This window comes from Salinivibrio sp. VGrn1, from assembly GCF_009377995.1.
GTDB lineage: Bacteria > Pseudomonadota > Gammaproteobacteria > Enterobacterales > Vibrionaceae > Salinivibrio > Salinivibrio siamensis.
In genome coordinates, this window is sequence record NZ_SATA01000001.1 from 115,343 (window position 1) to 172,115 (window position 56,773).

57 protein-coding genes and 2 pseudogenes (2 of these 59 cut by a window edge) are annotated in these 56,773 nt (G+C 49.1%); 42 read left to right on the forward strand and 17 right to left on the reverse strand.

Annotation, left to right across the window (positions count from 1 at the left end; translation table 11 throughout):
* Positions 1-553: pseudogene (locus tag EHW56_RS15445) on the forward strand (NAD-dependent epimerase/dehydratase family protein); it begins 257 nt to the left of the window's first position.
* A gap of 22 nt (positions 554-575) precedes the next feature.
* Here the strand turns inward: EHW56_RS15445 and EHW56_RS15635 are convergent.
* Positions 576-676: pseudogene (locus EHW56_RS15635) on the reverse strand (IS110 family transposase); the annotation flags it as partial.
* Between the two features lie 228 nt (positions 677-904).
* Between EHW56_RS15635 and EHW56_RS00510 the strand changes: the two are divergent.
* The 9 genes from EHW56_RS00510 (at position 905) to EHW56_RS00550 (ending at position 7,983) form a co-directional block, all read left to right on the forward strand.
* Positions 905-1,390, forward strand: a complete 486-nt coding sequence (locus EHW56_RS00510; protein WP_152798889.1) for a hypothetical protein — start codon at positions 905-907, stop codon at positions 1,388-1,390.
* A 128-nt stretch (positions 1,391-1,518) separates the two neighbouring features.
* Positions 1,519-2,301, forward strand: coding sequence for a hypothetical protein (locus EHW56_RS00515; protein WP_216644431.1), 783 nt, complete (start codon positions 1,519-1,521; stop codon positions 2,299-2,301).
* A gap of 109 nt (positions 2,302-2,410) precedes the next feature.
* Entirely contained in the window at positions 2,411-3,274 is an 864-nt protein-coding gene (locus EHW56_RS00520) for a hypothetical protein (RefSeq protein WP_152798893.1), read from the forward strand.
* Positions 3,275-3,633: 359 nt separating this feature from the next.
* Entirely contained in the window at positions 3,634-4,113 is a 480-nt protein-coding gene (locus EHW56_RS00525; protein WP_152798896.1) for a lecithin retinol acyltransferase family protein, read from the forward strand.
* A gap of 201 nt (positions 4,114-4,314) precedes the next feature.
* On the forward strand, positions 4,315-5,040 hold the full coding sequence (locus tag EHW56_RS00530) for a class I SAM-dependent methyltransferase (RefSeq protein WP_152798899.1): 726 nt from the start codon (positions 4,315-4,317) through the stop codon (positions 5,038-5,040).
* Positions 5,041-5,162: 122 nt separating this feature from the next.
* Entirely contained in the window at positions 5,163-6,314 is a 1,152-nt protein-coding gene (locus EHW56_RS00535; RefSeq protein ID WP_216644432.1) for a YbfB/YjiJ family MFS transporter, read from the forward strand.
* Position 6,315: 1 nt separating this feature from the next.
* The gene (locus EHW56_RS00540; protein WP_152795343.1) at positions 6,316-6,918 is read left to right on the forward strand and encodes a glutathione S-transferase family protein; all 603 of its coding nucleotides are present in this window, start codon (positions 6,316-6,318) and stop codon (positions 6,916-6,918) included.
* A gap of 13 nt (positions 6,919-6,931) precedes the next feature.
* On the forward strand, positions 6,932-7,411 hold the full coding sequence (locus EHW56_RS00545) for a GNAT family N-acetyltransferase (RefSeq protein WP_152795373.1): 480 nt from the start codon (positions 6,932-6,934) through the stop codon (positions 7,409-7,411).
* Positions 7,412-7,473: 62 nt separating this feature from the next.
* Positions 7,474-7,983 (forward strand): GNAT family N-acetyltransferase, encoded by a 510-nt coding sequence (locus tag EHW56_RS00550; RefSeq protein ID WP_152795341.1) that lies wholly within the window; start codon positions 7,474-7,476, stop codon positions 7,981-7,983.
* 13 nt (positions 7,984-7,996) lie between these two features.
* Here the strand turns inward: EHW56_RS00550 and EHW56_RS00555 are convergent, their stop codons facing one another.
* On the reverse strand, positions 7,997-8,824 hold the full coding sequence (locus EHW56_RS00555; protein ID WP_152795339.1) for a TauD/TfdA family dioxygenase: 828 nt from the start codon (positions 8,822-8,824) through the stop codon (positions 7,997-7,999).
* Positions 8,821-9,072, reverse strand: coding sequence for a hypothetical protein (locus EHW56_RS00560; RefSeq protein ID WP_025739952.1), 252 nt, complete (start codon positions 9,070-9,072; stop codon positions 8,821-8,823). The genes EHW56_RS00555 and EHW56_RS00560 overlap by 4 nt, the downstream gene beginning before the upstream one ends.
* Positions 9,073-9,256: 184 nt before the next feature.
* On the opposite strand from EHW56_RS00560, the gene EHW56_RS00565 reads away from it, so the two are divergent.
* Positions 9,257-9,577 carry a HigA family addiction module antitoxin gene (locus tag EHW56_RS00565; protein ID WP_152795337.1) on the forward strand — a complete coding sequence of 107 codons (321 nt, stop codon included), beginning with the start codon at positions 9,257-9,259 and terminating at the stop codon, positions 9,575-9,577.
* Positions 9,578-9,634: 57 nt separating this feature from the next.
* Here the strand turns inward: EHW56_RS00565 and EHW56_RS00570 are convergent, their stop codons facing one another.
* Positions 9,635-9,871 carry an RNA recognition motif containing protein gene (locus EHW56_RS00570; protein ID WP_074212824.1) on the reverse strand — a complete coding sequence of 79 codons (237 nt, stop codon included), beginning with the start codon at positions 9,869-9,871 and terminating at the stop codon, positions 9,635-9,637.
* A gap of 117 nt (positions 9,872-9,988) precedes the next feature.
* The gene (locus tag EHW56_RS00575) at positions 9,989-10,432 is read right to left on the reverse strand and encodes a MarR family winged helix-turn-helix transcriptional regulator (protein ID WP_152795335.1); all 444 of its coding nucleotides are present in this window, start codon (positions 10,430-10,432) and stop codon (positions 9,989-9,991) included.
* 181 nt (positions 10,433-10,613) lie between these two features.
* On the opposite strand from EHW56_RS00575, the gene EHW56_RS00580 reads away from it, so the two are divergent.
* Positions 10,614-11,042, forward strand: a complete 429-nt coding sequence (locus EHW56_RS00580) for an organic hydroperoxide resistance protein (protein ID WP_069361329.1) — start codon at positions 10,614-10,616, stop codon at positions 11,040-11,042.
* Positions 11,043-11,247: 205 nt separating this feature from the next.
* Positions 11,248-11,745 (forward strand): GNAT family N-acetyltransferase, encoded by a 498-nt coding sequence (locus EHW56_RS00585; RefSeq protein WP_152795333.1) that lies wholly within the window; start codon positions 11,248-11,250, stop codon positions 11,743-11,745.
* An 11-nt stretch (positions 11,746-11,756) separates the two neighbouring features.
* On the opposite strand, the gene EHW56_RS00590 is transcribed toward EHW56_RS00585, so the two are convergent.
* The gene (locus tag EHW56_RS00590) at positions 11,757-13,916 is read right to left on the reverse strand and encodes a sensor histidine kinase (RefSeq protein WP_152798905.1); all 2,160 of its coding nucleotides are present in this window, start codon (positions 13,914-13,916) and stop codon (positions 11,757-11,759) included.
* Between the two features lie 144 nt (positions 13,917-14,060).
* On the opposite strand from EHW56_RS00590, the gene EHW56_RS00595 reads away from it, so the two are divergent.
* The 4 genes from EHW56_RS00595 to lhgO all read left to right on the forward strand — a co-directional run bounded on the left by EHW56_RS00595 (position 14,061) and on the right by lhgO (position 20,195).
* Positions 14,061-15,410 (forward strand): sigma-54 dependent transcriptional regulator, encoded by a 1,350-nt coding sequence (locus tag EHW56_RS00595; protein WP_077666339.1) that lies wholly within the window; start codon positions 14,061-14,063, stop codon positions 15,408-15,410.
* Positions 15,411-15,704: 294 nt separating this feature from the next.
* Positions 15,705-16,715, forward strand: coding sequence for a TAXI family TRAP transporter solute-binding subunit (locus tag EHW56_RS00600; protein ID WP_077606274.1), 1,011 nt, complete (start codon positions 15,705-15,707; stop codon positions 16,713-16,715).
* An 83-nt stretch (positions 16,716-16,798) separates the two neighbouring features.
* A complete protein-coding gene (locus tag EHW56_RS00605; RefSeq protein ID WP_077666338.1) occupies positions 16,799-18,952 on the forward strand; it encodes a TRAP transporter permease in 2,154 nt (717 codons plus the stop codon).
* 7 nt (positions 18,953-18,959) lie between these two features.
* Complete coding sequence (gene lhgO / locus EHW56_RS00610; protein WP_152795325.1) at positions 18,960-20,195, forward strand: L-2-hydroxyglutarate oxidase; 1,236 nt, start codon at positions 18,960-18,962, stop codon at positions 20,193-20,195.
* Between the two features lie 59 nt (positions 20,196-20,254).
* On the opposite strand, the gene EHW56_RS00615 is transcribed toward lhgO, so the two are convergent.
* Positions 20,255-20,899, reverse strand: coding sequence for an NAD(P)-dependent oxidoreductase (locus EHW56_RS00615; RefSeq protein WP_152795323.1), 645 nt, complete (start codon positions 20,897-20,899; stop codon positions 20,255-20,257).
* A 210-nt stretch (positions 20,900-21,109) separates the two neighbouring features.
* Between EHW56_RS00615 and EHW56_RS00620 the strand changes: the two genes are divergently transcribed.
* The 8 genes from EHW56_RS00620 (at position 21,110) to EHW56_RS00655 (ending at position 25,521) form a co-directional block, all read left to right on the forward strand.
* Entirely contained in the window at positions 21,110-21,697 is a 588-nt protein-coding gene (locus EHW56_RS00620) for a GNAT family N-acetyltransferase (RefSeq protein ID WP_152795321.1), read from the forward strand.
* 19 nt (positions 21,698-21,716) lie between these two features.
* Positions 21,717-22,253, forward strand: a complete 537-nt coding sequence (locus EHW56_RS00625) for a GNAT family N-acetyltransferase (RefSeq protein ID WP_152795319.1) — start codon at positions 21,717-21,719, stop codon at positions 22,251-22,253.
* Positions 22,253-22,801, forward strand: coding sequence for a hypothetical protein (locus tag EHW56_RS00630; protein WP_152795371.1), 549 nt, complete (start codon positions 22,253-22,255; stop codon positions 22,799-22,801). The genes EHW56_RS00625 and EHW56_RS00630 overlap by 1 nt, the downstream gene beginning before the upstream one ends.
* 140 nt (positions 22,802-22,941) lie before the next feature.
* The gene (locus EHW56_RS00635; RefSeq protein WP_152795317.1) at positions 22,942-23,463 is read left to right on the forward strand and encodes a GNAT family N-acetyltransferase; all 522 of its coding nucleotides are present in this window, start codon (positions 22,942-22,944) and stop codon (positions 23,461-23,463) included.
* A complete protein-coding gene (locus tag EHW56_RS00640; RefSeq protein WP_227486468.1) occupies positions 23,456-24,031 on the forward strand; it encodes a GNAT family N-acetyltransferase in 576 nt (191 codons plus the stop codon). Before EHW56_RS00635 ends, EHW56_RS00640 begins: the two co-directional genes overlap by 8 nt.
* A complete protein-coding gene (locus EHW56_RS00645; RefSeq protein ID WP_152795315.1) occupies positions 24,031-24,495 on the forward strand; it encodes an NUDIX pyrophosphatase in 465 nt (154 codons plus the stop codon). The genes EHW56_RS00640 and EHW56_RS00645 overlap by 1 nt, the downstream gene beginning before the upstream one ends.
* 188 nt (positions 24,496-24,683) lie before the next feature.
* Positions 24,684-24,899, forward strand: coding sequence for a VF530 family DNA-binding protein (locus tag EHW56_RS00650; RefSeq protein WP_046073336.1), 216 nt, complete (start codon positions 24,684-24,686; stop codon positions 24,897-24,899).
* 148 nt (positions 24,900-25,047) lie between these two features.
* On the forward strand, positions 25,048-25,521 hold the full coding sequence (locus EHW56_RS00655; RefSeq protein ID WP_069587548.1) for a 2TM domain-containing protein: 474 nt from the start codon (positions 25,048-25,050) through the stop codon (positions 25,519-25,521).
* A 67-nt stretch (positions 25,522-25,588) separates the two neighbouring features.
* Here the strand turns inward: EHW56_RS00655 and EHW56_RS00660 are convergent, their stop codons facing one another.
* From EHW56_RS00660 to EHW56_RS00675, 4 genes are all read right to left on the reverse strand, one after another.
* On the reverse strand, positions 25,589-26,287 hold the full coding sequence (locus EHW56_RS00660) for a gamma-glutamyl-gamma-aminobutyrate hydrolase family protein (protein WP_152795311.1): 699 nt from the start codon (positions 26,285-26,287) through the stop codon (positions 25,589-25,591).
* A complete protein-coding gene (locus EHW56_RS00665) occupies positions 26,263-27,270 on the reverse strand; it encodes an amidoligase family protein (protein WP_152795309.1) in 1,008 nt (335 codons plus the stop codon). The genes EHW56_RS00660 and EHW56_RS00665 overlap by 25 nt, the downstream gene beginning before the upstream one ends.
* 129 nt (positions 27,271-27,399) lie before the next feature.
* A complete protein-coding gene (locus EHW56_RS00670) occupies positions 27,400-29,379 on the reverse strand; it encodes a hypothetical protein (RefSeq protein WP_152795307.1) in 1,980 nt (659 codons plus the stop codon).
* On the reverse strand, positions 29,372-30,598 hold the full coding sequence (locus EHW56_RS00675) for an acetyl-CoA carboxylase biotin carboxylase subunit family protein (RefSeq protein WP_046073332.1): 1,227 nt from the start codon (positions 30,596-30,598) through the stop codon (positions 29,372-29,374). The genes EHW56_RS00670 and EHW56_RS00675 overlap by 8 nt, the downstream gene beginning before the upstream one ends.
* Positions 30,599-30,923: 325 nt before the next feature.
* Between EHW56_RS00675 and EHW56_RS00680 the strand changes: the two genes are divergently transcribed.
* The gene (locus tag EHW56_RS00680; RefSeq protein ID WP_077606264.1) at positions 30,924-32,171 is read left to right on the forward strand and encodes an FAD-binding oxidoreductase; all 1,248 of its coding nucleotides are present in this window, start codon (positions 30,924-30,926) and stop codon (positions 32,169-32,171) included.
* A gap of 87 nt (positions 32,172-32,258) precedes the next feature.
* Here EHW56_RS00680 and EHW56_RS00685 read toward each other — a convergent pair whose 3' ends face one another.
* The gene (locus EHW56_RS00685) at positions 32,259-33,188 is read right to left on the reverse strand and encodes a DMT family transporter (protein WP_152795305.1); all 930 of its coding nucleotides are present in this window, start codon (positions 33,186-33,188) and stop codon (positions 32,259-32,261) included.
* Between the two features lie 90 nt (positions 33,189-33,278).
* Between EHW56_RS00685 and EHW56_RS00690 the strand changes: the two genes are divergently transcribed.
* Positions 33,279-34,172: a LysR family transcriptional regulator gene (locus EHW56_RS00690; RefSeq protein ID WP_152795303.1), complete on the forward strand. Its 894-nt coding sequence runs from the start codon at positions 33,279-33,281 to the stop codon at positions 34,170-34,172.
* Positions 34,173-34,253: 81 nt separating this feature from the next.
* On the opposite strand, the gene EHW56_RS00695 is transcribed toward EHW56_RS00690, so the two are convergent.
* Both EHW56_RS00695 and EHW56_RS00700 read right to left on the reverse strand, forming a co-directional pair.
* On the reverse strand, positions 34,254-37,346 hold the full coding sequence (locus EHW56_RS00695; RefSeq protein ID WP_152795301.1) for an efflux RND transporter permease subunit: 3,093 nt from the start codon (positions 37,344-37,346) through the stop codon (positions 34,254-34,256).
* A 10-nt stretch (positions 37,347-37,356) separates the two neighbouring features.
* A complete protein-coding gene (locus EHW56_RS00700) occupies positions 37,357-38,391 on the reverse strand; it encodes an efflux RND transporter periplasmic adaptor subunit (RefSeq protein WP_227486467.1) in 1,035 nt (344 codons plus the stop codon).
* A 292-nt stretch (positions 38,392-38,683) separates the two neighbouring features.
* Between EHW56_RS00700 and EHW56_RS00705 the strand changes: the two genes are divergently transcribed.
* The 5 genes from EHW56_RS00705 to EHW56_RS00725 all read left to right on the forward strand — a co-directional run bounded on the left by EHW56_RS00705 (position 38,684) and on the right by EHW56_RS00725 (position 44,810).
* Positions 38,684-39,268, forward strand: a complete 585-nt coding sequence (locus EHW56_RS00705; RefSeq protein ID WP_152795297.1) for a nucleoside deaminase — start codon at positions 38,684-38,686, stop codon at positions 39,266-39,268.
* A gap of 12 nt (positions 39,269-39,280) precedes the next feature.
* Positions 39,281-39,721 (forward strand): N-acetyltransferase, encoded by a 441-nt coding sequence (locus tag EHW56_RS00710; protein ID WP_152795295.1) that lies wholly within the window; start codon positions 39,281-39,283, stop codon positions 39,719-39,721.
* A 556-nt stretch (positions 39,722-40,277) separates the two neighbouring features.
* Positions 40,278-40,790 carry a prolyl-tRNA synthetase associated domain-containing protein gene (locus EHW56_RS00715; RefSeq protein ID WP_152795293.1) on the forward strand — a complete coding sequence of 171 codons (513 nt, stop codon included), beginning with the start codon at positions 40,278-40,280 and terminating at the stop codon, positions 40,788-40,790.
* Positions 40,791-40,943: 153 nt separating this feature from the next.
* Positions 40,944-43,031 carry a TonB-dependent siderophore receptor gene (locus EHW56_RS00720; protein WP_152795290.1) on the forward strand — a complete coding sequence of 696 codons (2,088 nt, stop codon included), beginning with the start codon at positions 40,944-40,946 and terminating at the stop codon, positions 43,029-43,031.
* Between the two features lie 144 nt (positions 43,032-43,175).
* Positions 43,176-44,810 (forward strand): acyl-CoA synthetase, encoded by a 1,635-nt coding sequence (locus EHW56_RS00725; RefSeq protein WP_152795288.1) that lies wholly within the window; start codon positions 43,176-43,178, stop codon positions 44,808-44,810.
* Between the two features lie 42 nt (positions 44,811-44,852).
* Here EHW56_RS00725 and EHW56_RS00730 read toward each other — a convergent pair whose 3' ends face one another.
* Positions 44,853-45,326 carry a peroxiredoxin gene (locus EHW56_RS00730; RefSeq protein WP_152795286.1) on the reverse strand — a complete coding sequence of 158 codons (474 nt, stop codon included), beginning with the start codon at positions 45,324-45,326 and terminating at the stop codon, positions 44,853-44,855.
* Between the two features lie 293 nt (positions 45,327-45,619).
* On the opposite strand from EHW56_RS00730, the gene EHW56_RS00735 reads away from it, so the two are divergent.
* The 4 genes from EHW56_RS00735 (at position 45,620) to EHW56_RS00750 (ending at position 50,184) form a co-directional block, all read left to right on the forward strand.
* Entirely contained in the window at positions 45,620-46,861 is a 1,242-nt protein-coding gene (locus tag EHW56_RS00735) for an outer membrane protein transport protein (protein ID WP_172969936.1), read from the forward strand.
* A 13-nt stretch (positions 46,862-46,874) separates the two neighbouring features.
* Positions 46,875-49,316 (forward strand): VolA/Pla-1 family phospholipase, encoded by a 2,442-nt coding sequence (locus tag EHW56_RS00740; RefSeq protein ID WP_152795369.1) that lies wholly within the window; start codon positions 46,875-46,877, stop codon positions 49,314-49,316.
* Between the two features lie 182 nt (positions 49,317-49,498).
* Positions 49,499-49,861, forward strand: coding sequence for a DOPA 4,5-dioxygenase family protein (locus tag EHW56_RS00745; protein WP_152795285.1), 363 nt, complete (start codon positions 49,499-49,501; stop codon positions 49,859-49,861).
* Positions 49,858-50,184 carry a DUF4144 family protein gene (locus EHW56_RS00750; RefSeq protein ID WP_152795283.1) on the forward strand — a complete coding sequence of 109 codons (327 nt, stop codon included), beginning with the start codon at positions 49,858-49,860 and terminating at the stop codon, positions 50,182-50,184. Before EHW56_RS00745 ends, EHW56_RS00750 begins: the two co-directional genes overlap by 4 nt.
* Here the strand turns inward: EHW56_RS00750 and EHW56_RS00755 are convergent.
* A complete protein-coding gene (locus EHW56_RS00755) occupies positions 50,181-50,960 on the reverse strand; it encodes a TerC family protein (protein ID WP_152795281.1) in 780 nt (259 codons plus the stop codon). The two genes, EHW56_RS00750 and EHW56_RS00755, sit on opposite strands and share 4 nt — an antisense overlap.
* A gap of 241 nt (positions 50,961-51,201) precedes the next feature.
* On the opposite strand from EHW56_RS00755, the gene EHW56_RS00760 reads away from it, so the two are divergent.
* The 5 genes from EHW56_RS00760 (at position 51,202) to EHW56_RS00780 (ending at position 55,006) form a co-directional block, all read left to right on the forward strand.
* Positions 51,202-51,735 (forward strand): lipocalin family protein, encoded by a 534-nt coding sequence (locus tag EHW56_RS00760; protein WP_370517135.1) that lies wholly within the window; start codon positions 51,202-51,204, stop codon positions 51,733-51,735.
* 12 nt (positions 51,736-51,747) lie between these two features.
* Complete coding sequence (locus tag EHW56_RS00765) at positions 51,748-52,041, forward strand: hypothetical protein (RefSeq protein ID WP_077577859.1); 294 nt, start codon at positions 51,748-51,750, stop codon at positions 52,039-52,041.
* Positions 52,042-52,113: 72 nt separating this feature from the next.
* Entirely contained in the window at positions 52,114-52,824 is a 711-nt protein-coding gene (locus EHW56_RS00770) for a DUF4336 domain-containing protein (RefSeq protein ID WP_172969937.1), read from the forward strand.
* Between the two features lie 16 nt (positions 52,825-52,840).
* Complete coding sequence (locus tag EHW56_RS00775) at positions 52,841-53,272, forward strand: VOC family protein (protein WP_152795277.1); 432 nt, start codon at positions 52,841-52,843, stop codon at positions 53,270-53,272.
* 72 nt (positions 53,273-53,344) lie between these two features.
* Entirely contained in the window at positions 53,345-55,006 is a 1,662-nt protein-coding gene (locus tag EHW56_RS00780; protein WP_152795275.1) for an acyl-CoA dehydrogenase family protein, read from the forward strand.
* A gap of 60 nt (positions 55,007-55,066) precedes the next feature.
* Here the strand turns inward: EHW56_RS00780 and punC are convergent, their stop codons facing one another.
* Complete coding sequence (gene punC, locus EHW56_RS00785; protein WP_152795273.1) at positions 55,067-56,272, reverse strand: purine nucleoside transporter PunC; 1,206 nt, start codon at positions 56,270-56,272, stop codon at positions 55,067-55,069.
* A 106-nt stretch (positions 56,273-56,378) separates the two neighbouring features.
* Between punC and punR the strand changes: the two genes are divergently transcribed.
* Positions 56,379-56,773 carry the start of a DNA-binding transcriptional activator PunR gene (punR, locus tag EHW56_RS00790; RefSeq protein ID WP_152795271.1) on the forward strand. Its footprint extends 505 nt past the window's final position, so only the first 395 of its 900 coding nucleotides appear in the window; it begins with the start codon at positions 56,379-56,381; the stop codon falls past the right edge of the window.

The window sequence follows — 56,773 nt, forward strand, 5'->3', positions numbered from 1 at the left end:
CGGTGCGACAAAAATCCACACATCGGGCGTTTGGTTATTTGGCAACGCTTCTCACAATGACCTCAAAGAATTTAGGCTTAAGCCTCTAGAGGCGGTAAAACCGGACACAGTTACAATAGGCTACGCTATCAAAAAGAAGTGGCATGTCGTTTACTGTCCTAGTTTGGTTTATGGTGGAGAAAACTGTCAGCTAAAGCGAATTGTAGATTCCTTATCTGACCAAACTCTTCAAGTAGCGGTACCATCTCAAGGTTATAACCAATATGTCCATGTTAATGACATCGCTCGGTTCTATTTGGTACTAGTCCAAGGTAAACGTCCGGCTACACAACACTTTATTGCTGAGACTAAGGGGTATAGTCCCGAAGAGTTTTCTCAGTTGCTACTAGACTTTCACATCGTAAAGCAGGTTCACAAAAGCAGTTGGAGTGACTTTAAGAAATGCCATGGCTCTTCGGCAGTCGAAATTGAAATGCTCAATCTTAACCTTCCAATTAGTCCTTTTTTTGAACAGACAGAGTCATTAAGGAAGTACATAGAAAATTACACATAACAAACGAGTATGTCGTCAATCGCTAAATTTTAGCGAGATTTTTATCCCACATCACGTCGTCTTTGAGCATCGAATTTAAGATCACTACCATCTTCCGTACAAGGCAATAATGGCGACTTTTTGTAGTTAATAAATGCATAAAGAGAAAAGTGGTGCTTGGCGAGATCAACGCCAAAAAATTGAGTGGACATGGTTACCTCCGGTATAAAAGGCCGCACCTAAGTGTGGCAGATCTTCAAGAGGGGGAATCCATGTCATTCGTTATGTCTCTATTACATCGATTATGTAATCTGTTCAAAATAATGCATAAATTTTATGTACGTTTCATAAGTACACATAGAAGGATAAATTATGAAATGGCTAGAAACTTTAGTCTCAAACTTTAGCAGTAAAAAAGAAACTGTTGCGGATGAGCTACTACACACTCCTAAAAATTTGTATTCTCGAACTTTAAGGCGAGCAAAAGGCAGGGCTTTAGCATATTTGCAGTTGGCGAATAGAGATTTTAAGTTCTCAGTGCAAGCGTTTAAATTTGTCGAATCCTCAACATCTACGATTTCTACGAAAGAGCTGAAACATGGCGTATTATTTTTGCAAAGTCATGTACGCTCTCTCGAAAGTAGAAAGTCTTATTTGGTTATATATGCTGCATTACTTGCATCCTTTATAGCACTATTCAAATTACTAGGGATTATATACTTGGCTATAGTAGTTGCGGCAATCGTACTTCCTGTAGTTGCAAGTGATAGGGTGTTCATGACTCACCGAGTTCACCTCCTAGAGGATCTTGTAACCTATTTACAATTGGTTATCGATGAACGTGAAAGCGATACATAACAAGTGCTTAAAGGGGATTAAAAACACTGGATCATTTTTGTTTTTTTAATTTTTGGTACTTAAGTTGGCTTTTTTACGAAAGTAGCGTTTTTTCAGCCCCTTAAGCCAACGTTATGAGGGAGGTTATAGTGTCGTCAAAGATTGATGAAATGAAGAAACAGTTATCGAAATTGGCTGCCAAAGGTGACCTTCTTTACTACGCCTTGGCTGATCTCTCTGGATCATTGTCTGACGAATACAAGAAAGTATTGGCAGAGAAGAAAATAGACCTGCCTTCGTTCGAAACTGAGTACGAGCCATGGTATTCGGAAGCTCTTCTAGTCGTGAAGCAAGTGCTTCCCGATCGAGTTGATGATTTCGTAAAGCAGTACAAAAATGAAAAGCGAAAAGAGATTGATTACCTCACGTACACGATATCTGACGCACTACTGGGTTTAACAACGCGACGGAATGGAAGCGTAGTAGCTGAGCAGGGTAGTGCAATTCCAAAGGTGCAGATTCAGGTGTCAATCTTAAAGTCGGCGGAGAAGCGCTTTGAAAGCGCACTCTTTAATATTTCTGAAGTCCTGCAGTCCGATATATTTGACTCCGAGCTTGATGCTGCAAGCGAACTTTCTAAAAAAGGTTTCCATCGCGCGGCTGGCGCCGTTGCCGGTGTCGTACTAGAGAAACATCTCGGCAAAGTGTGCTCAGCGCATAACCTGAAAAGTCGGAAAAAACATCCTTCTCTTTCGGATTTTTATCAGTTACTCAAAGAAGCGGATGTTATTGATGTCCCAAAGTGGCGTTTTATTCAGCATCTCGGGGATGTTAGAAATCTTTGTGATCATAGTAAGCATAGAGAACCCAATAAAGATGATATAGATGAGTTGGTGGAAGGAGTTGGGAAGGTAATAAAAACTGTCTTCTAAAAACTCATAACAATCCAAGGCAGCGGGACATATTTTGCTTCGCTGCGCTCAAAGCGCAAAATATGCCCCTGCTAGGGGCGTTATACCGTTTTTAGGCTCAGGAGGGCATTTGGATATTTTTAATAATCGAGAGTTAGCTACAGCTACTCTGGTCATTGTTGTCTTCATTTGGGCTTCCATAAAAAGTAAGGAAGTTCTACCGGCTATAGAGTTAGTCCTAAAATCTTTTTGCCAAAAAGCCATACTGATAACCACAGGCACTCTGCTTTTATATATTTTAATTGTCGTATATTTACTTTATAGCATGGATGTTTGGAATGTAGGACAACTTAAAAATACGATACTATGGTTTGTGTTTATTGGCTTTGTTCAGCTTATGAATACGACTAAGATCACCGAGCCGAAAGAGTACTTGAAAGCATCGTTAAATTCTCAGGTTAAGCTGATTGTACTAATCGAGTTCCTAGTAGCATTTCATTCCTACGGTTTTATAACTGAATTATTTCTAGTAACGACAGGTACACTATTTGCGTGTTGTAGTGCTTTTGCTAGAGGTAAACCAGAGTATAAGCAAGCACAAAAAATATCTGACTATATTTTAGCCATAATGGGAGCTTTTATTTTCATCGACTCCATCTTAAATATATATAATGAGCCAGGTAAGTTTGTCAGTGTTGATACATTCCGGGATTTCTTGGTTCCTATGTTGCTGTCTGTATCTTTACTACCATATGTGTATGTATTTTATTATCTTTTGGCTTACGAGAGAGCGTTTGTTATAACCCATATCTATACTGACTCTAAACGACTTCAACGGTACGCAAAAATACGCTCATTTGTTGCCTTCAAAGGGAAGCCTAGTCTTATCCATAAGTGGGCGATCTACTCTTGTACTCCAGAGTTTGAGTCAAAAAAAACGATCCGAACTTCAATAGATAAATTCAAAGAGCAGCAGCGTGAATCAACGGTATAACAAATAAGAATAAGTGTCGCGCAGCCGACACTTTATTTGGGTGTTGAATAAGACCGTTGCTTTATTAAGTAAATAGCTCGAATGCGGATCAGTAGGCGCTGCGTCTAGCACTTTTTTCAGCGCGAGAGCAGCCAAGAAGTAAGCGGATACATTGTTATCTTAAAAATGATGCTTGGTGAAATAAACACTACAAAATAATTGATTAGACATGGTTACCTCCGCTATTAAAGAGCGCATCTAAGTGTGGCAGTTCCTAAACAGGGGGGATCTATGTTATTAGTTATATCTATGCAACTACTTGAAGCGATAAAATATTCATACATATTGATGTCGTCAATTGATTAAATATAGGGTTACATATGTCAATTCAAAACCTAAATGCTGGCGATATTGTCGTCAGCAACTTCGGTGTTTATCAGCACTGGTCTTTAGTTTCAGACGCTTTGTGTGAAAAGGGTCTGCCTATGCTTATTTCTGCAACTCAGCGAAATGGTACCGTTCAAGAAGAAAACTGGGATGTAGTAACCCAAGGTAAACATACCTATCCAGCTAAAGTTACTTACGACCGCCCAGTACCAGAGGTGCTCGAGCTCGCTCGTTCTCAAATTGGACAGTGGAAATACTCATTAACAGACCGAAACTGTGAGCATTTCGCTAAATGGGCAACAGGATTAAAAATGTCTTCGACTCAAGTTGTTGCTGGTGCAACTGGTGCTGTTTTGGGTGCAAGCTTAATTGGTTTATACTCAGAAAATCCGAAGTTTGCTAAATTTCTCGGTGGTTCATTAGCTCTGGGTGGTTTAGCCGTTTTAGCTACTAAAGCCGTTGAGGAAAAATAGGTAAGACAAACGGCTATTTCGCCAATCACTAGAGGATGGCGAGGCTTTTACCCCACATCATTCCTCCTCTGAGCATTGAGCCTAAGCTCACGTTCATCATACGCACACAGGCAACAATGGCGAATATTGCTCATCTTCGTTAGGCGTTAGTGACGCTAACACTTATATCAATTTTCAATTAAAACACTATGGAAAGTAATAATGAAATATAACAATCCCATCAACCCAAATTGTATAGATAACTTGCTGGGTGAACTATGGCTCAATGAGGACTCTTTAGTCTTAGATGTTGGTTGTGGTAACGGCGAATTAATTAAAAGCGTTTTAGAAAAGTTTAACTGTCGGGCGGTAGTCATTGAAATTGATGAAAGGGAGATTGCTAAAGCCAAGGAAAACTTGGAGCCTTATTTAGATAAAGTCACCTTTCATAATGCAGCATTCAAAGATGTGGAACTGCCTAGGGGCGTATTTGATGCGTGCTTTAGCTTAGGCTCTACTCATGCTTTTGGCGATGTTGGTGAAGCTTTAGACCATGCATTGTCTGACATGAAGGCTCTCATAGCGTCTAATGGCGTAATTGTACTTGGGGATGCGTATTGGCGAAAAGAACCAGATAAAGAGTACTTACTCGCAACAGGTATTGATCCGCTAGAGTTACGCTCAAACCTTCAAAATATAAAAGCAGGAAATCAACTAGGCCTTGAATGCGCTTATGTCGTCCATTCTTCTTATCAAGATTGGGATACGTTTGAAAGCTCGTTTTGGCTAGCTGCTGAACGCGAGTTGATGCTAGACCCTGAAAATATCGAGCTATTGGATAAAGTAAAAACGAGACGACATTGGAAAGATGCGTATTTGAGGTGGGGGCGAGAAACAATGGGGTTTGCTCTATACCTGTTCATTCACGCTACATCCCAAAGCATCTAAACAATGAGTCTGAGGCTCCCTCGGTCTGAACCAGAGCATGAGCCGGGCACACTTAACGCCATGGAGGGCATAACATTATGAGACCGAGTAGATTTAATCTCTCTGCGTTGTTCGTTGGGGCGATGGCAACATTTGTGGGGATTGGCGTGGCGCGGTTCGCTTACACACCAATTATTCCTGCACTCGTAGAAGCTAACTGGTTTACGGCCACGGAAGCGGCATACTTGGGGGCCGCGAATCTGCTCGGCTATCTCGGTGGAGCGATTGGCGCGCACACCCTCTCTGAGCGATACAAACTCCGTTATGTGCTTGGGGGGGCTTATATCGCAGTCGCGTTAAGCTTCTTTCTTTGTCTGAGCCCGATCGGCTTCGTGTGGTTCTTTATCTGGCGATTTGTGTCTGGTTTTGCCGGTGCAACCTTGATGGTGGTCGGTCCCTCTCTGGCACTCTCAAGTACGCCTGCTTCACAACGACCAGCTACTGGAGCGATGGTTTTTACCGGTATCGGAATTGGGGCTTTTTTGTCGGCCACCGCGATTCCGTTATTGTTAAATGTAGGGCTTGTTTTAGCCTGGGTTGGGCTCGGCGTACTTGCTGCTGCGGCTGGTCTTGTCGCCGATAGGGCGTTCGCAGGCTTGAAATCATTACCAGCTATTCCCCATGCAGGAAATAGGTCAGAGGGCTTAACCGCTGCACAGAAATGGAGCATCGGAATAGTCATGGTGGCGTATGCGATGGATGGAGTCGGCTTCGTTCCCCATACGGTTTTCTGGGTAGATTATCTTGCACGTGAAGTCGGTATGGGGCAGACCATCGCGAGTTTCCAATGGGCTGTTCTGGGTGTCGGTGCTGTTTTCGGACCTTTCATTGCCGGGAGGGCGGCCAAAAAGTTCGGTTGGCACGGGGCTCTGCTGTCAGGGTTTCTGGCAAAGTCTATCGCTACGGCATTACCGGTTATATCGGTATCGATGGCTAGTATTACCGTTTCATCCTTTGTCGTCGGAGCCATGATCCCCGGCATTGTTGCGCTCACAGCAGGACGGCTTTCAGAGATTATGGGGCCTGCTGGTCACAAAAAGATATGGGGTATGGCCACAGCCATGTTCGCTGCATTTCAAGCAGCAGGTGGGTACGCTCTGGCATTTGTCTACGGCTTTCTTGGTACCTATGAACCTTTATTCAGCATTGGTGCCGTTATTCTGGCGAGCGGCGTCCTCTTGCTATCAACCCGATATCTTATCGTTCGAAAAGCCACACAGATGGAGAACAATTGATATGGAACTGTATCTGAACACAACGTCGCCTTATGCAAGAGTTGTCCGAACCTGCGCGATTGAAAAGCAGTTAGATGATGTGAAGCTCATCTGGGTAGATCCTTGGGCGGATGACAATGCGTTGCTCACCGTCAATCCCAACGGAAAAATTCCCGTGCTTGTAACGGATAGGGGAGAGGCTTTATCAGAATCCCTTCTCATCGCGTCATACTTGGACGGGCTTTCTTCGACGAACAGCTTGCTTGGTGCACCCAACTATACCGATGTCCTTGCTCTCTCGGGGCTTAGTCAGGGCCTTACCGATGCAGCTTTTATGACGGTTATTAATCGGAAGCACTTTGGGAAAGAGAGCGATAGTACAGTACTCGGAGTTCGTCGACAGAATGCCATTGTTAGGTGCCTTCAGACGCTGGAGGATAGGGTGAATACTGATGTTATGCAGTCCGACATTAACCTTGGCCAGATTGTTACTGGCGTTGCGCTGAGCTATATCGATTTTCGATTACCGGAGTTGCAATGGGGTGAAAGCCAGCCACTCCTCGCTGACTGGTTAACGAGATTTTTAGAGCGTTCAAGTGTCAAAGAAACGGCCTTCGCGGTTTAATCCGCATACACCCATGCACCTGACTTTCCGTCCCATCAATCTTGAAACCGATTTTGCTTATTGCGTAGCTGCACGTCGGGACGCTTTTGTGTGTAGCTTTGGCTCCGATGAGGGGTTTGAAGACTTTCTAACTGGCTATTATGAACGGGTGAGTGAACGCATGAATCAGCCCGAGTGGTTTTATCGGCATATTTTTGTCGATGGAGAATGGGCTGGGCAGCTTGAATTTCGCAGCACGTCGCCGGAGCCTGAGACGGGTTATGTGCATCTAATCTACCTTACACCTGTTTTTCGTGGTCGAGGGTTTGCCCCTTTGCTGCAGCACTATATCGAAACCACCTTAACAAACGCGGGGTGCCGCCGAGCAATGCTTTCTGTAAGCCGTGATAACCATCGTGCGTTAACCTTTTATCGCCAGCACGGCTGGGAATTTGTTCGCGCCAACCCCAAACATGCGAAGACCGATTTTTATCAGTGTTGGTTGCCGGCGTAGATACTTATTCGCGCCAATATGCGATTATGGCGCGATAGAAGGTTTCAGTAGGCGAGTGGTTTATGACACTGATATGCCAGTCAAAAAGGCTCAATGTGCGACAGTTTACACTCGACGATGCGCCATTTATTGTTGAGCTGCTTAATGAGGCGTCGTTTATACGCTATATCGCAGATAAAAAGGTGCGTACTGAACAAGATGCAGTAGAGTATCTCCGTCACGGGCCGCTCGCGAGTTATCAAGCACATGGCTTCGGTTTAAATCTGGTGGAACGGCGGGAAGATGGTGAGCCCATCGGTATGTGCGGTGTGCTTAAGCGCGATGAGTTGGCATATCCAGATTTAGGCTACGCGTTTTTATCGCGTTCTACCGGGCAAGGATACGCCACAGAAGCCGCCGAGGCGGTGCTTGAAGCAACCCTGTTAGCGAGCGGACTAAGTACTGTTCAGGCGGTTACCTTACCGGACAACCAACCCTCAAACCGCTTGCTTGAAAAGTTAGGGTTTCGGCTGCAAAGCCAAATCATGCTTTATGGGCATCGCAACAATCTGTATCAATATACCCGCGTCTGAGCGCCATGAGATGTTACTGAGCACTGTCACCCTGAACGGTGACGCGGTGCAATCGTCTGGGCGCGTCACCATAATCGGTTATCGCGTAGTGCTGGGTAGCGCGATTATCCCAGATTGCCACCGAGTGCTTTTGCCAGCGAAAGCGAACGTGATATTTCGATTGGCGTGCTTGACTAAACAGTGTCGCAAGCCGTTGTTGGCTAGCCGCCACTGGCCAATCGGCAATCGCGCGAGTAAATTGCTCGTTAATAAATAGCACGTCTTGGCCGGTTTCAGGGTGGGTTTGCACCATGGCACGGCGAATGGGCGGGTAGTCTTGAGCGCGTTTCGAGACAACACTCTGGCCGTCGGCGTCTTGATGATCGTAACGGCTGCCTTCAAAGGCGTGTAGCGCGTGAATGGTGTCGAGCTGGCGTAGCTCGGTTTTTTCTTCGTCGGTTAGATCGGCCCATACTGCTGCCATGTCACACCAAATCGTATCCCCGCCATGTTCTGGTACATATTGGGCGTGTAAAACCGAGCACTTGGGCGGCACCGCTTGCCATGTCATGTCGGTGTGCCAATAGCTTTGGCTGGGTGGATTACCGCGGCTGGTTTCAATCACGACCACTTGCTCGTTGTCGGGCAGGTGCGGAAAAAACGGGTGAGGTGGCTCAAGCTCGCCGAAGCGTTTTGCCAGTGCGACATGGTCGTCGGTCGAGAGAGGCTGCTCGCGAAAGAAAAGCACTTTGTAGCGTAAAAATGCTTGATACAGCGCCGCAAACTCAGCCTCGGAAAGCTGGGGTAGGTCGATATTATCGACTTGCGCCCCTAACGTGTCGCCTAACGGGGTTATCTTCATTTGAACCATACCTTACCGCCAATGAATTTGTAGGCTGGTGTGCCTCGCACCAGGGTGTCACGCGCAAAGGGCTGTTCGCACTGAGGGCAGTGACACGGCGTGGTGGTGGCATCCTCAACAATCCTTTCTTTAAAGCACTTCACCAATGCACCTTTGCCGCCTTTGCGGTATTTAAACAGTGGCGCATTACAGCGTTTACAGAAAATATCGATGGTTTTGGTGGGGCCTTTTTTATTCGGTTTTGCCATTTTTACTGCTCGAGCGTCATTACATGCCGAAAACTTGATAGTGACGAGTCGGGCGTAGGCTGTCAATCAGCTATCGTTTGATGACGCTTTACGTTATTAACGCAATGCGTTACTATTGGAGGGATGATTCGATCGTTTAAGTGCAAAGATGTCGAAATCGTTGATTATCACTAGGAGGTCGCTCATGCGTACTGTAGAAGCTGTCACACCGGGCGAGTTGCTAAAAGAGGAATTCCTGACTCCCATGGGGATTTCGCAATATCGTTTGGCTAAAGAAATCGGAGTGCCCGCACAGCGTATTGGTCAAATTATTGCTGGTAAACGGGCTATAACGGCTGATACAGACCTGCGTTTATGCCGTTTTTTTGGATTATCGAAGGGCTATTGGCTGCGTGCTCAAATCGCCTATGATACTGAAATTACTGAACATGAGCTCGAAGATCAGCTGAATAGTATTCGCCCATGGACAGAAGTCTCGATCATAAACAAAAGCCAGCACGTATGATCGTGTTGGCTATCGTTCCCGCCCCATAGCCGATGTAAGTGCAAGGGGGCTTTTTGCTTAGTTCGCGATTTTCACGCGGATTTTGCTTTTCGCAACACTGGTGAGGTTTAAGGCGGCCATTGCGGCTTTGGCTTGTGTCTCGTCAGGCATGGTCACAAAAGCAAAGCCTTTGGATTCGCCAGTCTCTTGGTCCAGCACCAGAGTGCATTCGGTGACATCGCCGTGTTCAGAAAACAGCTGACGGAGTTGGTGTTCGGTGGTGGTGCGTGCAAGGTTGCGAGCTAAAAGTTTCATTGTTGTCCGTTTATATCGAGGTAACAGCGCCGATTGTGTCAGTAAAGAGGGCCACGACCAAGCAATAGTTTGCCTTTGTTGCCGATGCGTCTTGCGCAGGCGCCGTTTTCCTGACGGTTATGCGTCACTTTCTCCTAAGTCGTGGTTAATCTTATCCAGCAGCGCAATCAGGTGCTGGGCTTGCTCATCATCAATGCTGGGAAACTTGCAGCGGATTTTCTCAGGGATAGCAGCGGCTTGGTGCTGCAGCTCAATGCCTTTGCCCGTGAGGGTGACCCATCGCTTTCGCTTATCGTCTTCGTCTTTCACGATGGTGAGCAAGCCTTTATCGCTCATCTTTTTCAAAATCTGCGTCATTGCGCCACCGTCGATCCCCGTCTTCTCGACTAACGTGGCGATCGATAGTTGATTTTCTTCCCACAGCGCCATCATCACCACATATTGCGGATAGGTGAGATCAAGCTCGCTCAACCAGGTTCGGTAGGCGCGCGAAATCCCATTAGAGGCTTTATACAAGCGGTGGCAAATTTGGCTATTGAGCTGTAATTGGGGATAGGTCATGGCTTGTCATTGTCTGTGTGTCTAATGAGCATTTTATTTTGTACGCAAAGTATTTGCAATGCTGGGTCATGCGATCTAGTATTTTGCATGCAAAATAAATAAACCTGATGCAAGCGGCTTCACCGCACCTGCTGGGTGCGAAGCAGTGAGCCGCAAGCGGACTGGAACACAGGAGAGTGAAATGAAAGAGCTACAAAGTGTTGCCTATACAGCAAAAGCGACCGCTACGGGAGGCCGCGAAGGGTCTGCAAAATCCGATGATGGGCGTTTAGATGTTGCGCTTTCAACCCCCAAGGGGCTCGGCGGGAACGATGGTGAAGGCACCAACCCTGAGCAGCTCTTTGCTGCCGGCTATGCGGCCTGTTTTATTGGCGCGCTTCGTCTAGTAGCGGGTAAAGCAGGCGTCACCTTGCCGGAAGACACCCACATTAACTCAGAAGTGTCGATTGGTCCCATTGATGGCGGTTTTGGTATTGCGGTGAAATTGGCGGTATCGGTTGGCGATCTGGATAAAGAGACCGCGCAGTCATTGGTCGAGCAAGCACACCAAGTATGCCCGTATTCCAATGCCACGCGTGGCAATATTAAGGTTGAATTGTCAGTGATTTAACCTAACTGGCACGCTATGATAGGGAGCGCTGTGTAGCAGGGCTCCCTTTTTTATGCCCGCTTTTTTATGGAAGCAGCACGTTGTTCGGTGCTCCCTAACTTCGAGTGCTCAGCATTGACCGCAAAGGCTATTGACCACGAAGACTATTGACCACGAAGACTAACGCGCAAGCCCTATACCAATAACAAGGATGATGAAAGTTAACATGCCAGACGCCACCACCAGTAAGCTTATCGAGATAAGTGTCGCCCCGCTAACGAATGAAGACACAGAGGGAGTTCGCCAGATATCGTTACCTGACCAACAAGTAAAGTTTGCAGGGACTGCAGACGAATTTCTTGCCGAGGACAGTGAGACCATTCACCGCCATGTGATCAAGCGAGCGGGCAAGACGGTAGGCTTTTTTAAACTCGATATCGACTATGCGTCTCAGTATGACTTTTGCCCGCCAAAGACGCTGGGTCTGCGCATGTTTGTGGTGGATGCGCGGTATCAAGGGCAGGGATTAGGTACCGGTGCGGTTAAAGCCTTGCTGGCGTATTTACCCTTTGCTTATGGTGATTTCAATTGGGTATATCTGACCGTTAACTGTCGAAACCCGGCCGCTAAAGCCTGTTACCAAAAAGGTGGCTTCACCGATACAGGCGAGCTGTATTGGGGCGGTGCGGCTGGCCCTCAGCATATTATGTCGGCCGCACTGTAATTGCGCGCGGTTTAGTGACCAGGGATGACTGACTGAAAAGTAAGTGTGAAGGTCAGTCCACTCTGGGCATTAGGGGCGACGCTTATCTGTCCATTTATATCTCGCACGTTATTGGCGGTAATCGCGAGCCCCAAACCCAGTCCGTCGCCGATTTTTTTAGAAGTGACAAACGGCTCGAACATGGTCTCAAGAACGTCTGTTGAGGCACCACAGCCGTTGTCACTGACCGTCAGCTCGACTGTCCTTTCGGCAGGCGTGACCACAAACACCAAGGTCGGCGCCGCGGTATTTGCCATCGCATCGCACGCGTTAGACACCAAGTTCCCCAATATTTGTAATAGTCGTTGTCCTTCACCCTCAATCAGGGGCGTGTCGTGAGGCATCCGCACTCGCACATCAATGTCTGCCAACTGAGCTTGATACACACGCAAGGTCTCATTGAGGGCATCAGCCAGCGACACGGGATGGAGATGCTGTGGTTTGCTGTAGGCAAAGGTTTTTAATTGGCTAGTCATATTGGTCATACGATCAATCAGCTTTTGCACCAGCTGGTTGTTGGCTTTAACTTTTTCTGTCTCGCCGCGCTCAGCAAGCAAGGTGTTGGTGGTGAGTAAGGTACGAAGGCCGGTAAGTGGCTGATTAAGCTCATGAGTAATGGCGCTCGACATTCTCCCTAAGGCGGCCATTTTGCTGGTTTCAATCAGTTGCGCTTGTGCTTGTTGCAGCGCTTGGGTGCGCTCTTCCACGCGTTCGGTAAGTGCTTGGTTCATCTGCTGCAGTGACTGTTCGGCTTTTTTACGTTTGCTAATGTCAATCAACGTCGCCAGGTAGTATTGCTCATCATGCCAAGGAAAGCGGGTGAGCGAGAAAAGCGCTGGAAAGACGCTCCCGTCGCTGCGACGCGCCATGGTTTCAACCGCATTGAGCTCGGCCAGTTCATTGTGCTGATCGAGGTTTTTGAGCAAGGTGAGGGTGGTGGAATGGGGATTGCCGGTATCAAATAATTCCCAAGCAAAAATGCGGTGATGATTGTTTTCTGGCAAGCCAAATAACCGCTTGGCCATCGGGTTGAGATCAAACAGCGCTCCTTGCTGATCAATTAACAGTAACCCGACTTGTGTTTTATCGATCATTTGTTTAAGTCGGCGCTGCGACTCTTGCAATAAGCTTTGAATACGCTGCTGGTGACGGTGTTTTTGCCGGCGTTGTTGACCGATAATCAACAGCAGAATGACCACGAGCAGTGCGGCGGCCACTCCCCATGCGAACAGGCTTGCCGCGCCTTTGATAGGCTTGTAGGGCGTAAGGTAGCTCACTGACCACTTTAGATCGTCCAGTTTTACCGTGTGGCCAAGAAAGGAGGTGGCATTCAGCCGCCACTGACTGGTGGCGGTACTGTTGTAGAGATAACGCGTTTCCCTGTTAACCGTCCGTGTCTTATCGTGTTCTGGCGTTTGTGTCGCGTTCTGTTGAAGTGCGTTCTGTTGAACTGCGTTCAGCTGGGCTGCATTCAGCCAGTCTGCGTTGTACTCGCTGCTGCTTGAAAGGAAAAAGCGCTGTTGTCGATTTTGCAGCAGAATGATGTCTTGACTGGTAATGGGTTGTTCGGTGAGAAAACTCAGGTCAATCTGCACCACCACGATAGCGGCGATGTTAAGCCCCTCAAAAACCGGGGCGGATAAATAGTAGAGTGGGCCATAGCCTTTGGTTTTATTTACCAATGATACGCCTTCACCTTGGTGCAATACTTGCTCGACGATCGCCAATCGATCGGGGCGGCTAAAGCGTTCATCAATCAAGCTCGACGCCAGCACATCGCCTGATGTGGAGAGCAGTGTCCAGCCTTCGGTATTGGCCGCTTTGTCGAGCTGTGTGAGTTTTGCTTGGAAGGCGGCGGGGTCATGCTGCTCGCCCTTTACAATCGCCAGTGTGTCAGGATGGTTGGTCAGCAAATAAGGCAGATGATAGAAGCGTCTTAATGCACGGCGGACCTCACCGATGTAGTCCAAAAGCTTGTTCTGCACCTCAGTATGATGTTGTACGCTTAACCACTGATAAGCCGCTTCACGGCTGATGCCATATGAGAAAATCACCAGTATGCCGACGAATACTAATCGAGCCCATGTCGTCTTGATGCTGGTTTCTTGGTGGCTGTGGTGATCCTGATGCATAACACACTCTCATTCTTATTCTGTTTTAGACTGCGGTGCGCCGAAAAAATGTTAAAGCAGTGTGATGAGAAAGTGAGAGCTAGCTCCTTTTCTGATCGGTGGCTTTTGCTACCGTAATGAAAAACGTATCACGGATGAACCCTCATGATTGCTGAAACACCCCCACGCATTGCCTTGATTGAAGATGACGATATTGTTCGCCAGACCACCTGCCAGTGGCTAGAGCTGGCAGGGTTTGAGGTGGCAGCATTTAGTCATGGGAAAGCCGGGTTGGATGCCGTGCTACAGCACCCGTTTGATGCGGTGGTCAGCGACGTCAAACTCCCTGATGTTGATGGATTATCGATCCTGAGTGAGCTTGAGCAGCACCAGGTGGCCACGCCTGTGTTGTTTATTACCGGACACGGTGATGTTGATATGGCCGTGGGGGCGTTGCAAAACGGGGCGTTTGATTTTATCGAAAAACCTTTTGAGCCCGAGCGTTTGTCTCAGCGTGTTACCGAGGCGGTTGATACTTATCGCCAGCAAGCATCGACGCAAGAGCGGCAAGCGTATTTAGCACGCATCAGCGGGTTAGAAAAGGTATTGATTGGGCAAAGTCGTGTGATGCAACAGTTACGTGAGCAAGTGGCAAAACTGGCACGCATTGACACGAATGTGATCATTTATGGGGAAACAGGCTGTGGCAAAGAGCTGGTGGCGACCAGCTTGCATAATGAGAGTGTACGTCGTGGACAACGCTTGGTGCCGATTAACTGCGGCGCGATCCCAGAAAACTTGTTTGAAAGTGAGCTGTTTGGCCATGAAGCGGGGGCGTTTACCGGTGCCAATCAGCGTCGGATTGGTAAGCTCGAATACGCGCACAAAGGCACCTTGTTTTTTGATGAAGTAGAGAGCATGCCGATGAGCATGCAAGTAAAGGTTTTACGTGTGCTTCAGGAGCAAAGGGTTGAGCGAGTGGGAGGAAATCAGTCAATAGCGATCGACACGCGGGTGATTGCGGCAGCGAAAGAAGATCTCAGTGGTCATGAAACCTTTCGGCAAGATTTGTACTACCGCTTAAACGTGGCACAAATTCATATTCCGCCCTTGAGAGAGCGTGACGATGATGCGTTAATCTTGTTTGAACACTTTACCCGTCAGACCAATCCGGAGACACGCTTGGCCAGTGAAGCCGATCGGCACGCCATTTTGTCTTATTCATGGCCGGGTAATATTCGCGAGCTGCGCAATGTAGCAGTGCGGTTTGCCTTGGATGACAGTATTTCAGTGATGGAAATCTTATCGAATCGTCCCTCATCGACCATGGAAACCATCCAGTCGGATGTCCCGCTTTTAATCCAATTGCATAATTTTGAGCGCAAGGTATTGCATGAGTGCTTGGTCGCCCATCGAGGGCGAATTCATGAAGTGATGGTAGCTCTCGATTTGCCTCGCCGTACCTTGAACCAAAAAATGAAAAAGTTTGGCTTACACCGTGCTGATTATACCTAGATGAATCGGCAAAAAATTGCTCAAGGCGAAACGCGCCGCGTTTAAGCGTTGATCACACTTTGGTTACATTTTGTGATGACTGACTGCCTAGTGAGGCGCTATCATCAGCAAGATTTTGCTTATTGGCCCAGCCATAAATGAGAAAAATCTTGCTGATTATCCATGGCCTCTTCTTATATTTCCTTTTATAACAGGGACATAAGATTTGGCACTCCCTTTGCTATCCATGCTTTGCTGTTAACAAATCGTTTTATTTGTGTAAACCAATAATACAGCCCTACATGGAGAGTAAAGATGAAGATCAATCAGCTATTTAAAGCACTGACGTTTGCCGCGGCCTCGTTTAGCCTCGCCTCGACCGCTGTCGCAGAAGACCGAAGCTATATCCTCGCAACGGCTTCAACCGGTGGCACCTACTATCCCGTTGGTGTCGCCTTGGCGACGCTGAGTAAGGTCAAGCTGGCGCCTAAGCACCATTTTTCGTTGTCGGCAATCAGCTCCGCTGGCTCCGGCGAGAATGTGAAGCTACTGAACGAAGATGAAGCGCAATTTGCGATCTTGCAGGGCTTATATGGCGCATGGGCCTGGTCCGGCGAGGGGCCATATGCTGAAAGTGGCCGCCAAGATCAACTGCGCTCTGTGTCTATGCTTTGGCAAAACGTTGAGCACTTTATTGTGCGCAGTGAGCTGGCAGAAACGGGCACCGTGAGTGATTTGAGTAACCTTGAAGGTGAAAAATTTTCGATTGGTAAGAAGAATTCAGGTACCGAAAACTCAGGTCGCCAAATTATGAAGGGACTCGGCGTGGATCCGGAATCCTTTAATTTGGCTTACATGGGTTATGGTGGCAGTGCCAGCGCACTACAAAATGGCACCATTGATGGCATGAATACCCCAGCGGGGGTGCCAGTTGGCGCGGTTACCCAAGCGTTCGCTGCACTGGGAAATGATATCTCTATCCTGTCTTTTACTGACGAGCAAATCAAAGCGGCTAACGGTAAATACAACCTTTGGACCAAGTACGAAATTCCTGCTAATACCTATCCTGAGCTGGATAAGCCGGTCACCACCATTGCTCAACCTAACTTCTTGGCCGTGCGTAAAGATCTTTCCGATGAGGATGTGTATCAGCTCACCAAGGCTATTTACGAGAACTTGTCTTTCCTTCAAGGCATTCATAAAGCCACCAAAGCGATGGCGATTGAAAAAGCGATCGCTGGTTTGCCTGTGCCGCTACATCCAGGTGCAGCACGCTATTACCAGGAAGTTGGTATCGATATCCCGTCTGAACTGGTAATGGAATAAGGCGATAGCGCTCCGGGATAGCTCGGAGCGCCTATCGAGATCAAATACTGCATGGAAACGCGGATACTGCTTGGAGTAAAGGGATGAGCGAGCCAAGAGAGCACGAGCCTGTTGAGCAAGGGCCTGATGAAACAGCGCTGGAGAAATTTGAATTACCCACGCGCGATGATTTTCCGTGGGTGACCACCACCATCACTGTGCTGGGCGTGGTGTTGTCTGTATTGCATATTTGGTTCAATACGTTATCTACACTACCGGAGTTATGGATTTCGGCGACCCACTTTGCGGGGTTTGCGGTGATTTGTGCACTTTGGTACCCGGCACATATCTCTTTGAAGCGGAATAAAATAGCGCTGGCGGTCGATATTTTTATTGCGTTAGGTGCAGTGGCTTGTCTGTTGTATATCCCTTATGCCGAGGACGCGTTGTACGCGCGTGGGGTAAAATTTGTCACTGCCGATTGGGTGTTCGCCAGCTTAGCGATCATCATCGTGGTGGAGCTGATTCGTCGTACCATGGGATGGTTTATTCCCATTCTGATTATGGTGTGTTTGAGCTATGTCGTGCTGTGGGGCGAGTGGGCGTCGGGGATTTTTCACTTTCCCGGATTGAGCCTTGAAACCCTTTTATATCGCAGTTACTACTCCTCGGAAGGCATGTTTGGCGCGATTACCCGGATTAGCTGGACGTTCGTGTTTATGTTCATTTTATTTGGCGCCTTTCTTGTCCGCTCTGGGGTTGGAGATTATATCATCAACGTGGCCCGTGCGGCCGCGGGTAAGATTATTGGCGGGCCGGGTTTTATTGCGGTGATTGGCTCTGGGTTAATGGGGTCAGTGTCAGGCTCGAGCGTAGCGAATACCGTATCGACCGGGGTGATCAGTATTCCTTTAATGCAAAAAGCCGGTTTTCCGTCGCGCTTTGCTGCTGGGGTCGAAGCATCGGCTTCAACTGGGGGGCAATTAATGCCGCCCGTAATGGGGGCGGGGGCGTTTATCATGGCCTCGTACACCCAAATTCCTTACGTTGACATTATTGCTGTATCACTGGTTCCTGCGCTGATCTACTTTCTCTCTGTGAGCTTTTTTGTGCGCATTGAAGCAAAGCGCAGTGGCGTGCAAAAGATTGTCACCACCGAGGACTCTTTATTGATGGTGCTTCTCCGCGGTTGGCATAACCTTATCCCGCTTGCGGTGCTTGTCACCTTGCTGATTAAAGGTTTCACACCCACCTATGCTGCCGGCATTTCGATTATTTCTGTGATTTTCGCTTCCTGGTTTTCCAAAGAGCACCGGATGGGGCCGAAAGCGATCATCGAGGCCTTGGCGCAAGGGGCAAAAAATATGGCCACCACTGCCATCTTACTCGTGGGCATTGGTTTGGTGGTGAATGTGATCAGCACCACGGGTATCGGCAATACTTTCTCGCTGATGATTGATGGTTGGGCGAACGGTGATCTGTTTATGATGCTGGTGCTAATTGCTATTGCCTCGTTAGTGTTAGGGATGGGATTACCAGTGACCGCTGCCTATATCGTACTGGGCACCTTGTCGGCACCTGCTCTGTATAAGCTTATCGCTGAAAACCAATTGTTGGAGCTGCTGGTATCAGGCCAGCTTCCCGAGCAAGCCAAGGCGATATTTATGTTGGCTGCCCCAGACAAACTCGATCTTTTAAATGCGCCAATGACCATGGAAACCGCGCAGCAAATGGTTGCCTTAGTGCCGGCTGACTTTATGGAAACCTTGTTAGAGCAAAGCTTAGGGCTGGAGGCCGTCAGTTTGGCCCTGCTCGCCGCCCACTTAATTATTTTTTGGTTATCGCAAGACAGTAACGTGACCCCGCCGTTTTGTTTGACGGCATTTGCCGCGGCCACCATTGCTAAAACCCCACCGATGCGCACGGGGCTGATGGCGTGGAAAATTGCCAAAGGCTTGTATCTCGTGCCTTTGCTCATTGCTTATACCAGCCTGGTCAGCTGGGATATCGTCTCGGTGTTAGAGGTCGGCTTTTTTGCCATTATTGGCACGTATGCCTTAATTGGCGCGATTGAAGGGTATCTTGAAGGCCCGATTAACTGGCTAAGCCGCCTTTGCTTATTAATGATTGGTGCTTTGTTAGTGTGGCACGATATCCCGTTGTGGCTTCGCTTAGTGAGCGTCGTTGGGTTTGTGGGCCTGTTTATATACAGTGGGCGCAAGTATCAGTTGCAACAATCTCAACTGCCAGTGTCATGAGGCGTATATGAAATCTGTTTATGATTATGTGATTGTCGGTGGTGGTATTGTTGGCGCATCCACAGCCTGGCAATTAAAGCAGCGATACCCAGATTGCTCCGTATTGCTGGTGGAAAAAGAGGCAAGCGTTGCCCAGCATCAAACCGGGCATAACAGTGGTGTGATCCACGCGGGTGTCTATTATCCACCAGGCAGTTTAAAAGCCGATTTCTGTAAACGAGGAGCGGCGCTGACCGTTGAATTTTGTGCCAAACACGATATTGCAGTGGAGAACTGTGGCAAGCTATTGGTCGCAACCAACGAGCAAGAGATGGCTCGGATGCGGGCGCTCTATGAGCGATGCTTAACCAATGATATCGACGTGCGCTGGCTGGATGCGGCGGAGCTTCATGCTGAAGAGCCCAATGTTAAAGGCTTAGGTGCCATTGCGGTGCGCGCGACCAGCATTGTTGACTATCGGCGGGTGACAGAGCAAATGGTGTGTGAGTTTGAAGCGCTCGGCGGTGTCACCCAACTCAGTACAGAAGTGATTGGGGCCAGTGAAGCGGCTGAACAAGTCACTCTCCATTGCCGAGCAAGCGGGGAGCCGCTAACGATTCATTGTCAGTTTGTGGTGACATGCAGTGGGTTGATGGCAGATAGAATGACCAACATGATGGGGATCCCAACTGCGTTTCAAATTATCCCTTACCGCGGGGAATACTATCAACTTGCGAGCCAGTACCAAGGCTTTGTTAATCACCTTATCTATCCGATTCCCGATCCCGATTTACCTTTTTTAGGCGTTCATCTCACGCGGATGATAGACGGCTCCATTACGGTTGGACCTAACGCGGTGCAAGGCTGGAAGCGTGAAGGCTATGGCAAGGTGAATGTCAGTCTAAAAGATACCTGGCAAATGCTGACCTTTGCTGGGTTTTGGAAAGTCACCATCAATAATCTAAAAGCCGGCTTGGTTGAGCTGAAAAATTCCTGGTGGAAGCCGGGTTATGTCAAGCAGGTGAACAAGTATTGCCCAGCGATAAAAGCTAAGGATTTGACTCCGTATCCAGCGGGGATCCGTGCTCAAGCCGTGTTAAATGACGGCACCTTGGTCCATGACTTTCTGTTTGCTGAGAGTGCGCGGAGTTTACACGTGTGTAATGCGCCATCGCCAGCCGCCACCTCTGCGATGCCGATTGGTGAATACATTTGTGACAAGGTGACGCAAAAACAGCAGTGGCTCAGCAATGATGCTGATTAGCGCTACATATCGGAAAGTGAAAGCCAGCGCCTACACTCGGCCGCTGGCTTTTGCTTTGATTACTGATAACCGACTGTGAATGCTTGCTGCAGATGCTTAGGTGTTTCGGCTTCATCAAGCATAGCGACCGCGAAGTCTTCCATCGAAATGCGAGATTGTCCGTCACTATCTGTCACTAAGGTGTCTGTCCCCAATGTGTACTGACCGGTGCGAGTACCAGGTGCGATCATGGCGGCAGGCGAGAGGTAGCTCCAAATCACATCTTGGCTGGCTAAACATTGCTCATATTGCACTTGGCACGCGCGTGCAATCTCAACGGCTGAGGCGGGGAGAAAGCCCTTTGCGTTTAACACGGTTTCACCGTCAGTGCCCGGAATCATCAGTCGAGCGGCACCGCCGACAATCAGAACGCGCATTTGATGATGTGCTGCGCCTTGGACGACGGCTTGGGTTAACACGGGTAACTGTGCTTCTTCGCCTGTCGGTGGGCGTAACGCCGTAATGGCAAGATCATGATCAGCCATTACCGATGCCACCTTGTCCGCATCGTTCAAATTGACGGCGACAGGCGTTACGCCGTCGGGTAGCTTGCTGAATGCTGCCTCGTTACGTGTCACTGCCGTGACCTTATGCCCGCGTTGCAACGCTTCTGCCACAATTCGACTGCCAATATCGCCCGTGGCACCAAATACGATTATATTCATTGTGTTAGTTTCCATGTCATGACTCCTGTGTGTCCTTGTGCCGCGCGATAACCAGTAAAAGGATGCGGCTGTCATACGGTTGTGGTTAAACCATGCTGAACTGATTAAGTTATCATTAATTATTTATCTTAATATAAAGATAAATACCATTAATCTTTACGTCAAGATAAATGTGTGGTTTTTTTATCTAGGAAAAAACTGGGGGATCCAATGGATATAGCGATCCAGCAAGGATGGCCGCTTGAGCAAGCACAAAAAGTGGCTGAGCTCTATGAGCAGGCGTTTGGGATGAAGTTCGCACGGGCAATCCCTAATCAGGCAGCGCGCGTGGCGATGCTATCCCGATGTTTTGTCCCAGACTTTTCGTTTGCTGCTATGCAAAACGGCAAGGTGGTGGGGTTGGCCGGGTTTCAAACCCAAGCCGGCGCGTTGACACAGGGTATGGGCGCAAAACAACTGATCGATAGCTTGGGGCTCATCAAAGGTACTTGGGCCTGTGCAGTATTGGCGCTGTTTGAGCGTAAAGCGGCACCCAATGAATTGGTGATGGATGGCATTGCTGTTGATAGCGCGGTACGCGGGCAGGGGATTGGCTCCCAATTATTGGATGCCATTATGGATTATGCCCAATCGCATGGCTTTGAAAGCGTTCGGTTGGATGTGATTGATAGTAACCCCAGAGCCCGCAAGCTTTATCAAGCCAAAGGCTTTGTCGCCACTAAAGAAGAGCGCTTTCCGCACCTAAAATGGTTAGTCGGCTTTTCAGGCGCCACCACCATGGTCAAGGCGCTGAACTAAAAAAACAAGAGAGACAAGGATGTTTATGATTGAAACACGTCGACTAGTGCTGCGTGACATGCAGCCAAGCGATGAAGAGGCGTTTGTTCACTTAACGCAACACCAGAAGTACCAGCGTTTTTATAGCGAAACGGACTGCCAGCCAGAGACATACCGATACTTACACGCGCGCTTTATCGAACAAGCCAACGCAAATCCACGCGTGGCTTATCAGTTGGCGGTTATCTGCAAGCAATCAGAAAAATGTATTGGCACTGTCGGTTTAAGGCTTGAGGACAACCATCAAGCATCCATCGGGTGCGGCTTAGCTGTGGAGGCGCAAGGCGCGGGGCTAATGAGAGAGGCGGCTGTCGCACTGGCCAACTTCGGTTTTGAGTGTCTGGGCGTGCATCGGTTATACGCTGAGACCATTTACGATAATCTCGCTGCAACCAAGCTTTGTCGTTCACTTGGCATGCGACAAGAGGCCCATTTTCATCAGCATCGTTTCTTTAAAGAACGGTGGTGGGATACGGTGGTTTACGCCATATTACGACACGAATGGGAGCAAGGATGATGAAAAAAGCACTGCTTGGCGCACTGATGGTGACACTGCAAGCGTGTACCAGTGCGCCCGTTGATAATGAAACGACCGACGCTGCAGAATGTGTCGGTAGCACGGCTTTGCCAAGCGCATGGGCAGATAAGTTTGTAGCCGTGGACGATCCAGCGCTACTGGCGGCGTCGCTGGGTCAGCCATTGGAAGGGAAGCTTTGCCAAGGCAAGGTATATCAGGCGACTGAAGGGGTAACAGTGTATCGTGCGTGGAATAGCACCAACCCGCATAGTCAGTTTGGTCACTGGTGGGCGTTATCACAACCGTCTGGCTTGGTGGCGGATTATCGCCAAGACTATGAGATTTGTTATCAATGGTCGCCGCTCGATAAATTGGTACAGTGCACCTTGCAACCAGGCGCCAAGATTGTGGTGGGTAATGGTCAAAGCGCGAAATGTTCCGAGTATTTAACCTATCCAACCTCAAGTGCCCAGCAAGTTTATCTGCAAGAGGCGGAGCAAGCGGTTCAACATTGTCAAACGTTTGATGCGGTGATGCGTTGGCAGTGATGCGCGGCAATCAACCATTCAATCACTCCTGTGTGGCGAGCAGGGCGCGCTAAGGCGGCGGATGATAGGCGGCCAATAAGTGTTTATTTTTCAATATCAATGAGATAGCCTAGTTCTATTATAGGACTTGGAACAAGCACATGGAATTAGTCGTCCCCGCACTCAATCACCAAGCAGCCTTTACACGTTTTTATGATGATTTTGTTCAGTTTGACCCCGACAATGCCGATTACTATCGGCCGGGGAAAGACGATTTCCCCACTTACGTGACTCGGTTAACGGATGAGTCGTTGGGTAAAAACCTTCGTAAAGGGTATGTGTCGTGTAGTCATTTTTGGCTGCTTGATGCTGAGCAACAAATCATTGGCGCGATTCGGATCCGTCATCACATCAATACGCCATTTCTAACCCAAGAAGCTGGACACATTGGCTACGACATTGCGCCATCATATCGTGGGCGCGGATGTGGCAAGCAAATGTTAGCCTTAGCACTGCCCAAGGCGAGAGAGCTAGGGATCACTCGCGCTCTAATTACCGCGAATGAAGACAATATGGCATCGCGCAAAGTAATTGAAGCCAATGGCGGCACGTTGGAAAACATCATCAATGGTGAAGTGTTCAATGAATTATTGGCGCGGTACTGGGTGGATATTAATGGATGATTCCCCGCGCGTAGACCAACTGGACAGCGATCGTCTGTTGCTGGTGGCACCCAATATGACCCATCAGCCTTTCATTTTAGAAGCCGTGTTGGAAAGCCAGCACACCCTTGCGCCTTTTATGGATTGGCTTCCGCACGCGTTGACCGAATCGAGCTCGATTGAAAACACCCAACAAGCGATTGATGACTTCGACATGTTTATCAATGAGCTACGCTACTCGATTTTTGAAAAATCGACGGGGCAATTGGTGGGTGTGATCAGCTTAATCATCCGCAACATCGCGATTCCTTATTTTGAAATAGGCTATTGGCTGCGGAGCTCCAAAGAAGGCCTTGGCTATATGAGCGAAGCGGTGCGAACGCTAGAGCAGTACGCGTTTAATGACCTTAATGCCAAGCGTGTCGAAATCAAAACTGCCTACGAAAATACACGTAGCCGAGCGGTAGCCAAGCGCTGTGGGTATCATCAAGAAGCGATACTTATCAATGACCGTATCCTGCCGAGCGGCGCGATTTCTAGCACTGTGGTTTATGCAAAAGTGGCGGCATTTGAAACAGAGGAGAAATAATGACCCCTGTGAATACTTCCGTGGTCTCGGGCGTAGCGCTCTCTCGTATTGACGGGGAGACAAAAATGCTACTGATGAAGCGAGTGAAAGGTGGCTTCTGGTGCCATGTTGCGGGTTCGATTGAAGCGGGTGAGACCGGAGTGGACGCCATCGTCCGTGAGTTTAGCGAAGAAACCCAGATTGCGGCGGCTGATTTATATAACGCGCAATTTTTGGAGCAGTTTTACGAAGCATCGGTGAATGTGATCGAGCTTATCCCTGTATTTGTGGTGATGTGTGATGATAATCAAGCCATCACGCTTAATGAGGAACACACCGAGTTTCGCTGGTGCTCACTTGATGAGGCAAAAGCCTTGGCGCCGTATCCAAATCAGCATGCCGTATATGATCATGTTTGGACTTACTTTGTTGATCAGCCCGTTAACCCGTTATATCGCGTCAACTTGCCTAACCATCAGGAGTGAACCATGAGAATGGAACGCTTTTTTACTCAAGATGACACCATATTGCACGGTGACACGGTTTCCTTGATACCAGCTAAACCTTGATTATAAGCTGGCGCGCTACCGTGGTTAAATTCGCGTTTTGCAATATCGTCACGTAAAGTAGCGCTTTTATTGACGAGCGCGTGCTCGAGTTGCTGAGAACCCTTATGGATACACAACCCAATAACCCGCTGCACGGGTTAACCCTACAAACCATTTTGACCCGTTTGGTTGAACACTATGGTTGGTCAGGCCTCTACCAACATATCAATGTGAACTGTTTTTCTAATGATCCTTCGATGAAATCATCGTTGAAATTTTTGCGTAAAACGCAGTGGGCGCGCGATAAAGTCGAAGCCTTGTATATTGATACCTTTTGCTAAGGGTAAAATACACGGATTGGCTATCGGTCGGTGTTTATTTTTAAGTGATTGATTTTAAGTAACTTTCGTTAAGGTGTCGGGGTGCTGTCGTGGTAATGTCGCCCCCATTTTGCATAGTGTCGCTAGGGAAGAGCACAAAGGAGCAAGGATGAACGTGAAAGCACTCAGAGTTCAAAAAGGGTGGTCGCAAGACCAATTAGCACAATTTAGTGGGTTAAGTGTTCGAACGATTCAACGTATCGAACGCGGCCACAAACCCGGATTGGAGTCGCTGAAATCGTTGGCTGCTGTGTTTGATATCGACATTAGTGATTTGCAAAAGGAGACAGACATGCAGGCAGATACTTCAATGAGTCCAGAAGAAAGAGCGATTGCCAATCGCGTCCGTGCCCTCGGCGGGTTTTATTCTCATTTGACGCGCTATGTGGTCGTGATGGCGATTTTGTTTATTATCAACTGGCAAACTAACCCAGGCTATTATTGGGCTTGGTGGGCAGCAATGGGATGGGGGATTGCAGTGGTCAGCCACGGCGTCAGTGCTCTGGGCATTGTCGATCTCTTTGGTGATAAGTGGGAAAAACGTCAGATAGAGAAGCGACTGAACGCGCGGTCAAAGCGTTAGTCGCTACCTGATAACGCCGAGCGAATGTGCCTCGGCGTTTTTGTTTTTCACCAACAAACACACATCTTTACTGAGATGCCGCTTGTCGCTGCTGGAAGCGCGTTGCGTGCTCGACTAGGCCCTTAAACAGCGCACGCTGACAGCGAAGATAAAGCAAGAATTCTGGATGCCACTGTACCCCCAGTGTATAAGGGCGGTTGGGCGACTCAATGGCTTGTACAATGCCATCTAAATCACGTGCGCTTACCGTCAAATCCTCGCCTAACGCGTTAATCGCTTGGTTGTGTAGGCTGTTTATTTTGCGTCTGCCTTGCCCCAACCGTTGCTGTATATGGCCGTTGACATCACGCAATATACACAAGGTTTTCATCGGGAACACTGTCCAGCGATGAGAGGTTTTTTTGCGTTGCTCGCGCAAGCTTTGGTGCAAGGTGCCGCCCAAACAGATGTTGAGAAGTTGCGCACCACGGCAAATGCCCAGCAAGGGCTTTTGGCTAGCCAATGCGCTTTTGATAACTGCGCTCTCTAGCGCATCGCGTTCAGAGTCGTAGTTGGGTTTCACTTCGGGCTCGGCGGCGTACAGCACAGGCTCGACATCGTGCCCGCCAGTAATCACCACGCCTTGATATGCGTTTGGATCCAGCGCGGTGCCGGGGTGTAACTGTAACGGTTTGCCACCATAAAGTTTGACTGCCGCGGCGACAAAAAAACGTGGCAGCCTTGCGCCTTTGCTCGGGCCGGTTATTGCGATGACGGGTTTATCCATAAATTGTGCACCTTTTCCGCCCAATTATTAACGATACGCACCAATGGGTCGTTGAGATAGCCCAAATAGGCTTTGCAGCATGTTTCCAGTCGTGCAGGATCGGCGGCGAGTTTTTCGACTTCCACCCAATCGTTCCATGCTTCGTGAATGCCCCAATGGGGTCGGCTGACTTTGCTGTCCGGCAACCGATAATGAAACGTTGGCCGCGCTTGTGTGAGCCCATCATCAATCACTTTATTCACTCGCTCAGCATCAAGGTGAGTGAATAAGGGCAGCATATCTAGCGCACGGTTGCGTGTAGGATTATCAATCAGATAGTCGTCGATTAGGGTATCGAGATCCGGCCAATAATCAGCGGCTAGCACGCGTTCAATATATGCTTTCGGGAAAGGGTCGACATAGTTGGTTAGACGCCGCGATAAATCAATGTCGGCCCGTTTTAAAAGCCAGTCATACAAACATAAGAATGCTTTTAAATGAGCACAAATCGTTTTGGCGGTTAAATCAGGCAGCTCTGGGTTGAGCTGCATGCCAAACGCATAAACTGGGCTGTCTTCGGTTCCTTCGGCACCTTGTTGACGCAGATGAGCAATGAGTTGGTCAACCTCTTGCAGGCGGTCAAGTGGCAGAGGAGGGCCGACAATTTCCACGGGGACAAAGGCTTTTGCCGCCCATGCCAATAGATCTTCGGCGGATTGATCCAGTCGGTTGGTCACGGTGTTTTCACTACGATCGCTTTGTCCTAAGCGCTTTAGCTTGGCATAGTCGAGTTCTACTACCCAGTCTCCGGCTTTGTCTCCGCTCAAGCGGCGATCATATCGACCCCCTCGCTTGATGTGTAGGGAGAAAAAATCCGCCACTAAACGCGTAATGGTATCCAGCTCTAAGCCACTGAGCTCTATCTCAACGCCTACGCGACGCGTTTTCCCCTCAGCGTTGGTGATCTGAGGCGGTGTTTTCAGTGATGAATCTGGCGCATCCATGGTTTTTTAAGCCTCATTTTTATCAACGATAGGTAAGAGGTGGGGATAAACCTTTGACACTTAAAGGTCTGAGGGGATAAATAATAAACACCTGTTCAGTGGTGTCGAGACCACTGAACAGGTTGATGCTTAGCCATTAACAACGGCATCTGTGCTGTTTTCTATGCGTTCTTGTGCCCAGCTCTCAAACGCCATGCGCTTGATTTCATTGAGAGCTTCGCTGGGTAGAGGACTCTTTATACCAACTTGAATCGTGTCATCATGGTACAGATATAGTCGAGATAAAAATTGCTCAAAGGGTAAGGAAGCTTCCCCGTATTGCTCTCCTTTCCCTTGCGTTGACACCACCACATCGTGTCCCCAATCTTGACCACTATCGTTATTGGGGTTGTAAAAATAAACCCGCATCACGCTGTCTTGGTCAAGGGCGATACGTATCAAGGTGATCGCGTGCCAGCCGACAAATCGGCCCTGGCTGCTGGTGACTGCGATCCCAACCGGCTGGGGGTGTATAACGGGAATATTGCCGTTATAAAGCGGATGATAACTGCGATAGAAGCGCTCGATAAAACTATCAAACTCTTTCAGTTGTCCTGTTTTAACGTCAACGGCAATCATGAACTCACGCCCCACGTACCAACCATGAAATTCTGGATTGATCCACTTATGGGGGTCTTGCTCTCGGTTGACACAAAGCCGGCCCATTTCGATGTAAAGTTTATCCAAATGCGGCACCAGAACGACTGACACAGGGTCAGTATCGAATGGCAGTGCGGTACTCAGCCCCTGTAAGAGGGTGTGAGAGTCTAACGACTGTCCTTCAAAATGCATGCGTAGGCTCTGATTACAAGCAACTTGAACGATACAGTTGAGTAAGTAATCAGGATCATTATACGCCCACATGGATATTGCACGTGCCGATTGGCAAGTCGGGTTGTTGCCTTGGGCCACACCTAGCGGCTGGCCAAGCACTGACATGACACCCGCTAACAGATGAACGCGAGCGGGGAGTTGCTCACCAAAGGCCAAGGTCAGTGTATGGGCGACGTCTGGGTGTAGGTTGAGATGAATCTGACGCCACAGACTCGGGGCGACAGGCGCATCGAACAGAACACCCCGTTCAAGCATCATTGCCAAACCATACACAGCTTGCGCGGTTTGCGGATAAATGGCTTCCTGGATCAGTGTGTGCACCAGCTGACGATAGGTCACTAGGCAGTCTAAGCCAGTATTACTTAAACCTAGCGCGGTGGGGAGAGTGTCGCTTCCCTCATTGTCCAGTAACCATCGTAAAAATATGGCGTGGTAATCAGATGCTAAACCGACATCATGCATCGCACGTGCAAATCCCAACGCCTCTTGTTGTAAAGCATTGCCGTCCATTGCATTCAGACGCTCACAGTACGCGTCCAACCCCGGGTCGTCATAGCAGCCCTGGGTTGGGCCGTATAACGCACTGACAAGACGATCGATGCCGAGCTTAGCTTCACCGAGGTTAATCTGCTCCTGCGACACCAAAATAGAGATCTGATTGATCATCGCCTTAATTGGATTGACCTGAATGGGGCGCTGCGCGAGTACACGCCAAACTTCATCAACCAGCTCACTGAGAATGGTTTCATAGCCCAAGTGGCTGAGAATAAAACGATATAAAGTACTAATAGCGGGCGCCGTTGCACCGAGTCGAATACGGTTCGACTCATCGGTAAGACCCATTACGAGTGATAAATTGAGGCTTAATACTCTGGCAAGAAATTGATGTGCTTCTTGTTGGGAAAAAGGCGGGGAAGAGAGCTTCCCCTCGACGATAGCCAGCATTCGAAGCTGGCTGAGACAATCTAGCACCACGGTGGCTTTGTCGGCATGCGCGAGGGTATCTGGCACGAGATTCGGTACGAGATACTCGGGCTGCCCCCAATCTGTTCCCTCAAAAAGGCCTGCCTCAGTGAGAGTGACAATCCGTGAGTACAGTTGATTAATGCCGTCATCCTGTGCCAATACACGCCCACAAATATCAATCACGTGAAATTGGTGGCGTGCCTTGGCGATGGAGCTTACTTGATCAAGTTGTTCAACGGCATGATCAAGCTTATTGAGTAAGCTAGACATAGAAATCAAGGTCTTCCTGTGCTTTTAATAAGTCACGCATAACATGCGGGTCGTCACCATAAAAGTGTAGCAAACCCCAGTGTGTGCCAAATGCACTTCGTTTAGGCACTTTCCCCTCCATAGGCGACTGCAGCTCATGAAACTCAAAGTACTCGTGATTCTCGGTCTCTTCAGGTATGGCCAGCTGGCTTACCACTCGGCGTCTTGGATATACCCCAAAGGTACCGGCGACGCCTTTGGCATCTTTGATAGGCGTTGGGAAGAAAGCGTTGAGTTCTTCGTCAGTTGTTTTAGGGTCAAACGCTACCACCATCGCTTGATAGCAGTTAAAGTCATAAACACGTTCAATAATTTCAAAGCCTTGGAAACCGGGTGGGCGGTAGGCTACTTCACCGAAGTACATCTGGCCATCGTTAGTAACAAAGTACTCTGGATGGATAAAGCCGAAATCAATATCAAACGCTTCGATCAGCTTCTCGATTTCCTGGGTTACTTTTTCCCGATATTTTTCCAACTCGGGGGAGGCCGGGACGAAAACAGAGTAGCCGAGGGTGACGTACTCGGAGATGTTTAAAAACTGGATTTTGCGGTTTTTAATGAATGCTTCGACAGCAAACTCCCAACCATCGAGGTGGCTTTCCATTAATAGCGGGAACTCTTCATCGGAAACACGATCGAGATCATCAGGCTCACGCACCATCCAATGGCCTTCGCAGCCTGCTTTGTCAAAGGCCTTGAGATGGATTGGGTCATTTGGGTCGCCGTCAAGTTTCAGCAAGGCTTGGTTAACCCGGCGCAGGAAACGTACCACGTCGGATTTATCTTGCGCTTCTTCAAAGATCCCAACCCGAATACCGCCGATTTGTGCACGGCGTTTCATTAAGGATTTATCGCGGAACAGAAGAGACTGTCCCATCAGCTTAGGGTTTTTGAGCAGCACGGCGTTAATGGCGCCGGCCCACTCTACGGTTTCTTCGAACAGAGGAATCGCCACATCGACCCCCATTTCTTGCAGGGTGGTGGCAATTTCAAAGGAACGGTCATTGAGGCGCTCAAAGTCCCAAGGAAGGTAGGGGATATCATGCTCTTTGGCATACTCTTCTGCCCATGTTGGGGCAACAACGACATATTTACGATCGAAACGGCTAATCGCATCAATTGCATTGAGGCTCCATCCTAGAATGGCGACGAAGCCTTTGTTTGGATCATAGTCAGCCATATTGCTTCCTTTTACGTCGAATGTGTTTTGTCACTCTCACATAGCTAGGTCTAAATAGTAACCACTTGCCCCTGTTCCTCTGCTGGAAGTGTGCGCTAGCTAGCTGGGATCAGTAAGAACAATGAATTGTTTCATTGACAAAGACTTATTTGCTTGAGCTCGTCTGACAGGGGCGGGGGTGGTCGAAAAAGTGTGAGATTGATTGTTAAATACCTCTACCTGCATTGGTTAAAAGCTTGTAACTTATGAGCAAAAAGCACATAACGTCATAATGACAAGCAAAGTACAATAAAAACATAATTTCAAGTTATTCAGGGAGTGAAGTATGGCAAAGCGGGTAGTGGTATTAGGTGCAGGCATGGTAGGTGTCTCTGTGGCATGGCACCTTTTAAAGCGCGGGTATGAGGTCATCGTGGTCGATAGGGTAAGCCCCGGACAAGAAACCTCATTTGGTAATGCCGGGATTATTCAGCGAGAGGCGGTTAGACCCTACGCATTTCCTCGCGACCTTGCCACCTTATTGCGCGTATTGCCGAATCGCTCGGTCGATATTCGTTATCGTCCTACGAGCGTTATCCGAGCCGCCCATCCGTTATTACAATACTGGCATTATTCCAGTGAGAGTAAATACAAACAATTGGTGCCAGAGTACGCGGCGTTAATTATGCAGTCGTTAGACACTCATGAGGAAATGATTGCCTCCGCGAACGCAGCGTCCTTGATTCGTAAGGAAGGTTACCTCAAGCTTTTCCGCACGCAAAAAGCCTTAGATGATGAATGCACGCGTGCCGCCGCAGATCGTGCCAACTATGGCGTTGACTATGAGGTGCTAAACGCAGCACAGATCGCGGCGATGGAGCCAAATTTAACGACTTCGCTGGCGGGCGCGATCCACTGGAAACAACCTTGGACAGTCACTGACCCAGGCGCTTTGGTCAAGGCCTATGCTGACGATGTGATTGCTAAAGGCGGCGAGATTAAACGCGCGAACTTGCAGGCATTGAAACAAGCAGGCGAGCAGTGGGTTATCGAAACCGATGACGGTCAGTTACATGCTGACCAAGTCGTAATGGCAATGGGCCCTTGGTCCTCTTACTGGTTGCGTCAACAAGGTCTAGAAGTCCCTTTGTTTACCAAGCGTGGCTATCACATGCATTACCAATGCGATGAGAAAAAGCCACTTAATCACTGGATTATGGATGCGGAAGTGGGGTATTTGCTGGCACCTATGCGTGCAGGTATCCGCTTGACCACGGGCGCAGAGTTAACCGCCTTGGACGCCCCCACGGATCAAAGCCAGCTGCAAGCAGCAGAGCATGAAGCGAAGGCTTTATATCCTATTGGCGCGCGTATTGATGAAACGCCGTGGAAAGGTGGACGTCCGTGTATGCCGGACATGAAACCGGTGATAGGTGAGGCGCCGCAACGTAAAGGGTTATGGCTTGCCTTTGGTCACGGCCACCAAGGGTTTACGTTAGGGCCGGTCACCGGGAAATTATTAGGGCAAATGATGGATGGGGAGGCCACGGATGTGGATATGCAACCCTATCGTGTCACCCGATTCGGCGGGTAACCCTATGATGAGGCATGAGTTGCACGCGATGAAAACGCGTCACCGCGCGCGACCCATGATGCACTCAGAGGCATAATAGCGACACCGCTAAGCAGAGCGTGCAACGCGCCAGTGGCGTGGGTGAGGGAGGCGCGGCAGCAACAGTCCTGCGATTACAATGACAATGCCCACCACCTGAAGTTGGCTCACGGCTTGTCCCATCAAAAACGCGGTGAGTACCGCGAACACAGGCACAAAGTTAAAAAAGAGTGCTGCATTGGCAGAGCCGAGATGGCGCACGCCGTTGAGCCAGAGTAAGTAACCGGCGACGGTACCCAGCACACCGATATACAGGAGTTCGGAGACGGTCAGCGGACTTGCAGTCAAGACTTCGCCAAATGGATGAACCTTTGGGGTAAGTGCACACATGATGCCAATCACAGTCGCACCACTGAGCATGCCCAAAAACGTGTAGGGGATCACCGGCATCCAGCGGCCAATACCTTGGCTGAAGAAGGTGTACGCACTCCATGCAAACATGCCAGTGAAAATCATCTGATCGCCTTGGTTAAAGTTTAATTGGCTGAGCATCTGCCACTGCCCATTGGTGATCACCACGAGCACGCCCGATAAACTCACCACCAAGCTGAAAACTTGTCCCTTACGCGGCAATGCGCGAATCGCGATACAGGCGATAAGTGAAGTCACCAACGGGCTGAGCGCCATGATTAATGACCCATTGGTCGCTTGGGTATACTCGAGTCCGGTGAACAAACAGAGGTTAAGGCCGCCAATCCCCACAGCGCTGACGGTGGTTGCCCACAGCCATTGTTTAGCGCTGAGTGTAGGGATGCGGGTACGGGTGAGCTTGAGATAAAAGCCTAGACAAATCGCGGCGACGGCAAAGCGCCAAAAGACCAAGGTGAGCGCATTCACTACATTTAGCGCATCTTTACCTATTGGAAACGTGCTACCCCAAAAAAAGGCACATAAAATGAGAAGGGCAACGGCTTTCCACAGTGAAGCAGTAGTTGTCATAGCAAGACCTGACTTGTTGAGTGATGGGCGCTAGTGTATAAGTTTCAAAATATGAATAAACCGGCAATATCAGAACGGTAGATTCCAAATATGAAACCTAGCTATTCGTTAGACGATTTGCGCTGTTTTTGTACTGTGGCGCAGTTGGGGAGTTTTAAAGCCGCGGCGCAGCAGCTTGCCATGCCGCAATCCACCCTAAGTCGTCGTATTCGCCAGCTTGAACAAGATCTTGCTCTGCGTTTACTCAATCGTGATGCACATCGTATCTCGCTGACTCAAATTGGTCATCGCTACTTTGATCGTGCCGCAGGATTGTTCGATGAGTTGCAGGCACTCAATGATGATCTCGTCAGTGAGAAACATCACCCCCAAGGCAAAATTCGTATTAGCGCACCGATCAATGCCGGTAAGCAGTTTTTACGCCGCGTCTTTTTCGACTTTATGCGTGAGTACCCCGAGATTCAACTGGATCTTAACTTTTCCAATAGCTTGATAGATATTGAAGCGGAAGGCATGGATGTGGTGTTTCGGGTCGGGAATCCGGTAGTAGAAAACTGGATTGCACGGCCGCTCACCGATATTCACTTCATTCTGTGTGCCAGTCCTGACAGTGATTATCACGACGTGCGCTCACCCAATGATCTGAGTGGTCAGCCGGTGGTGATTTGTCATCCGATGACGGTTTGGGAGCTCACACACCATCAAACGGGGGAAGCGTTTGATTATCAAGCCACCACGGGCATACGTGCCGAAGTGGATGAAATTCAAATGTTAACCCATGCCGTGCAAGCCGGATTTGGCATCGGCTATATTCCTGATTATTCCGCGCTACCTTTGATAGAACAGGGCGAATTACAGCGCGTGTTGCCGCAATGGTGCAGTCGAGCGCGTACGCTATTTTTGCTCTATCGAGACCGAGAACAGGTGCCTTTGCGCGTTCGATTGCTGGTGGAATTCGTCCTCGCGCGTTTTACATCCTCTTAGCGCGTAATCAGGCATAAAAGGACTGATTTCCGATATAAAAGGGGCCACGTTTCAGTGGCCCCAATGGGTACGATTTACCATTTAATCACCATGATGCGTGTGCGCTGGCGACAACTCGGTGGATGCCGGCGTGATGGTTTTGGCCAAGAACAGATACATGGCAGGCACCACGAACAGGGTGAACAAGGTGCCCAATGTCATCCCACTGGCAATCACCAGCCCCATAGCAAAACGGGCGCCAGCGCCGGCGCCTGAGGCAATCAAGAGCGGGATCATGGCAAGCACCGTCGCTGCCGTGGTCATCAAGATAGGGCGTAAACGGATGGCGGTCGCTTCTTCAATCGCCTCACGTTTGGTCCGTCCTTCTTGCTGGAGCTGATTGGCGAACTCGACGATCAATATCCCGTGTTTAGCAATGAGACCAACGAGAGTGAGCAAGCCAACTTGAGTGTAAATGTTCAAGGTAGTAAACCCTAGGCTGATAAATATCAGCGCGCCACAGACACTCATTGGCACGGTGACCAAAATAATGATCGCGTTTTTAAACGACTCAAACTGCGCCGCTAAGATCAAGAAAATCACAATCAAAGCAAAGAAGAAGGTCACGACCAGTTGCTGGCCCTCGCTCATAAACTGACGTGACTGTCCGGCATAATCAACACTAAAGCCTGCTGGCAATTCTGTCGCCGCAATCTCTTCGAGCACACCCAGGGCTTCCCCTAAAGGCACGCCAGGGCGAGGTACACCGGAAATTTTCACCGCATTCAGCTGCTGAAAACCGCGTAATGCTTGAGGCTGCACACTTTCTTCTAAGGTCACTAACGTTGACAGTTGAACCAATTCGCCGTCTTGGTTGCGGGTATAAAACTGGCGCAATTGTTCCGGTGTGAGGCGTTCATTTCGCGCCACTTGGGGGATCACTCGATAAGAGCGGTTTTCCAGTGAAAAGCGTCCCGCATCCGCCCCGGATAACAATGAGCCCATATCCGCGGCGAGCTGTTGCATATCGACGCCCATCAAAGCCGCCTTTTCACGGTCGATCTTGACCGTTTGTTTGGGGCGGTCAATGCTCAAATCGGTATCGACAAAGATAAACCGCCCCGTTTGCATTGCTTTGCCCACGATATTGTTCGCCACTTCATTAATCGCTTCAAAGGGTTGTGTTGAGCCGATAATAAATTCAACCGGTGTGCCGCCGCCCGGAGACGGCAGTGAAGGGGGCACCAAGGCAAAGCTACTTAAGCTCGGTTGGCTGTCCATAAAGGGCTGAATTTCGTTTTCCAAGATCGCTTGAGTGCTGCGCTCTCGCTCATCCCATGGCGCAAGTACAATACCCGCGATTGCGTTATTGGTGCCGCCAGAGCCATTGATAATAAAGACGTTGTCGATTTCTGGTACATCGTCAATCAGACGGTTTAATTCATCGGTACTGGCAGACAACGCATCCAGCGTGGTTTGACTGTCGGCTTCGAGTATGGAGAACACAAACCCTTGGTCTTCGGCGGGCTCAAGCTCAGAAGGACTGGTGATAAACAAGAAATAGCAAGACACTAAAACAATCGCGCCAAACGTGAGGATCACCGCATTGGTATTCAACAAGCTATGGAGTGTGCGTTGGTAGCGATGATGCAATCGGTCAAACTGCTTATCCAGCCAATGCTCAAGGGAGCGTTCTTGGGTCGCTTTGTCCGCTTGATAGGGCTTGAGCACATAGGCACACATCATGGGCGAGAGCGTAAGCGCCACCACGCCGGATAAGATCACCGACGCGGCGAGGGTAAAGGCAAATTCAACAAACAACACCCCGGTTAAGCCACCGACAAAGCCGATGGGCAGGAACACCGCGACCAAGGTAGTCGACATGGTGATAATCGGCCACGCCAGCTCGCGCGCGCCTTCCAGGGCGGCTTGTGTTCGGCTTTTACCTTCTTCGATATGGCGGTGCACGTTTTCAAGCATGATAATCGCATCATCAACCACCACACCAATCGCCAGTACCATGGCAAGTAGTGTCAGTAGGTTGATGGAAAATCCTAACAGCCACATTAAAAAGAAGGTGCCGATGAGCGATACGGGGATCGCGACCGCAGGAATGACCACCGAACGTAACGACCCTAAAAAGCCATAAATCACAAAGACCACTATGGCTAAGGCGAGAATAATCGATATCACTACTTCATCAATGGCGTTATCAATATACTCGGTTGAATCATAGGCGATATACGCTGACAACCCTTGAGGTAATTGGGTGGTAATGTCGGCATCCCACACCTGATTCACCGCCTCAATTACATCCAGCGCATTGGCATCTGGCGAGACTTCGATGCCGATAAAGGTGGCATCGAGCCCGTTAAAGTTCACCGACGTTTGGTAACTTTCCGCGCCGAGCTCAACGGTCGCCACATCACTCAAACGCACAACAGATTGGCCATCACTGCTGATCACCAAATCTTCAAATTGTTTCACGTCATGAATGTCAGTGGCGGCGTTCAAATCAATCGCCACGTCTTGGCCTTTGGTGCGCCCTAGCGTCGCAAGCACATTATTGCTGCGCAGGGCGGTAATCACATCCGTACCGGTGAGATCGTACGCGGCCATTTTGACCGAGTCGAGCCAGATTCGCATGGCAAAACTACTGGCACCCAACACATCAGCACGCTGCACGCCGGGAATCGTCGACAGTTGTGGTTCGACCACCCGGACCAAGTAATCGGTAATTTGATTATCAGTAAGGACCTCAGAATAAAACGCAAGGTACATCGCTGCGACCGTTTCCCCCACCTGCAGGGTGACGACGGGCTCGCGGGCATCATCAGGGAGCTCCGAGCGCACCTTATTCACCTGAGCGGCAATTTGCGTGAGTGCTTCATTCGGGTCGTAATCAAGGCGTAAATAGGCCTCGATGGTGCTCACACCGGCAGTTGAAGTCGAGACTAAGTAATCAATCCCTTCTGAGGCAGCGATTTCACGCTCCAGCGGCGTGGTGATAAAGCCTTGAATCAGGTCGGCATCTGCACCGATATAAGTGGTAGAGACACTGACCACTGCATTTTTGATCTCGGGGAATTGCCGCACATTCATGTCGGTGATGGCGCGTAAGCCGAGCAAGATAATGAATAGGCTCACTACGGAGGCCAAGACGGGTTTCTTGATAAAGACGTCGGTAAATCGCATCGAATCGCTCCTATTGATTCACAACGTTGGGATCAAGATCTTCGCTCGGCTGAACACGCTCATTGTCACTGACCTTGATGTTGCTACCGTTACGGAGCTTTAGGAGGCCGGAGGTAACGATACGGTCACCGGGTTGAAGGCCGTCTTTAATCACAATCATGTCACCGCGGCGCGCGCCCGTTTGCACAAAGCGCTGTTGTACCGTCAATGCATCGTCTTGCTCTTGGATCACGAATACCGCGTTGCCATACGGATTAAATTGAATCGCGCTTTGTGGTGCCAGCAAGACATTTTGCGTTTCTTCACCTTGATCAAGGCTCACGCGTGCGAACATACCTGACCGTAAAACGGCATCTGGGTTATCAAAGGTGGCTTGAATGTCGACACTGCGACTCGATGGCGTCACAACCGGTGAAATTGCAGTCACTGTGCCGGCAAAGACCTCGTCAGGCTGTGCGCTAATCGTGGCAGAAACGGTTTGACCATTTTTCAGCGTGCTGAGTTGCTGCTCGGGTAGGGTAAAGTTTAGGTGAATCGGGGTCACCGACGTGAGTGTCGCAACCGCTGTCCCCGGGGACATTAATTGGCCAAGACTGACGTCTCTGATCCCAATGATGCCGTCGAAAGGCGCGGTTAATGACTTTTGCTCAATGCGCGCTTTTTGGCTGTCGACAGCGGCAATCGCTTGTTTGGCTTCACTTTCTTTACGTTTTAGCTCTGACTCGGAGATGTTTTTATCTCTAAATAGCCGCTGATAACGCCGCAGTTCAAGTTGTGCCAGTTCTGCCACGGACTCGAGTCGACGTAATTCTGCCTCATCAACGCTGGCATCTAGCGTGAGGAGCAATTGTCCCTTTTTCACCGATGTCGCGTTATCGAACATAATATCGTTGACAATGCCGCTTGCCTCGGTGGTTAGCTGGGTTTCATTAATGGCCGCAAAACTGCCAATAGTGGTCTGTTGTTCACGCCAAGGGTGGGTTGAGACTGTGGTGGCCGTCACGGTGACCGTAGGGGCAGGCATGTTGTCAAAGAATTGGTTCATAAAATGATTGCCTACTGCTTTGTAGGCAAAAATTCCCCCAAAAACGAGCCCACATGCGACTAACATAATAATCAAACGTTTTATCATAAAAATCCCTGAACAGAGTTGCTATCACCACCCTTGGCTAACAAGTACAGACGAAGGCGCAAAAGGTCGATTAAACCAATAACAAATATCGAACTGACCAATACAAACCTTATCACTGTTTGGTTCATTAATTGCGAGTAAATTGATGATCTTGTGGTATGACGCAGCTTAACGTTATCTGTCAGATGGAATAAGGAGAGAGCGGATGCTATTAAATGCAAACAGTACGGTGAACGAAGCGGCGCTGCGTGCCATGGCGCATATGCCAACGCGCAGTTTGCCGGTGCTGGTGGATAACAGCTTCAGCCAAAAACTAACGGATGCGGACTTGATGCGCATTGCGGTGCTGCTAGCCCAAAAAAGCGCTGAGGAAGGAGGATGCCCCATCGGCGCGGTGATTATTGACAATGAAACACGTCATATAGTGGGTAAAGGACACAACACCTTGGTGCAAGAAAATCATCCCTACAACCACGGTGAAACGGCCGCGATACGTGATGCCGGGCGAATCGACTTCAGCCAAACAACTTTGTTTACCAGTTTAAGCCCATGCGATGTGTGCGCGGCATTGATCGGCATGCGCGGTTTCTCTCGAGTGGTGGTAGGGGATATCACCAGTGCGAGCGGTAACGAGACGGCGCTGCAAGAGAAAGGGGTGACGGTTGATGTGCTGGAAGATCCGCAGGGCATTGCGCTGTATCAGCAATTTCGATCCGAGCACCCCGAACAAGAGTTAGAAGATTGGCAAGGTGTAAGTGCCGTTAAAGCACGTTTAGCCAAGCGTGGATAAGAGGAGAACGACATGGATGTTGCGATTGGTCCGACAACGGATGCGAATTACAGCCAAAAGCTGATCCAAGAGAATATGGCCCCTTACTATGAAGCGAGGAAAATCGCTTGGAATCCACAGATGTTTATGGAAAGTTGGCGAGTTTTTGATAATTATGAAATTCGCCATGAGCGAAAGCGTTGTGGCGTCATTCGCTTGAAGGCAGACGGTGAAACACTTTTTATCCGTGATTTACAGATTGAGCCGAGTGAGCAGCGGCAAGGGATCGGCCGCGAGGCAATCAATTGGGCGGTCGCCTATGCGCAAACGTCTGGCTATGCGCACTTAGCGTTGCGTGTTTTTGCAGAAAATCCAGCCGTTTCATTGTATCAAGCGCTGGGATTCGTCGAGACAGGGCGCAGCCGAGATGCGGTTCTAACGCTTTCGTTGCCGTTAACCGCAACGTCTGAATAACGAGCAAAGCGCCTGCGCATGTCGATAGAGATGACATGCTAGTCTTACGAAAGCATTTCATGCTCAAGTCAGCCGATATGCGCCACAAGCGAATGACTTAGTGGCGCAGATTGACGCGTATTTGGACAGTGCGGCTCAACGTGGTGAGTTACAAGCGCTCCGTGCACAGTACTTTCAGCCAGTTACCTCGCAGCCCCAGCATCAACCTAAGTCGGAGTAATGCGTTATCGCGTGCTACGCACAGAGGGTAGAGGGCGCTTGGACCAGCGTGTAGGCAGCTTGGTCGTCGCTAAGTGAGCGTGTAGCGTTTTAGCATGTCGATGATAGGTCACTTGACGACCCGAGTGAAAACTCACCTTGAGTACCATGTTTCTCTCCTTGTGATTAACGTTGCGATAAAGTTATATTTTTATTCTAAATAAGTGTATTTAATTATTCTTAAGTCACATAAGAAAGCCTAATAATGAATATGGGCTTGCTGGGCGTACGATAAAATTAACAGTCTGTGCCTGTAAGGGACGGATGGAGACGAACTAGCAAACTAATAAGGAAGATTATGACAGGGACGCCACCACTTTCAGGTCAACAGTCTGCGCTGCTTCAAAGCCTCAAAGCGCACGGTATTTCAGTAAAAATATACCGCCATCAGCCTATCTATACATGTGAACAAGCAGACGCGCTCGGTTTGCATACTGATGCAAACCCGACCAAGAACTTACTGTTGAAAGACAGAAAGGGTAAACAGTTTTTCTTGGTGGTGTTACCGGGCAAAGCTACCGTCAACTTAGCCGGATTGAGTGAAGCCTTGGGCACGTCTCGCCTATCGTTTGCGTCGTCGCAGCAACTCGACACCTATTTGCAGGCACAATCAGGTGCCGTATCGGTATTTGATGTAATGAACGATCCTGAGCATCGCGTCAGTTTGGTGATCGCGAATGCGATATGGCAGGTTCAAGCGGTGGAATGCCAGCCTTTTTGTCATGATCAAACTTGGGTCATAGCCACGCAAGATCTCGCCCGCTGGTTACGCGCTATAGGCCGAGATTATCAAACAGTGGATCATCAATAAGCTGATGAAAATTAGCGTCCTTGTAACATAATCCATACAAGTCTGGCCAAGAAATGTGCAATCAGTTGCGTACAGGTGAAAACAAATAGAAATGAGACTGGTTATCGTTTATTTTCCGGTGCGTTCAAATAATCGTTAGCTACAGGAAGTCTCATGTTGAAAAAACACCCCCTTGCCGTTTTTGTGGCTGTCGCGCTGTCACCCCTAGCCAGTGCAGCTGCAACTAACTCGACAGAACCGGTTGATGAAGTCTATGTGGTTGAAGGCCATCAGGCTCGTTTCAACGCCAATAGCAATGAAACAGCGATGCGCATGGATGTTAGCCAACTAGAAACAGCGGGCCAAGTGGCTGTGATGGATCAAACGCTGATTCAAGAGCAAAACGCCACGACACTAGGAGATGTGTTGGTAAATGACGCCAGCATTGGTGTAGGTGGTACGGACCGCAATCGTGAGATTTTCATGCTACGCGGCTTTGAACTTGATACCGGAACAGGCTACCTGCGTAATGGCCAGCAGCAATGGTCTTATTATCGTCATCCTGTTGAGCTGATGGAACGCGTTGAGGTATTAAAAGGACCCGCAGGTTTGCTCTATGGCAAGTCCGCACCGGGTGGTTTGGTGAATATGGTCACTAAACGTCCAACAGCAGCGTTCCAAGCGTCAATCAGCCAGAAAGTCGGTACTAACGATTATCAACATACGGTCGCCGATGCATCGGGTTCTCTCAACGAGAGCGGCACCTTACGTGGTCGGGTGGTGCTATCGAAGCAAAGCGAGGGCTCATCACGTCGCTATTTAGATGGCAGTGAACCTGAGCTCGACCGTCAAATTGCAGGCTTGATGCTAGATTATGACATCACTCCCGATACCCAGCTTTCTCTTCATTATGATCGTGTGATTGATGACAGTAGCAGCGATAACGGCGCCAACATTATCAATGGTAAACCGCAACTGGGTAGCCAATTTATCTGGGAAGCGCCTTGGTCGTTCATGGACATTGATGTCGAGAACTACGGAGTCGATATTGTCAGCCAATTAACGCCGGATTGGAAAGTCAAAGCAGGTTACAATCGCCAAGACTACAAACGTCATTACCACGAAGGATTTGGACAGCGTGAAACCTATGACGCCAATACCCAATCGTTCAAATACTTTGCCATGGACCGTCACGACAATTGGGTACTGGATACGGCTTATATTGATGTCACCGGTGCATTTCAGTTCGGGAATATCGATCACCAAGTGCTGATTGGTTCCAATGCGCTGCGTAATGACTATGTCGGTCAGCGTGTGATGGAGAAAAACCAAACCGCCGTGATTGGTGGTGCGTATCCGGAGCCGGACATCCATTATGGCACAGCAACTCCGCGTGATCCTGATCCTACTGATTCAATTGGCTTTTATGCGCAAGACTTAATGACATTGAATCCACAATGGCAGCTGCTTGCAGGACTTCGCTATGACCGCGAGGATAACGAGACGGACACGTATTATAACGTGCTGCCTAAAGCCGCGGTGATGTATCATCCGTCACCGGAACAAACGCTTTACGTGACCTATTCCGAGAGCTTTGAACCGAAAAACCCGGTGGATAGTGATACCGATATCAATGACGGCATGGCGCTAAAACCGGTAAAAGGTAAGCTGTACGAATTCGGCTATAAACAAGCGTTATTGAACGACCAAGCGTTATTCAGTGCCGCCTTGTTCCAAATTGAACAAGAAAACAAAGTGGTCAAAGAGGCGATCACCGGACAAGGCAGTCTCACTTCACGCACTACGCAATTAGGTAAACAAACGCATAAAGGGGTTGAAGTCAGCCTTGCCGGTCAAGTGACTGATCGTTGGTCTGTGCATAGCTCAGCGACGTATTTAGATGCACGTATCGAAGACCCATTCAACCCGGCGAACGATGGCAAACAGCCTGCTGAGACACCAGAGTGGGGCGCCAGCATTTGGTCACGTTATGATGTCGATAACCAAACCTATGTGAACGTGGGTGCGCGTTATGTCGGTGATCGTTATGGCGATATGAAAAACACTTATCATAAGCCAGGTTACACCACAGTGAATGCAGGTGTGGGCCATACTATCAAAGCCGGTGAACAAACGGACTTGAAACTGAGTGTGAATGTTGAAAACCTCTTCAACGAAAGCTATCTCGCCGGTGGTGTACAAAATAAAACCACGTTGGGCGAAGAGCGCAAAGTTGTGCTTGGCGCGTCATTGCACTTTTAACCCGACGGAACATTAATCACAAGGCTCAGCATTGCTGGGCCTTTTTGCGTTCTCGCCACCATATCGACTTAAGTTGTATAGCGTAAGCTTGATGACATGCTAGGTTGATCTAGTTATCTAGACAAGGTCAGCAAGGAGCGCGTTATGTCAGCCAGCAACATCTATGAGCTTGGCTTGGACAAAAGTTCAGCCAATCATCAAATACTCAGCCCACTTTCTTTCCTCGAGCGAGCCGCTAGCGTCTATCCAGATTATCCGGCTAGCGTTCATGGTCATCTATGTTGGAGTTGGCAGCAAGTGGATCAGCGATGTCGCCAATTTGCCTCGGCATTAAGCCAGGCCGGCATTGGATTGGGTGATACGGTATCGGTGATGGCCCCCAATCTGCCCGAAGTCTTTGAGTTGCATTTTAGCGTGCCGATGACAGGTGCCGTTCTCAATACCATTAATACCCGGCTAGAAGCGGAAACCGTCGCATTTATTCTCGAACACGCGGAAAGCAAAGTCTTTATCGTCGACAAGGAGATGACAGCAGTCGCAAAGCGGGCATTAAAAATGATCAAACACCGTCCACTGGTGATTGCGATTGATGATCCGCTCTATCCACATGGCGAATGTATCAGTGAAATTACGTACGAGACTTTTTTAGCACAAGGAGATTGTGATTATCAGTACGCATTGCCAGACGATGAATGGCAAGCTATTTCACTCAATTACACCTCAGGCACGACCGGCAATCCAAAAGGGGTGGTCTATCATCATCGTGGCGCCCATCTGAATGCGGTGAGCAATGTGTTGTCTTGGAATATGGATGCGCACCCTGTGTATCTTTGGACGCTACCGATGTTCCATTGCAATGGTTGGTGTTTTCCATGGACGGTGGCTGCAACGGCGGGGGTGAGTATCAGCCTACGGCATGTGCGGGCAGAGCCTATCTTTGATGCGATAAAAACCCATAAAGTGACCCATTTCTGTGGTGCGCCGATTGTGCTGAACATGATGAATAACGCAGATCCGGCGCTAAAAGCTGAGATTCACCATACGGTTAAAGCAATGACCGCAGGGGCGGCACCACCGGCTTCTGTCATTGAAGGGATGGAAGCGATGGGGATTGAAGTGACCCACGTTTACGGTCTCACTGAAACCTACGGCCCTTGTGTGGTGTGTGAATGGCAACACCACTGGGATCAACTCTCGCAACAAGATAAAGCACGGATGAAAGCGCGCCAAGGTGTACGGGCCCCAATGCAAGGTGGACTGATGGTTGCCGATCCGGTGACGTTTAAACCGGTGGCAAAAGATGGTGGCACGCTGGGTGAGATTTTTGTTCGCGGTAACATTGTCATGAAAGGCTACCTAAAGAACCCGAGCGCGACGGAAGATGCCATGAGTAACGGCTGGTTTCGCACTGGCGACTTAGCGGTATGGCATGCCGATAATTACATCGAAATCAAGGACAGACTCAAAGACATTATCATTAGTGGTGGGGAGAACATTTCCAGTATCGAAGTGGAAGACGTCCTGTACCGACACCCTGATATTGAAGAAGTGGCGGTGATTGCGATGCCCGATGAAAAGTGGGGTGAGGTCCCCTGTGCGTTTGTCAAAACGACCGAAGCATCAGCCGTGACCGAAGCCGAAATTATTGCTTTTTGTCGAGAACAAATGGCGCACTTCAAGGCACCGAAAAAGGTGATCTTTACCGCGCTCCCGAAAACATCGACGGGCAAAGTGCAAAAGTATGTACTTCGTCGTAAAGTCAATGAGAAGTCAGTGTAAATAACGAAGCGGTGGCGAGAAAACGCCACCGCCAGCTAACCGCTACAGCAGGGCGAGAACCGCCTCGGCACTGGAGACGTCAAAGCTTTTTGGTGCTTCAACGTTCAAATGCGTGACGATGCCATTATCAATCACCATCGCATAACGCTGCGAGCGAATGCCCCCAAACTTACCTGAGTCCATTTCCAAGCCCAGCGCTTGGGTAAAGCTGCCATCACCGTCAGCCAGCATATGAATCTGATTGGCGTTTTGTGCTTCGCCCCACGCCTGCATCACAAAGGCATCGTTGACGGAGACGCAAGCAATCATATCGACGCCTTTTGCTTTAATCTCATCCGCTTTCACCACAAAGCCCGGTAAGTGTGACTCTGAACAGGTCGGGGTAAAGGCACCCGGCACCGCGAACAGCACAACCTTCTTGTTGGAGAAAAGGGCAGGGATATCGTGGGTTTGCATTCCTTCAGCAGTGAGTTCGCTGAGTGTGGATATGGGTAAGGGTTGTCCTTGCTCAATCATGGTGGCTCCTTGTTAAGTCATAGCAAAAAAGCACAATCTACCACGACAGTGTACGCTTAACGCTTTGATAAAAATACCGACAATAACTACGGTTTTTTCGCAATTTTGCCTGCAAAGCCGCCACTTTTTGGCTGAACTGGTCTTACCAATTAAGTTCTCCTTTATCTCACACTTCGGCCCTCTATAATCCGCCCTCTTTAACACCTTGTTGTAATCGACTGATTTGACAAGGTGTTTACCAATAATTAACATCTGTAACTCAATATTAAAACAAGACCTCGGAGGTCTGACTAGTGAACAAGAAGCAGTATTCTCTCATTGCGCTCAGCGTATTTGCAGCAACCCAAGCCTACGGTGCTGGGTTTCAAGTATCCGAGCAATCAGCGTCAGGGCTAGGACGCGCTTTTGCAGGTGACGCCGCGGTTGCTGACAATGCCGCGGTATTGGCACGTAACCCTGCGGCCATGATGCGATTTGACCGCGCCCAATTATCTGGTGCATTGACCCTGATTGATCCCGATGTCGATGTAAAAGATCGCACCAACAATGAATATGCCAAAGATGTGGCGCCAATGAAGGTCGTGCCAGCGGGCTTTTATGTCAGTCCTCAAGAGGGAAAATGGACGTGGGGGATTGGTCTCTTCACCACCTATGGTATTGCGACCGATTATCCTGATGATATTCAAGCAGGCGACTTGGCCGGCGACACCGATTTGCTCTCAACTAACTTAAACCCGGCGATTGCATATCAAGTTACCCCTGAATTAAGCCTCGGTGCGGGCGTCAACCTCACCTATGCTAAAGCAACACTGACTCGCCATAAGGGACCTTTGGACCCGACCAGTCCATCCGAAAAATTGCTGGGTCTAAAAGGTGAAACCTTTGGGTACGGTTGGAATCTTGGAGCGTTGTATGAAATCAATGAAAATCACCGTTTTGGTGTTGGTTATCGCTCCAAGGTGGATCTCGATTTTGATGACGGCACATTTGAAGATGGGACCTTTGATGGCAACAACGGTATGTTTGCTAACGCAGCGTCGGTTAAAGGACGCCTCGAGCTATCTTTGCCCTCTTACTGGGAAGTTTCGGGCTTTCACCAACTGACCGATGCGTTTGCCGTCCACTATAGCTATCAACACACCAATTGGAGCAGCTTTACTGAGCTGCGCGCCACATCTGATGAATGTACTGACAATAACGTGTGTTTTGTTAAAGACGAGTCGTACAAAGATAACGATCGTTGGTCAATCGGCTCGACGTATCAGTTTAATCAACACTGGACGGGCCGCCTTGGCTTTGCCTATGACGAACAAGCCGGTGAAGCCACGCTGAGTATCCCAGACGCTGACCGTTATTGGTATGCCACAGGTTTGACCTACCAATACGATAACGATCTCAGCATTGATGCCGGCTTTGCCATCGTGCGTAGCCGTGATGGCTCATTCACAGAACAAAATGCGCTGAAACAAAACCTCGAGTTTGATTCTAACGGAACCGCTTACATCAGCTCTGTGCAGCTTAATTACCAGTTCTAACCGGGATATCATGATGCTTAAAACACAGTTAAAATTGTCAGTCTTGGCAACTGCGATCATCTTGGCTGGGTGTGGCGATGAAAATGCCAGTGATACCAACACACCTCAATTTGAAAGTTATATTCAAACCGCCATTGATCGACCCACTTCGGTCGACTTCACCTTGGTGGATGCTAAACCGACTATGCCTGTTCCTACCTTTTTGCTGATGGACAGTGAAGATGGGACGCTAAAAATACCCACGGAAGGTGACAACGCGCTTACCAACCCAAAGGCTGCCATGAATACCATGGATGGTTGGTCAACCTCGATGCCTTTGGTATTTAATTTCCGTGGCGCGGGCCTTAATTCAGGGCTTGTAAGTAATGGGGTTTATCTCATTGAACTGACCGAATCAATGACGGGAACACCTAACGTTAAAGCCGTGCTCCAACAAGGTACCGACTTTCAAGTACTGAGCGATGCGGCCAGCGATACACTGACGGTGTTACCTATTGCGGATCTCAATGCCAGCAGTGAGTACATTATTGCTCTAACCGATGATATTCAGGATGTAAACGGCGATCCGATTGGCATGCCATCGAGCTATGCGGGATTAAAATCCCAGACTGTCACTTATGAGGACTCGCTACTTGAAGCACCAGAAGCGGTGATTCAGGGAGTTGAAAAACTGGTAGCTGCCGCACAAGGTGTTGAACCGACCAAAATCGTCTACTCCACCTGGTTTTCAACCCAATCGGTGGGTGACAGCTTAAACTACACCAAGCTAGCGACGGCAAATGGCTTAACTGCAGGGAACCTTGCTGCTGTGTGGAAAGCGGGCGCCAACCCCAATAATGCTGATTTATCGGATGCCTACACCATCGATATTACCGGCACTCAGGATTACGATACGGCATTGGACGCCGATGCCCAGTTTACCAAGTACTTCGATCCCAATGATGCCGATAATATTAAGGCGAAGCTTAAGGCAGCGTTTAACGGCGTCAATGTTAATGTGAGCAAAGGTACCATCAAGCTACCTTACTATCTGGAAACGGATAGCAATTGGAACAGTCAGCCGTTTGAGTCAGCTACCCCTAGCTTGGTCAAGGTACTGAATGCGCTGCAAGACCCTGAACAGCAGGCGACCATCACCGCTCAGTTGACAGGCGCGGGTGTCAACGTCGCTGTGTTAACGGGTAACGATAAATCACAGATCGTCAACGAGCTGTTCAAGCTGGCAGGTGTGACGCTAACCAAAGCTGACGGTAGTCAATTAGACCCTGAGCGGATTATTACCCGTTATAGCCCTGTGCCGCAGATAAAATCGGTGCAAGAGGTACCTTTCTTGCTGTTTACGCCAGCAACGGTTGATAGCGATACCCAACTCACGGTTTATCAGCACGGGATTACCTCGGCAAAAGAAAATGCCTACTTCTTTGCGCCTAACTTTGCCAATGCAAATCAAGCCATTATGGCGATTGATTTGCCGCTTCATGGTCAGCGTAGCTTGGATGCGAAGCGTTCTGCTAACGTGGATGTGACAGCGTACCTGAACCTTAGTAACTTGGCCGTGGCGCGTGACAATGTGCGCCAAAGTGAGTTGGATGTAATGGGTTTGCGGGCAGGTTTGACTCGCACCCAATTGGCGGGGGGATTCGCGGGGACGCCATTAGCGACGATATCGTCTTTTGCTACTTCGGCACCACGCCTACTAGGTCATTCGCTGGGCGGTATTGTTGGTACCACTGCGTTTGCGGCGGCAAACCGTGACAATGCGGCGACAGGTGTTGGCCCATACTATGATTTCTCTGCGCTAAGCGTGGCGAATTCTGGGGGACAAATTGCCAACTTGCTCCTCGGGTCGGACTCGTTTGGTCCTTTGATTAAGCACAGTGTTGCGTTTAAAGGCAGTACCGCTTATCAGACCTTTGCCGGTGACAATTGCACGCTCGATAATAGCGCAGAAAACAATGTGATCTGCTACCAGACATTCGAGGCAACCGGCTCAGCAAGTGCAAGTGCCGAGGTTCAGGGTGTGATTCAGCAATTTAGCTATGCGGCCCAAACCTTACTCGATACTGTCGACCCATATACAAATGCTGCCTACATTGATGGTAATACGACATCAATTTATATGCAGCAAGTTGATAGTGATGACACGGTACCGAACGACGTCGCCTACACGGTTCCGGGCATTGTTGATAATTTCGCTGGTTCTGAGCCATTAGCGAGAAAGTTCCTTGGTAAAGGACCTAGCGAAGCAGTGGATACGGGTTCGCCTGTGCAGGCAGGGAGCAGTTCTTTTGTCACCTTTAAAGGGGAAAACGCGAGCCATAGCACCTTCATCTTCCCGCAATCGGAGGCAGTTGCTGAGCAAGCCGTGCACGCTGAAATGATCCGTCAAGCGGTTGAGTTTGGTGCTTCGGGTACCATCAATGCCGGGGGCATTAATGACTCAGTGGTAAACTAAGTGACCGTAACGGAATAACAGTATCTTTCAAAAGCGGCCTCGGCCGCTTTTTCTTATTATCCTTTTGTTAGGCAGCGTTGATTAGCGCCATGATTGAATAGCCACACCTTTGGTCACTATTTCTTTGCCTTGGTTTCACGTAAACTATTCTCAATTCCATCTTGTTGAATCGAATGATGCTTATGTCTTCTTTACACGCTTTTCCCAATGTTCATCAGGCTTACCACGCCCATGTTTACTATGAGGCCGATACCGAAGCGCAGGCGGATATTATCTATCAAGCAGCCGCTGCATCGTCACTGCCGATCGATCTTGGCCGCTTTCATCGCAAATGTGTCGGCCCACATCCAAAGAGGAGTTTTCAGATCGCCTTTGACAAAGCCGCGTTCGATGAGGTGATGGCGTGGCTTGAGGCGCACCGGGGTAATTTAACCGTGTTTTTGCATGGCGTGACGGGTGATGACTACATTGATCATACTGATCACGTCGGTTGGATGGGTTCGTCTGTTGAACTCAATTTGGCCATGTTTAAGCCCAAGCAATGAATGCGTTTCTTGAATATCCAGCGCTCCTGATTTGGCACGGCGATGACGAACTATCGTACGCGCCAGACTCGGCGTCGCTTGAAGCACTGAGTGAAAACGTGATCACAGAAGACGATCGGCTGGTGGATAGCCAAGGCGTTTGCTGGCTAAGCCAAGATGGCGGTCAGCACTGGCAGTCGAGTGGGCAAATCATGCCACTTGATCAGCTTGTGGGGCGTGTCCAAGCGCACTATGCGCAGCTGGGTCAATGCTGTGTGGGAAAAATCCAGTTTAAAGATAGGGCCGCCGCCATCAAAAGTGTGGCGACGGCCCCTGAGAATTAACGGCTGTCAGCAATCCGACGTGACACTTTCAACGAAAAGTGCGGACGAATACGCTTGATGTTCAAGCGCTGCTTGTTGCGCAATCGAATGTGGCAGAGCTCAAGTATCAAACCAAATGCCATCGCAACGTACACGTAGCCTTTGTTGATATGAATGCCAGCACCTTCGGCCATCAGCAGCAAGCCCAATAGCACCAAGAACAGCAAGGCCAAGGTTTTAAACCCAGGATAACGGCTGACCAGATTATTCACGGGTTCGGCCGCGATCATCATAATGATGGCGGCGGTTACAATGGCGGCGACCATCACAGGTACATCTTGGGTGAGACCGACCGCAGTGATCACTGAGTCCATCGAGAACACCGCATCTACTGCAACGATTTGCAGCAAAATTACTGCCATGCCGGTGCGAACTTGTGTCGAGTGGCTCACGGGTTCGCCATGGCCCAACCATGCCCACAGCTCTTTGGTACTTTTTAGCAGCAAAAAGCCACCACCAAACAGCATGATAAGGTCTTTACCGGTAACCGGTTCCGTACCAATCGTAAACAGTGGCGCGGTCAACGACATGACCCAAGCGATGGAGAACAACAAGCCAATCCGGCTGATCACGGCAAGACCAATACCCAAGGTACGCGCGAAGCGGCGTTTCTCTTTGGGGAGACGCTCACACAATACAGAAATAAAGACTAAGTTATCAACACCCAATACCACTTCAAGGGTCAGAAGGGTAAAAAAGACCACCCAAGTTTGGGGTTCCATAAAGAGTGTTAACATACGATTACCTCCTCGTTAAAGGAAGCGGGGGAGGGCATAACACGACATCGGTCGCTGTCCATGGATTGTGATTACCTCTGTGACTAAAGATCGCTTATATAAGCACCGGTTTGGCGCATTGGCAAGCAGAAAAACAGCGAGTTGACCAAAAATTGACAAAGCATGTAAACGATCAAACTTGTTGTTGAGTAAGACTCATCATGTTGGATTTAAAGAGGGAATAACAATGAAAAGACGCTGGATGATTGGGTTATTGTCCTTAATGTTAACTGGGTGTCTAGGCATGCCAAAACAGGTTACACCCGTAACAAACTTTGAGCTTAACCGCTATTTAGGCACTTGGTATGAAGTGGCGCGACTGGATCACTCTTTTGAGCGGGGTTTATCGGATGTCACCGCAACATACAGCTTACGTGAAGACGGCGGCGTCAAAGTGATTAATCGTGGCTACAGCCTTGAAGAGGGTCAATGGCAAGAAGCCGAAGGCAAGGCATACTTCGTTGAAAGTGATAAAACAGGGTACCTGAAGGTTTCATTCTTTGGGCCTTTCTATGGATCGTATGTGGTGTTTGAGTTGGATGACAACTACCAATATGCCTTTATTTCGGGGCCTGACCACGATTACCTATGGCTGTTATCGCGCACGCCAACCGTCTCGGAGTCCGTGAAGGAGCAGTTTATTGCAGCGGCGAAACAGCGAGGCTTTGCCACCGAAGAGCTGATTTTTGTCGAGCACAGCCGCACGGACCCCAAACACAAGAAAACCCAGCAGTAGAAGAGAAGCATCATGCGAAAAACAGACAAGAAGTATGACAAAGCTATTCGAGAAGCACTGACTGACGTCTGTGAGTTAACAATGGAAAAGGTCGAGGGGTTTGAATGGCTCACGCATGAGGTGAATTATCAACGCTTTCCACAAAGCTTAACCGTGCGGCTGATGTTTAAAGACAGGCAAACGCTAGCTAGCTTTGAGCAAAGTGATGACTACCAGCGCGCACTGGATGATATGCAATCTCGCCTTGCAGCTGCAGGGGTCACACTGAAAAACATTACGCGCCATGTCCAGTTAGGCACTCTGTAAGGCTGTGATTATTCGCACACTTACCGGTTGGCTGACACGCTACAGTGTAAAGTCGGTCATTAGGAGAGTGCTGTGTATCAACTCGATACGTCAATTTGGATAGCTGATGGCGAGGCTGTTCCCTTTTTCACGCTGCCCTACACCACACGTATGGTGGTGGTGAGGCTTGCCGATCAGTCCCTATGGATTCACAGCCCGATAAAGCTCACTGGCGCACTGCGCAGTGAACTGGCGTCGTTAGGGGCCGTTCGCTATTTAATCGCCCCTAACCAGTTGCACCACCTCTACTTAGCCGAATGGGTTGAGGCCTTTCCCGAGGCGCAACTTATTGGCACCCAACAAGTGGCGAAAAAGCGAAAAGATTTACGATTTGATTATCAGTTTGAAGATCTGCTTGAGCCCGCTTGGCAAGATGACATTGTCCAGTGTTTGATTACAGGGTCTCCAGTGATGACAGAATGCGTGTTTTTTCATCGGCAAAGCCAAACGCTGATTGTGACTGATCTTATCGAAAATTTTCGTCCAGAGGCACTTCCACCTTTTAAACGCAAAATTGCCGAGTGGTCAGGTGTGACAGCCCCCAATGGTAAGACACCACTTGATTGGCGATTAAGCTTTTGGTTTCACAAAGACGAATTAGCAACACACATTCGCACCTTGATTCATTGGGCACCACAGCGTCTTGTCATGGCACATGGCGAAATCATTGATGAGGCGGTGCCCCATTTATTGCGCGCTTTTTCATGGTTAGGTAAAGACAAACTGACCGCCCCAACGGATTAAACCAAGGAGCAACGGTATGGAAGCACGAATTAGTATCATCACATTGGGGGTTGCAGATCTCTCTCACTCTTATGATTTCTATCGCCAGTTGGGATTTCCCACGCATAGTCATCCCGAAGAGGGGATTGTGTTTTTTAGTACGGCAGGCACACGCTTGGCGCTGTACCCCATTGATGCCTTGGCTGATGACATTAAACCTGGCACAGCTGTGGCGGAGACGGGTTTTGGTGGCATTACGTTGGCGCATAATACGCGGTCCAAAGAGGAAGTGGATGATGTGTTGGCGTTGGCAGAGCGATGTGGCGGTCGTATTGTTAAACCTGCACAAGACGTTTTTTGGGGAGGTTACAGCGGCTACTTTGCCGATCCGGATAACTACCTTTGGGAAGTGGCTTATGGCGATTGTTGGCAGTTTGATGATAACGGCAGCCTTGTCTTGGACTACTGACAGTCATAAAGGTGAACGCGTCGTCTACTTACATGATGACTTTCGATAAAGACATGGAGAGCGCAACAAGCTATGGAAAGCAAGAACCGTCAAACGGATACACATGTTGTTTTTAATCAACCAAAGCCGTTGGAAAATTATAATGCCTTCACTGCGGACCGTATTTTACAGTATTGGGTTACACAATTTGGCGGGCAATGGGGAAAAGACCGTTTAACGTCCTTTGGTGAACGTATTGGCGGCGACCTGTTAGAGGCGGGTATGGATACGAATCAGTTTCTGCCCACTTTCCGGCCTGTTGACCGCTTTGGCTATCGAATTGATCAGGTTGATTATCATCCTGCGTATCATCAACTCATGGCACATGCTATCGAGCATGGCCATTGCGCCATGCCTTGGTGTGAAAAAAACTCGGGGTGTCATGTGGTTCGTGCTGCCATGGCATTTCTTCACACCCATGCCGATCCGGGCTCTGGCTGTCCGCTCACCATGACATTTGCCAGCGTACCCGCATTACAAGCTCAAGCAGATATCGCAGAAAAATGGCTGCCTAAAATCGTGAGTGGTCGCTACGATGGACGTAACATTCCTTGGTTTGAGAAAGCGGGTGTCACTATCGGAATGGCAATGACCGAAAAGCAAGGAGGATCGGATGTGCGGGCTAATACAACCTATGCAACGCCTTGTGAAGCGCCCGGAGGAGGTAAACGTTATTCACTGGTGGGGCATAAATGGTTTTGTTCCGCCCCCATGAGTGATGCCTTTCTTGTTCTCGCACAAACTGACCACGGTTTGTCCTGCTTCCTGGTTCCACGTTGGCGAGAAGACGGGAGTAAAAACCCGATTCACATTCAGCGTCTGAAAGACAAGCTAGGAAACCAATCAAATGCCAGTTCGGAAATTGAGTTTCGTGATGCGCAGGGGTGGCTGTTAGGTGAGCCAGGAAAGGGGATTAAAACCATTATTCAAATGGTGGCATTAACGCGCTATGACTGCATGATAGGCTCTAGTGCTCTTATGGCACAAGCCACCAAAGAGGCCATTTGGCATACAGCAGGGCGTGAGGTATTCGGTAAACCTTTGCACCATCAGCCATTAATGCAAAATGTTTTGGCTGATCTGGCCTTAGAGTCAGAAGCCGCGCTCGCGATCTCCATGCGATTGGCTCGGGCGCTTGAACAACTGGATAACCCACATGAAGCCGCCTTGGTTAGGATTGGCACGGCTATTGGTAAATATTGGATTTGTAAGCGCGCAGTACAACATACCTATGAAGCGATGGAGTGCTTGGGTGGGGTGGGTTATGTAAACGAAAATGTCGCCAGTCGGCTTTATCGTGAGGCACCTGTTAACGCCATTTGGGAAGGATCGGGCAATGTGCAATGTTTGGATTTACTCCGAGTGCTGACTCGAGAGCCGGATACTGTATCGGTCTTCATTGCAGAATTACGCTGTGCGACAGGGGCGAATGACGCTTTTGATAGAGCGGTAGATCTGCTGGAACGACACCTAGGTAATGCTGAGATGCTAGCTTATCGTGCTCGCCAAGTGATAGAGAAAATGGCGATACTGTGGCAAGCTGCGACACTGTTGCGTTATGGAGCACAAGACATTGCCGAGTCCTTCGTGCAAGCTCGTGTCGAAACGTCAGAATATCATCAATATGGTACGCTCCCTTCGCACATTGATATGACCGCGATCATCTCGCGCGCGATGCCGCAGTCCAGCGGATAAGCAAAAGACCACTTAAAGGCGTCTGGAAAGACGCCTTTTTAGTCTCTAAACCCCGTTGCCTTACGCGGCTGCTAGCGTTTGCGCTTGACGGTTTGCATGCCAGACCAAGCCAAAGCCAATAATCACCACCGCACAGGTTGACAGCATCACCGTGGTGACGGCGATCAAGCCGGAGGCTGCAAACGCAGACACCACCGCGCTCGCCACGAAGCAGACCATCATTTGTAAGAAGTTCAACAGCCCCGCAGCGGTCGCGCTACAGGATTTGAAATCTTCCAAGGCGCGATTGACGACCAGTGGATAGATGGCACCGTTCGCCGCCGCGAGGAAACAGAACGGACCTAAAATTACCCAGATGTTGGTAACATCGGTACGCCAGCTGATCAAAAAGATAACCACGACACTGATAACAAACAGCTTAAGCAGCCAAGGCAAGATACTGTGATCTTTAAGCTTGTTGAGGGCATGGCGACAGGCGTAGCCACCGACGACAAAAGCAATGGTTTGTGGAATATAGCTCAGACCAATATCCGCTTCGGTATAACCCATGGCGGACATCACGAACGGTGATCCTGTCAGGTAAGCAAAAAATGCCGCGGAACAACCCGCGAAAATGAGCATATTACCGATGAATTTTTTTGATTTAAAAACTTGTTGGTAGTCACTTTTAAGTTTATCAATAATTTTAGTGTCTTGTACTGGCTTAGCTAAGCTTTCTTTTTCACGTAGAGTAAGTGCAACGAAAACAAGTCCTAGTGCAAATAAAACCACAAAAATACTGCGCCAATCAAAATGCTGGAGTAAGTAGGCACCTAATAATGGTGCTAGAGCTGGAGATAAGGCAACTAATGGCATGATAGTGGCGAACACTTTCTGACCCAGTTTACCCTCATAGCGATCAATGACCACCGCTTGCCAAATCACAATCGCGCTACATGCGCCCAATGCTTGAACAAGACGTGCACCGAGTAGCAGATAAATATTACTTGCGAAAAGGCATACGACAGTCGCGACAATATAAAGAAGCAAGCCGATCAATAGCGCAGGCTTACGGCCAACGCGGTCGGACAGCGGACCATAAACCAGTTGACCGCAAGCCATACCAAGCAAAAATATACTTAAGGTCAACCCAATATTTGCGGACGATGTAGCAAAATCGACTTGCATGGCTTCAAAAGCAGGCAGATACATATCAGTGGCTAAAAAGCCCAGCATACTTAGCCCTGCTAGCCAGAACAGAGTGATAAACGGCACTTGTTTGTTCATTTTTTATCTCTTGATGTAAAGAATAGTGTAACAAGCAGTTTATGACTAACAATCTATGCTGTGAAACGCTATGATTTGAACATTGCTTTCAAAAAAATTGATTTGAATGTTTTCTTACCAAGATTTTCAAGTGATTGACGTGGTCGCACGGCGAGGAAGCTTTTCCGCGGCGGCCGACGAGTTGCACAAAGTGCCGAGTGCGGTGAGCTACACGGTGCGCCAGATTGAAGACAAACTGGCGGTTACCCTGTTTGAGCGGCTTCATCGTCAGGTTCGGTTGACGGCGGCGGGGGAGTTTTTTGTCTCTCAATCGCGTGAGATGATTAAGAACATGGAAACTATTCGCCAGCAAACACAACGTGTGGCCAATGGTTGGACACAAAGTGTCGCCTTAGCGCTGGATAACGTCGTGCGCGAAGATAGCGTCAATACGCTGGTGCGGGATTTCTACGATGCGTTTCCTGATGTCGAGTTGTTGCTAACCATGGAAGTATTTAACGG

Excerpts from the sequence above, each read along its gene's own strand:
- EHW56_RS00510 (WP_152798889.1), top strand. The coding sequence starts at position 905 with ATGAAATGGCTAGAAACTTTAGTCTCAAACTTTAGCAGTAAAAAAGAA.
- EHW56_RS00525 (WP_152798896.1), top strand. The coding sequence starts at position 3,634 with ATGTCAATTCAAAACCTAAATGCTGGCGATATTGTCGTCAGCAACTTC.
- EHW56_RS00530 (WP_152798899.1), top strand. The coding sequence starts at position 4,315 with ATGAAATATAACAATCCCATCAACCCAAATTGTATAGATAACTTGCTG.
- EHW56_RS00535 (WP_216644432.1), top strand. The coding sequence starts at position 5,163 with ATGGCAACATTTGTGGGGATTGGCGTGGCGCGGTTCGCTTACACACCA.
- EHW56_RS00540 (WP_152795343.1), top strand. The coding sequence starts at position 6,316 with ATGGAACTGTATCTGAACACAACGTCGCCTTATGCAAGAGTTGTCCGA.
- EHW56_RS00545 (WP_152795373.1), top strand. The coding sequence starts at position 6,932 with ATGCACCTGACTTTCCGTCCCATCAATCTTGAAACCGATTTTGCTTAT.
- EHW56_RS00550 (WP_152795341.1), top strand. The coding sequence starts at position 7,474 with ATGACACTGATATGCCAGTCAAAAAGGCTCAATGTGCGACAGTTTACA.
- EHW56_RS00555 (WP_152795339.1), bottom strand. The coding sequence starts at position 8,824 with ATGAAGATAACCCCGTTAGGCGACACGTTAGGGGCGCAAGTCGATAAT.
- EHW56_RS00560 (WP_025739952.1), bottom strand. The coding sequence starts at position 9,072 with ATGGCAAAACCGAATAAAAAAGGCCCCACCAAAACCATCGATATTTTC.
- EHW56_RS00565 (WP_152795337.1), top strand. The coding sequence starts at position 9,257 with ATGCGTACTGTAGAAGCTGTCACACCGGGCGAGTTGCTAAAAGAGGAA.
- EHW56_RS00570 (WP_074212824.1), bottom strand. The coding sequence starts at position 9,871 with ATGAAACTTTTAGCTCGCAACCTTGCACGCACCACCACCGAACACCAA.
- EHW56_RS00575 (WP_152795335.1), bottom strand. The coding sequence starts at position 10,432 with ATGACCTATCCCCAATTACAGCTCAATAGCCAAATTTGCCACCGCTTG.
- EHW56_RS00580 (WP_069361329.1), top strand. The coding sequence starts at position 10,614 with ATGAAAGAGCTACAAAGTGTTGCCTATACAGCAAAAGCGACCGCTACG.
- EHW56_RS00585 (WP_152795333.1), top strand. The coding sequence starts at position 11,248 with ATGCCAGACGCCACCACCAGTAAGCTTATCGAGATAAGTGTCGCCCCG.
- EHW56_RS00590 (WP_152798905.1), bottom strand. The coding sequence starts at position 13,916 with ATGCATCAGGATCACCACAGCCACCAAGAAACCAGCATCAAGACGACA.
- EHW56_RS00595 (WP_077666339.1), top strand. The coding sequence starts at position 14,061 with ATGATTGCTGAAACACCCCCACGCATTGCCTTGATTGAAGATGACGAT.
- EHW56_RS00600 (WP_077606274.1), top strand. The coding sequence starts at position 15,705 with ATGAAGATCAATCAGCTATTTAAAGCACTGACGTTTGCCGCGGCCTCG.
- EHW56_RS00605 (WP_077666338.1), top strand. The coding sequence starts at position 16,799 with ATGAGCGAGCCAAGAGAGCACGAGCCTGTTGAGCAAGGGCCTGATGAA.
- lhgO (WP_152795325.1), top strand. The coding sequence starts at position 18,960 with ATGAAATCTGTTTATGATTATGTGATTGTCGGTGGTGGTATTGTTGGC.
- EHW56_RS00615 (WP_152795323.1), bottom strand. The coding sequence starts at position 20,899 with ATGAATATAATCGTATTTGGTGCCACGGGCGATATTGGCAGTCGAATT.
- EHW56_RS00620 (WP_152795321.1), top strand. The coding sequence starts at position 21,110 with ATGGATATAGCGATCCAGCAAGGATGGCCGCTTGAGCAAGCACAAAAA.
- EHW56_RS00625 (WP_152795319.1), top strand. The coding sequence starts at position 21,717 with ATGTTTATGATTGAAACACGTCGACTAGTGCTGCGTGACATGCAGCCA.
- EHW56_RS00630 (WP_152795371.1), top strand. The coding sequence starts at position 22,253 with ATGAAAAAAGCACTGCTTGGCGCACTGATGGTGACACTGCAAGCGTGT.
- EHW56_RS00635 (WP_152795317.1), top strand. The coding sequence starts at position 22,942 with ATGGAATTAGTCGTCCCCGCACTCAATCACCAAGCAGCCTTTACACGT.
- EHW56_RS00640 (WP_227486468.1), top strand. The coding sequence starts at position 23,456 with ATGGATGATTCCCCGCGCGTAGACCAACTGGACAGCGATCGTCTGTTG.
- EHW56_RS00645 (WP_152795315.1), top strand. The coding sequence starts at position 24,031 with ATGACCCCTGTGAATACTTCCGTGGTCTCGGGCGTAGCGCTCTCTCGT.
- EHW56_RS00650 (WP_046073336.1), top strand. The coding sequence starts at position 24,684 with ATGGATACACAACCCAATAACCCGCTGCACGGGTTAACCCTACAAACC.
- EHW56_RS00655 (WP_069587548.1), top strand. The coding sequence starts at position 25,048 with ATGAACGTGAAAGCACTCAGAGTTCAAAAAGGGTGGTCGCAAGACCAA.
- EHW56_RS00660 (WP_152795311.1), bottom strand. The coding sequence starts at position 26,287 with ATGGATAAACCCGTCATCGCAATAACCGGCCCGAGCAAAGGCGCAAGG.
- EHW56_RS00665 (WP_152795309.1), bottom strand. The coding sequence starts at position 27,270 with ATGGATGCGCCAGATTCATCACTGAAAACACCGCCTCAGATCACCAAC.
- EHW56_RS00670 (WP_152795307.1), bottom strand. The coding sequence starts at position 29,379 with ATGTCTAGCTTACTCAATAAGCTTGATCATGCCGTTGAACAACTTGAT.
- EHW56_RS00675 (WP_046073332.1), bottom strand. The coding sequence starts at position 30,598 with ATGGCTGACTATGATCCAAACAAAGGCTTCGTCGCCATTCTAGGATGG.
- EHW56_RS00680 (WP_077606264.1), top strand. The coding sequence starts at position 30,924 with ATGGCAAAGCGGGTAGTGGTATTAGGTGCAGGCATGGTAGGTGTCTCT.
- EHW56_RS00685 (WP_152795305.1), bottom strand. The coding sequence starts at position 33,188 with ATGACAACTACTGCTTCACTGTGGAAAGCCGTTGCCCTTCTCATTTTA.
- EHW56_RS00690 (WP_152795303.1), top strand. The coding sequence starts at position 33,279 with ATGAAACCTAGCTATTCGTTAGACGATTTGCGCTGTTTTTGTACTGTG.
- EHW56_RS00695 (WP_152795301.1), bottom strand. The coding sequence starts at position 37,346 with ATGCGATTTACCGACGTCTTTATCAAGAAACCCGTCTTGGCCTCCGTA.
- EHW56_RS00700 (WP_227486467.1), bottom strand. The coding sequence starts at position 38,391 with ATGAACCAATTCTTTGACAACATGCCTGCCCCTACGGTCACCGTGACG.
- EHW56_RS00705 (WP_152795297.1), top strand. The coding sequence starts at position 38,684 with ATGCTATTAAATGCAAACAGTACGGTGAACGAAGCGGCGCTGCGTGCC.
- EHW56_RS00710 (WP_152795295.1), top strand. The coding sequence starts at position 39,281 with ATGGATGTTGCGATTGGTCCGACAACGGATGCGAATTACAGCCAAAAG.
- EHW56_RS00715 (WP_152795293.1), top strand. The coding sequence starts at position 40,278 with ATGACAGGGACGCCACCACTTTCAGGTCAACAGTCTGCGCTGCTTCAA.
- EHW56_RS00720 (WP_152795290.1), top strand. The coding sequence starts at position 40,944 with ATGTTGAAAAAACACCCCCTTGCCGTTTTTGTGGCTGTCGCGCTGTCA.
- EHW56_RS00725 (WP_152795288.1), top strand. The coding sequence starts at position 43,176 with ATGTCAGCCAGCAACATCTATGAGCTTGGCTTGGACAAAAGTTCAGCC.
- EHW56_RS00730 (WP_152795286.1), bottom strand. The coding sequence starts at position 45,326 with ATGATTGAGCAAGGACAACCCTTACCCATATCCACACTCAGCGAACTC.
- EHW56_RS00740 (WP_152795369.1), top strand. The coding sequence starts at position 46,875 with ATGCTTAAAACACAGTTAAAATTGTCAGTCTTGGCAACTGCGATCATC.
- EHW56_RS00745 (WP_152795285.1), top strand. The coding sequence starts at position 49,499 with ATGTCTTCTTTACACGCTTTTCCCAATGTTCATCAGGCTTACCACGCC.
- EHW56_RS00750 (WP_152795283.1), top strand. The coding sequence starts at position 49,858 with ATGAATGCGTTTCTTGAATATCCAGCGCTCCTGATTTGGCACGGCGAT.
- EHW56_RS00755 (WP_152795281.1), bottom strand. The coding sequence starts at position 50,960 with ATGTTAACACTCTTTATGGAACCCCAAACTTGGGTGGTCTTTTTTACC.
- EHW56_RS00760 (WP_370517135.1), top strand. The coding sequence starts at position 51,202 with ATGATTGGGTTATTGTCCTTAATGTTAACTGGGTGTCTAGGCATGCCA.
- EHW56_RS00765 (WP_077577859.1), top strand. The coding sequence starts at position 51,748 with ATGCGAAAAACAGACAAGAAGTATGACAAAGCTATTCGAGAAGCACTG.
- EHW56_RS00775 (WP_152795277.1), top strand. The coding sequence starts at position 52,841 with ATGGAAGCACGAATTAGTATCATCACATTGGGGGTTGCAGATCTCTCT.
- EHW56_RS00780 (WP_152795275.1), top strand. The coding sequence starts at position 53,345 with ATGGAAAGCAAGAACCGTCAAACGGATACACATGTTGTTTTTAATCAA.
- punC (WP_152795273.1), bottom strand. The coding sequence starts at position 56,272 with ATGAACAAACAAGTGCCGTTTATCACTCTGTTCTGGCTAGCAGGGCTA.